Here is a 44,693-nt window from a genome sequence, read left to right on the forward strand (position 1 = left end):
ACGCCGGGTTCCGCATGTCCCATGCCGGGGCAATCGCGATCCCGTTTGGCCCCAAGACCGGCGCGTTTGCGGTGGTCTACCCATTCGGGGCGGTGGCGGCGATGGGCTACGACGTTCCGGTGGCCGATCCGGCGCGGTTTAGGGCGCTGTCCGACAGCCTCGATTCCGCCCTGCGCCCACGCTGATCAAACGTACCGTTTGCGTCAACGCATCCGCTTCCCGCTCAAACCGACGCGGTGACCTCGGCCACGATCCCGTCGACCAGCTCGACCAGCAGTCCTTCGTCCTCGCACTCCGCCATCACGCGGATCAGCGGCTCGGTCCCCGACTTGCGGATCAAAAGCCGCCCCTTTCCGTTCAGCCGCGCTTCGGCATCAGCGATGGCCGACTTCACCGATCCTGTCTCAAGCGGTGCCACGGATGGATCATACCGCACGTTCCTGAGCAATTGCGGAACCGGATCGAAACTGCGCGCCAATGCGCTGGCGGGCTGACCTGTGCGGCACATCTCGGCCAGAAACTGAAGCCCGGCCATAAGCCCGTCACCCGTGGTGGCAAAATCCGTCATCACGATATGACCGGATTGTTCCCCCCCAAGGTTCCATCCTCCCCGGCGCATCGCCTCGACCACATAACGGTCACCGACACCGGTTCGCTCAAGCCGCAATCCACGCGCGCCGAGAAACCGCTCCAGCCCAAGGTTGGACATGACCGTCGCCACAAGAACCCCACCCAGCAGGCGGTCTTCTTCGGCCCAGCGGGCAGCCATCAGGGCCATGATCTGATCGCCATCAGCGACCTGACCGGTTTCATCAATCAGGATCACCCGATCCGCGTCGCCATCAAGGCAAATGCCGACATCCGCCCCATGCGCCACCACGGCTGCGGCGGCGAGCTGCGGATGAGTCGATCCACACCCTTCGTTGATATTGGTGCCATCCGGAGTGATCCCCAGCGGGATCACATCCGCACCCAATTCCCAAAGCACTTCCGGCGCGGCCTTGTAGGCGGCCCCGTTGGCGCAATCGACAACCACTTTCAGCCCATCAAGGCGCATCCCGGCCGGGAAAGTCGATTTCACCCGCTCCTGGTAGCGGAAGCGGCCATCGTCGATCCGTTTCGCCCGCCCGATATTGTCCGCCTGTGCCGGCTCGACCCCGCTGTCGACCAGCGCCTCGATCTCGGCCTCGTCCGCATCCGAAAGCTTGAACCCGTCCGGGCCAAAGAACTTGATCCCGTTATCCGCCGCCGGGTTGTGGCTGGCGGAAATCATGATGCCCAGATCCGCCCGCATCGACGGCGTCAGCAACCCCACGGCAGGTGTCGGCACCGGCCCCAGCAGCAGCACGTTCATCCCCGTCGAGGTCAGACCCGCCGTCAGCGCGTTCTCGAACATATAGCCCGACTGGCGTGTGTCCTTGCCGATCACAACGCGGTGGACACCTTTGGAATCCTGTCGGAAATGTCGCCCCACGGTGGCCCCGATCCGCAACGCCATATCCGCAGTCATCGGATAGGTGTTGGCTGTTCCGCGCACCCCATCCGTTCCAAAAAGCTTACGCACCATCCTCAAGTCCCCACTCGATTGCGCGCCACAGCGCGAGTGCCTGACGTGTTTCGGACACGTCATGCACCCGTATAACCTGTACGCCCTGAGTGGCCCCATGCAAGGCCACCGACACCGATCCCGCCAAACGTGTGTCTGCGGTGCCAGTCTGGGAAATCGTACCGATGAATTTCTTGCGCGATGCACCCAGCAGTATCGGACATCCCAACCCGTGAAACAGGGAAATATCGCGCAAAAGCGTCAGGTTGTGCTGCATCGTCTTTCCAAAGCCGATCCCCGGATCGACAAGGATCTGATCGCGCGCGAGACCTGCCGCGACCAATGCGCTTATACGGTCTTCGAGAAAGTCGAACACGTCAAGCCGCACATCCTGATAGCTTGGCGCGTCCTGCATGGTTTGCGGATCGCCCTGCGCATGCATCACACACACCGGCACCTGCCGTGCGGCGCAAAGCGGCGCAAGCGCATCGTCATAGGTAAAACCCGCCACGTCATTGACCAGCGTCGCACCCGCCTCCAGCGCCGCTTCGGCCACCGGGGCCTTGCGCGTGTCGATCGACACACACACCCCAATCCCGTCGGCAATCGCCCTGATCGGTCCCACCACCCGCGCGATTTCTTCGTCGATCGGGACGGTGTCCGCGCCGGGTCGGGTGCTTTCTCCACCCACGTCGATGATCCCGGCACCGTCCTCGGCCATCCGCCGGGCCTGCGCCACAGCCGCCTCGGGATCAAGATACCGCCCGCCGTCGGAAAAGCTGTCCGGAGTGACGTTCAGGATCCCCATGAGCGTCACCTGACCCATGTCACACCCGGCAATCGGCGCACGCTGCGCTGTCAGGCGGTGCAGCACCGCGTCCGGCACGGCAGTGGCAGGGATGATCTGAGGTTTGGAGGTCCGCCGCAATGCCACGGCTTCGCTGAACCAAAGCGGTCCACCAGCCAGCGGCAGTGCGCCTTTGGGGCGCGGATCACCGGATCGGGGAAGGGGGCGGAAATACGTCTTCATGGAAAGTCAATGAAAGGCCACGCAGGGTTTGACAAGCGGCTAGAGCACGCTTTCGCCGATGGGGGTGTTGCGAACTGAAATATTCGTCAGGGCCGGAGCCTCTGCGCCGATCACCAGAAGCTCTATCGCATCCATTTCCTGCGCAAACCACCCGGTCAGGGCAACAGTGTCAGTCACAGCATTGTCCGGGCCATCGACCGCATCCAGAACGATCTTGGATGGCGCCCAGATACAGACCTGTCCGTTCTTCATCGCCCAGTCCAATTCGGTCCGTGTCGCCACCACCTTGCAGCGTGGGTCTTTTGCCGCCAGAACCCAACCGTTCTGTTCGATCGCCAGCAGGTCAATCCGCCGCTGTGCCAACGGGTGTCCCACATCCGGGCGCGGCCCGTCGCCAAGCCCGACGCACAGCACCAATGGCGCGGCTTCGTCCTCAAGCTGGTCGATCCACCCAGCCAGATCCGGCGCATGAATTGCCGCATTCGACAGGTAGACCACCCGTGGGTGGGGACGTTCGTGGCTTGCGTCCTGCGTGGTTTCGGCGGAATCACTTCGTGACCGGACGATCTCGACCCCCAAGGCACCGGGGCCACGATCCAGCTTTTCAATCCGCACAAAGACGCGCAAGGCCTGCGGCTCAAGCAGGATGCGCTCTGCGATCCGCCCCGCCAGCGTTTCCAGAAGGTTCAACCGCTCGGCCGCCAATTCCGCGGCGATCGCCTCGGTCACCCGGTCATACGACAGGATGCGGTCCACATCATCGTCGATATGTCCAACGATGGGCTGCACTTCGACCACGACGTTAAAGCAGATGCGCTGGGTTGTGCCGCGCTCTGCCTGAAACGCGCCGATCTCGACCTCGACGATATGATCGCGCAGCGAAATTCGATCCACAGGCCCGTCATCCGCCGTCGCAATGGCCCGTTCGGACGGGTGCGAAAAAGCAAGTCGGATTTCAGAGGTCATCGGCCACTCTCCACATTGATCCGTCACGGGCTATCAGAGCCAACCCCGAACGAAAATGCCGCGAAGGGGCATTTTGCACACCGCCCGCGACATAAGAAGGGTCAAAGCCTGACTCGGATCAGCTGTTGCTGCTGACGCGCCATGTGTGGCGATAGAACAGATGCACACCAATCGCGGCGGTCTTGGTGTAGGTGCGCGACCATCGCGGGCGCACGGCGGTGGTGTGATAATGCGTGGCCCCGTCGGTCAGGTTCATCGGCGCGCGACCATCAAGAATGGCGCGGGCCACCTTGCCGACACGGTCCCAAGCGCGGGGCTCGCGGATGCGTTCGGGAATACCGTCGCAGGTGTAGGTGAACTGGCACTGATACTTCTTGCCCGTGCCTTGATTGATCACGCCGCAGACGCTGTCTGGAAAGCGCCCGCTCTTGACCCGGTTGATGATCACTTCGGCAACCGCAAACTGTCCCTTGACGGTCTCTCCGCGTGCTTCAAAGTAAAGCGCCTCGGCAAGACATTCCCATTGGGCACCGCCAGAAGCTTCGTCCTGCGCGTTCAGCCAGGAGGCGTTGTAGATCGCTGAATTGCGCGACACAGGGGTCACCAGCGATGTCAGATGCGACTGGCCCGCAGAGGCCAATCCGTTTTGTTCCTGCGCAACAAGTGCTTGCGCCGCGTCTTTCGACCGTTCCGCGAAGCTTGGACTCGCCACGATGGCGGCAGCTAAAATCATTGCAAACAATCTCGTCATACCGAGTGTTCATCTCGCAACATTATGGGTGGCGACGATTTGCACAGAAATAAGGCAGCGCCGCGCGTTCGACGGGCTGTTATAGAAAATTTTAGATTTCCACAAGTTAGGGGGCCATGCGTACCACGCAAGGCCGATGCCCACCCCGCAATCGGGGCAAAATCTGGGCCACTTATTGCCGACGCCTACCGTATCTTGTCGGCCAACGCAAGCTGTGCGGCGGCCAGTCGCGCCACCGGAACCCGGAACGGAGAGCAGCTGACATAGTCGAATCCGGCCTCCCGACAGAAGGCGATTGATTCGGTATGGGCCGCATGTTCCCCGCAGATCGACAAAACCACGTTCGGGCGGGCAGCGCGACCCCGCACCGCACCCAATTTCAACAATTCTCCGACCCCCTCGGTGTCCAGGATGTGGAACGGGTCTTCGGCAAAGACACCCTGGCGCACATATTCCGACATGAAGCGCCCCGCATCGTCGCGCGACAGACCATAGGTCATCTGTGTCAGGTCGTTGGTTCCAAAGCTCAGGAAATGCGTGTGCTCGGCAATATCCCCGGCCCGCAGACAGGCGCGCGGCGTCTCGACCATGACACCCAGCCGATAGGTGAAATCCGCGCCGTTTTCCGCGCGCACCGCAGCGGCCACGGCTTCGACCCGCGTGCGCACCAGTTCGACCTCGCGCTTGGCGGAGACCAGCGGCACCATGATTTCGGGAACAAGGGTGATGCCCTCCTTGCTCGCTTCGACCGTCGCTTCAAAGATCGCGCGCGCCTGCATGTCATAGATCTCGGGCACCGAAATCCCAAGCCGCACACCGCGCATTCCCAGCATCGGGTTATACTCGGACAGGCTGTCGATGCGCCGGATCACGTCACTGACCGGAATATCCAGCGCCTCGGCCAGTTCGCGCTGACCGGTGCGGGTTGTGGGCAGGAATTCGTGCAGGGGTGGGTCAAACAGCCGGATACAGACCGGATGACCCTGCATGATCTGGAACAGCTCAAGAAAATCGGCGCGCTGCATCGGCAGCACAAGCTCCAGCGCCGCCTGACGGTCCTGCGGGTTCTGCGCAAAGATCATCTCGCGCATCGGGGTCAGGCGTTCGGCCTCGAAGAACATGTGTTCGGTCCGGCACAGCCCGATCCCCTGCGCGCGGAAATGCAGCGCTGTCTTGGCATCCGCCGGCGTGTCTGCATTGGCCCGCACCCCGATATCGCGTTCCGCATCGGCCCAGCTCATGAAGGTGCGGAATGTGTCGTCCAGCGTCGCCTCGATCATCTCGACAGACCCGGCCAGCACCTGACCGTTGGTGCCGTCCACGGTGATCTCGTCGCCTTCCTTGAGAGTGCGCCCATCCGTGGCCACCAGCATCTTGCGATTGATCTGAAACCGCATCGACGCCGCGCCAACCACACACGGCAGGCCAAGCCCGCGTCCGATCACCGCCGCGTGGCTGGTCATGCCGCCGCGTTCGGTCAGCACGGCAGAGGCCACATGCATCCCGCGAATATCCTCGGGGCTGGTTTCGCGACGGACCAGAACACACGGTTCGCCGCGCGCCGCACTGGCCTGCGCAGCCTCGGACGAGAACACGATCCTGCCCGTTGCCGCACCCGGACTGGCGGCGATTCCGCTGCCCAACACATCGCGCGGGCTGTTTGCCGATACCTGACGGTGCAACAATTCCGAAAGCGCGCGCGGCTCGATCCGCATCACTGCCTCTTGCCGCGTGATGATGCCATCATCTGCCAACCGCACCACGATCCGCAGGGCCGCGCGGGCGCTGCGTTCGACACGCACCCCGTCCAGAATGTGCAGATTGCCGTTTTCGATGGTGAATTCGATCTGCATCTCTTCGCGCAACCGCCGACGCATCAGCGCCGCATGGTCTTTCAGGGCAACAAACGCCTCTGGCGCAAATTCCTCAAGCGATGGCCCACGCGGGTCTTTCTCAAGGAACATCGACTCCGCCCCGCCATCCAGCGCCTCACGCCCCTGGCTCTGGCTCAGGTATCGCCCCGTAACCTGCGGCAGCCCGGTGGACGAATTGACCAGTTGCAACACGCCCGACCCACATTCGCCACTGCCCAGCCCAAGCGCCATTTCTTGAACCACAAGGCCCAGCCCGGCATCCACAGGAGCCCCTTTGGCCTGCCTTAAAAGCCGTGCCGTGGTGCCTTCCCAGGCCCGCGCCATCGACCGCAGGATTTCCGCCAACTGGATTGCGGGATCCTGGGGAAACGGCTCTTCTGCCTCTTCTTCATAGACCTTCAACGCCGCGTATAGGGCGCCTGCGCCGCTGCCGTCAATCTCGTCAAACGCCTCGGCGTCTAGCCGGGCAACGTCGATGGCGTAGGTCTGGATAAACCGCAGGTAAATCCCGGTCGCCGCAACCTCACCGATCTGCGCACACAGCGCCGCATGGCGCGCCTCGTTCATCCCGATATTGAGCACTGCGCCGGGACCACCCCAATCCGGGTCTTCCGATGACGGGCGCACGCACAAAAGCGCGTTTGGGTCGAATTCCCGCATGATTCCGGACACTTCGGGCAGATACCCCGAGGCAAGTTTGTGAACCGTGTCAAACGACAGCGCAACGGTGCGCGGCACCGGCAAGTCAAGACGCACGAGGCGCTGCAAACACTTGGCCCGTCCGCCATGTGTCGGGGTCGACATCGGCGAACGTGCGGTGATCAGCGTCACATCCGGGTTTTCAGGGCTTGGTTTCTGCACTGCAGCACCTCTTCAGCGTTGGCGCAGCATACGAAGACACTGCGCCCTGACAAGAGGTGTTGGTGGCACAGGGGCACCTTATCCTGCCCAGACTCTGGCCCAGCCTCCGGTCTGGCGCGTTCAGCCGTCGATGCGTGTCAGATCCGCCACTTGCAGACAGGTCGTGCGGATCGTGCTGAGCAGGTTGAGACGGTTGCGCCGCAGAACCTCGCTTTCGGCATTGACCTGCACCGCCTCGAAAAACGCATCCACCGGCCCGCGCAGTTCGGCCATTGCCGCCATCGCCGTGGCAAAATCCTGCTCTGCCATCGCCGGAGTGATCCTGGCTTCGGCTTTGGCCAGCGCATCGAACAGCGCCACCTCGGTTGGGTCTTCGGCGAATTTCGGATCGCCGCCAAACGAATATTCCACCCCGTCCTTGTCCTCGGCCTGGGTCAGGATGTTGTTCGCGCGCTTGAAGCCTTGCACAAGGTTCTCGCCATCCTCGGTTGCAAGAACCGCCTGCAACGCCTTGGCCCGCTTGACCAAAAGCGCGAGGTCATCATTGCCCGGCATGGCAATGCAGGCGTCGATCACGTCATGCCGCACGCCTTGTTCACGCAGGTAGACTTTCAAGCGGTCGTGGAAGAACGATAGCAAATCGACCGACTTGTCCGGCACGGTTTCCTGCATGGCGTTCAGCCCGTTCATTCCGTCCTCATCTCGCTGCGATTTCAGCGTGCGATAGGCCGCACCGAATACGCCATGCTGCGCGATCTCGCGGATCAGATCGTTCACATCATCGTCTGTGACATCGTCAATCAGATGGCCCTTGTGGCGCACCAATTGCATGTCAATGAACTGATCAACCGACAGGCTCAGCCCATTCTCCAACACCAACCGGATCACCCCCAACGCCGCACGGCGCAGCGCAAACGGGTCTTTCGACCCCGTGGGTTTCTCGTCGATCGCCCAGAACCCGGTCAGCGTGTCGATCTTGTCGGCCAGCGCCACAGCTACGGACACCGGCGCGGAGGGTACGTCATCCGACGGCCCTAGCGGCGAATAATGCTCCTGACAGGCCGCGCCAACCTCGGACGGCAGACCTGCGGCGTCACTGTAATAGCGCCCCATAAGCCCTTGAAGTTCCGGGAATTCATAGACCATTTCCGACGCCAGATCGGCCTTCGCCACCGTCGCCGCCTGTTCCGCCAGATCGGCGTCGGCCTTAACCATCGGCGCCAGTTCCCGCGCCAGCGCCGCAATCCGCGCAATCCGGTCGCGCTGCGATCCCAGCTTGTTGTGGAAGGTCACGTTCGACAGGCTGTCCGTCCATGCCGTCAGACCGTCGTTCCTGGCGACGCGCAGATCGTTCTCCCAAAAGAACTTGGCATCCGACAGACGCGCCGACAGCACCTTCTGGTTGCCCGCCAAAATCGTCGCGCCATGATCGGCGGTTTCGCGGTTCGCCACGGTGATGAACCGCTCGATCCGGCCCGTCTTGGGGTTCTTCACCGAAAAGAACTTCTGATGCTCTTTCATCGAGGTCTGAAGAACCTCCGGCGGCAGGTCCAGAAACTCGACCCCGATCTCGCCCATCAGCACGACAGGCCATTCCACCAGTCCCGCCACTTCGGCCAGAAGCCCTGTGTCGTCGACCACCTCCAGCCCGTTGGCAAACGCCTGATTGGTCGCGTCCTGCCAGATCGCCTCGGCGCGTTCGCTGGCGTCCAGCACCACATGCGCGCGCTTCAGCTTGGCCTCGTAATCGTCAAACCCGGTCACATCGAACGCCCCCGGCACCATAAAACGATGCCCCTCGGTTGTGCGCCCCGCAACAATGCCATCCACGTCCAAAGCCACCACGTCGGACCCGTCCTCGCGCGACAGCACGCACAGGATGCGGTGCAACGGTCGCACCCAGCGCAACGACCCGTCCCCCCAGCGCATCGACTTGGGCCACGGGAAATTGCGGATCGTGTCTTCCAGAACTTCGGCCACGATCGCAGCCGCATCGCGCCCCGGCTTGTCGATCACCGCGTAGAACACGCGGCCTTTCTTCTCGTCCCGTTCCACCAGATCCTCGCGCGACACACCGGCCCCGCGCAGGAACCCCTCAACCGCCTTCTCGGGCGCATCGACGCGCGGACCCTTGCGTTCTTCTTTCACATCCGGCGACCGGTCGGTCAGCCCGTCCACCCGCAACGCCAGACGGCGCGGCGTGGCAAACGCAACAGCCCCGCCATAGGTCAGACCTGCCTCGACCAGACCATTGGTCACCCGTGACTTCAGGTCGTCAGCGGCCTTGGCCTGCATCCGTGCCGGGATTTCCTCGGAGAAAAGCTCGATCAGAAGGTCGGGCATCAATTGCCTCCAGTTTCGCGGTCAGGGCAGTCGTCGCCCAAGGGGCTGCCATCATAAGCCTTGTCGCCGCACTCGTTGATTTCGTGCCAGACATAGCCGTGCCCGTCTTCGGTGATCGCCACAACGCGGTCGATCCCGAATTCGCGGTTGCGCTGGCTGGTGAAGACCTGCGCGCGACCATCCGTGATGTCATGACCGATCTCGTCGGCATCAAAACAGTCAAACCACCCCGGCGCATTGCGCGGCACCGCGCCGATATAGGGCTCATAAGTGGATGTGAGGGTCGACATCGGCGTTTGCGTGTTGAAACACGCCCTGTACCTGATCGGTGAACTATCGGCGTCGATCGCTTGAAAATCCTCGTAAAGGATCGTTTCCATCCGGCCATCCAGAGTGGTCAGTTGCACGTCATCCGTCCCGGTTGGCGTCACCGTTTCGTAATAGGCGTAAACCTGCAGGTAATACATGCCAAGACCTGCCACCAGCGCGCAGACGACAATAACGACGGTCAGGATTTTTCCGGTCATCGTCTATTTCCAATCCATGTTCACGACGGGATGCGTCATCTGTGCCGCGCGGTCCCGCAGCGCATTGGTCCGCGCCAAAAGGTCCGGCAGACGGCTTTCGTGGGTTTCGACAAACAGATGTCCGATCCGGGATTTTACCGGATGGTCAAAAAGTACCTCCAAAAGTGGCACTTCGGCCCCTTCGATATCCATCTTGATCACAGCAATCTCGCTGTCCAGCGACTCGAGAAAGGCCGGAAAGTCGATCACCTTAACATCTATCGCGGACGACGCATCGACATTGCGCTTTTCCGCCATCAGCGATGACGACTGAGACTGCTCTTCCGGGTCCGCATCGAAAGACGCCGTGCGATAAAGCGGAAACGTCCCATCCTCTGTCCCGGCCGCAGCCTCGATCACCTCGACATTTGCCACATCGGCAAGCCGCTTGCGCAGTTCCGCCGCTGTCCACGGGTCCGGCTCGAACGCATAGACCTTGGCGGCGTGCTCTGCCATGTGGCGCGCGTGCTGTCCAAGATTGGCCCCAAGATCAATGCAGATCTGCCCTGTTGCACTGGTCAGCGCGGCCCGAAACGCCGCCTCGGCCACCGGGGTATCGACGATCTTGCGCAGCTTGCGGCGATATTTCAGCCCAAGCGCCCCCGGCAGGTGCTGCAACAGACCGTATTTGGCCCGCCGCAGTGGCGTATTTCGATTGGCTTGTGCCATCAGGTGGCAAAACCCCCGGCGTCGGTCATAACAAACGCATCCGCACACAACTTGGCCAGCGCGCGCACCCGCCCGATATAGCTTTGCCGTTCGGTCACGGAAATCACGCCGCGCGCATCCAGCAGGTTGAAGATGTGGCTGGCCTTGATGCACTGGTCATAGGCCGGGTGCGCCATGATGATGCGCTTGCCGGTCTTCGGATCATCCTCCGCCGCGTCCAGAATCCGCGCACATTCCGCCTCGGCCTCGACAAAGTGGCGCAACAGAACCTCTGTGTCCGCCACGTCGAAGTTCCAGCGCGAATATTCCTGCTCGGTCTGGCGGAAAACGTCACCATATTTCAGCGCAATCGGCGCATCGGGGTCATTATAGGGCATGTCCATCACATGATCGACGCCCAGCACATACATCGCCAACCGCTCCAACCCGTAGGTCAATTCCCCCGACACCGGATGGCAGTCATGCCCGCCAACCTGTTGAAAATAGGTGAATTGTGACACTTCCATGCCATCACACCACACTTCCCAGCCAAGCCCCCACGCGCCCAGCGTCGGGCTTTCCCAATCGTCCTCGACAAATCGGATGTCATGCAGCGCCATGTCGATCCCGATGGCGCGCAGCGATCCCAGGTACAGGTCCTGCAAGTCGGGTGGGGAGGGTTTGATCACCACCTGGTACTGGTAATAATGCTGCAACCGGTTCGGGTTCTCGCCATAGCGCCCATCGGTCGGACGGCGCGACGGTTGCACATAGGCCGCAGCCCAAGGTTTTGACCCAAGCGACCGGAGCGTGGTGGCCGGATGAAACGTGCCTGCACCCACTTCCATGTCATAAGGCTGCATCACCGCACAGCCCTGCATAGCCCAGTAGGCCTGAAGACGCAGGATGATCTCCTGAAAACTGCGCGGCTTAGTGACGGTCTGATCCATGGCGAACGCACCCCGATTAGTGTTGGCGCTTGATTAGGCGTATGGGGTCCAAGGGTCAATTGCACGCGAGGTTCTAATTTTCGCGTTCCAGTGGCGTCGTAATCTTGCTAGAGCATGGCGTTGAAACAGGTTTTTCGGGCAGGTGGCAGTCGAATGATGCGCAAATTTTTGTTTTCCATGCTGGCGACATTGGTGTTTTGGGTTCAGTCGGCAACCGCGCAGGAATCCGTTTATGTGCAGATCGAAGCGCAGCCAAGCCTGTCTGAGGCCGAAGACCGGTTGCGCGACTATGCCGCCCGACTGCCCGATGTAAACGGCTTTGACCTGGATCGTGGCTGGTATGGCATCGCCCTTGGACCGTATTCCCGCAACGAGGCAAACCGCGTCCTGCGCAGCTTGCGCGCACAACGCCTGATTCCCAGCGACAGCTATATCGAAGGTCCAGAGCGCTATGGCCAGCGGATCTGGCCCATCGGCGCAGGTCCGGCGACAACCACGCCAAGTGTGCAAGCGCCGGAAATCGTCCAGATTCCCGAACCACAGCAGACAGACGAAACCCCGGGCGAGGCCCGCGCCTCCGAGTCTCTCCTGACCCGCTATGAGCGCGAGCAACTGCAAATCGCCCTGCGCTGGGCAGGCGTCTACAGTTCCGGGATTGATGGTGCGTTCGGGCGCGGCACCCGCACGGCAATGGCCGAATGGCAGCAATCCAACGGGTTCGAGGCCACGGGTATCCTGACCACCGCCCAGCGGGCCGACCTGTTCCGCCAATATAACGCCGTGCTTGAAGGCATGGACCTGCAAACCGTGCGCGACACCCGTGCCGGAATTGCCATCGACCTGCCGCTTGGGGCCGTGGGTCTTGACCGCTACGACAGCCCGTTTGCGCATTATGAACCCACCGGCACCGTTGACGGCGCGCGGGTGCTTCTCATCAGCCAGCCGGGCGACCGCGACCGTCTGGCCGGGCTGTACGAAATCATGCAGACGCTCGACATCGTGCCTCTGGACGGCCCGCGCGACCGCGCTGGCGACAGCTTTACCCTGACCGGGCAGGACAGCCGCATCGTGTCGCACACCGAAGCGCGGCTGGCCGATGGCACGATCAAGGGCTTCACCCTGGTCTGGCCCGCAAGTGATGAAGAGCGCCGCACACGCATTCTTGCCGCCATGCAGAACAGCTTTGATCCGATCGCGGGTGTGCTGGACCCGGCAACGATTGCCGAAGACACCCAAAGTGTCGATCTGGTTGCGGGGCTCAGCATCCGCAAACCGAAACTGACCGCCTCGGGCTTTTTCGTTGACCGTCAGGGCAGGGTGGTCACCACCGATGCGGCGGTCGCCAATTGCAGCCGGATCACCCTGAACAGCGATTACAGCGCCGAAGTCATGGCATCCGATCCGTCCCTTGGCATCGCTGTGCTGCGCGCCACGCAACCGCTGGCCCCCAATGCGGTGGCAGAGTTCCGGGACGGCGCCCCGCGCCTGCAATCGGAAATCGCCGTTGCGGGTTTTTCCTTCGGCGGCGTGCTGCCCTCGGCCACGATGACCTTCGGTCGCCTTTCAGACCTGCAAGGGCTCGATGGGGAAGACACGCTCAGCCGTCTGGACATCAGCACGCTTGACGGCGATGCCGGTGGCCCGGTTCTCGATGATGGCGGTGCGGTTCTGGGCATGCTGGTGCCGCATGATGGCGGTGGGCGACAGCTTCCCGACAAGGTGAATTTCGCCACCAAAGGCACCGCGCTGCGGACTGTTCTAGAACGTGCCGGCGTTGCACCCCAGGTCACACCGGGTCTGCAACGGCTCGACCCGGTGGATCTCACGCAAAAGGCCACCGCAATGACCGTGCTGGTCAGCTGCTGGGACTGACACCGCGCCGGAAAAGCCGTGTCAAAGCCCCCCACTGGCTGACCACCATACCGCCAAGGATCAGGCCCATCGCCAGCAGCAGGATCGGCCTGAACGGCTCTCCCAGAATGACGATCCCTAGGATCACCGACCACAGCGGCACCTGGTAATTCACCAGCGACAGGAACACCGGCCCGGCGCTGCGAATGACCACGATCCGCAGGATATTCGCCCCTGCGGTCGGGATCAGCCCAAGCACCGCCACCAAGAGCAGGATATCGGGTTCCGGCATTGGCGGCGGCCCCTCGACGATCAGGGCCGTCGGCAGCACCAGCAGCGACCCGAACACCAGTGCCAGCGCGCCCAGCCCGAAAGGATCAATCGGCGGCAACCGTCGCACCAGCACCGAACTGCCGGCATAACAGGCCGCCGCGCCAAGACAGGCCAGCCGCCCGAACGGCTCCAGCGGATCGCCGCTCGACACAAAGGCCTGTCCACCCAGCAACACCGTGACCCCAAAGAACCCGATCAGCAATCCAACCAGCCGGCGCAGGGTGATCTGCTCTCCGGGCACAAACAGATGCGCCATCGGCAGAAGGATCAACGTGACCGACGCCATCGACACACCGGCAAACCCCGACGTGACCGTCTGCTGCCCCCAACTCAGCAACATGAACGGAATCGCCGAAGTCAGCACGCCGGACAGGATCAGCGCGCCCCAGGCCGTCTGCTCGGTCAGGAACACCCGCCCACCCCGCAATTGCCAGACAACACAGGTCAGCAGACAGGCAAACCCGATCCGCCCCGCCGCCAGCCAGAACGGCGTGATGCCCTCCAGCGCCAGCTCGATGAACAGGAACGTGGCCCCCCAGACAAGTCCAAGCGCCGCCACCATACCCCAGCTGGCGGGTGTGATTTCAGGAGAAGTTTGCATGAAAATGAGGCATCCTTGGGCGTGAGACAGCAAAATCTGCCTCGAAATATTGCAACCGAGGCCGGTTCACGGTGCTCTCTAGGAACATGCTGGACCGCCAGCAACCTCTAAACCGTTAACAAGATATGCAAGGAGTCCCAAATGGACGTGTTCTTCATCCTGCCCATCATTATCCTGATCGCGCTGCTGGCGTGGTGCGTGCTGCAACTCAAGGACGATATGTAAGCCAGACGCGCGGGCTTCGCTCAACACTTTTGACTAGGCGAATTCATCGGTCTGTCGTACCTTTGTTTCGGTTCGTGTTTGAAAGCGTTTCGATATGCCTTTACCTATCGTGCCTGCAATCGGGTTGTTCGCGGACACCCTTCAGATCATCTCGTTCTTTTCGTCATCTGACGCGGATGCAGATGCAGAGCGTCTTCAGGCCCTCAGGGACATCCAGGACAGCATCGACGTGCTGCAAGGATTATCGAATGCGCAGATCAACCAGAGCATCGCGCAATCGCTGGGCCAGTCGCAATCCGCGATGGACAATCTTGAGCGTTACGCTGTCGAAGAAAACCCTGTCGCGCGGGCTGCATTGGGGGAAATCGCAATTCAGCAAGCCACGCTGGGACTGAACGAGATCACCTCGCAGGTGCGGGCAGTCATGTCCACGGCCTCGCTCGACTCACTGGCCTATGCGTTCAGCGCCGTCCATTACGCCATGATTGCCCGCATGACGGTCGCCGATGTGGTTCAGGATGGCCCGCTCGGGTCGCCCGGCCTGCACCGCGAGATCAAGGAAGCTGCGGCGCTGCTGTGGGATGAAACCGGGGGCGTGGACCTGTTGACGCAGATGGAAGGGCGGATGGCCGCAGCGATCACACCGATCGTTCAACCCTTTGTCCAGAACGGCCAAGCTGGGACCCGTATCGGGTATGAAAGCACCCTGACGGATTACCTGACCACCACCTTTGTGCCTTTTGGGGGAAACATATCCGCCGCTCAGGCCCGCGAGGCCGAAGAAGTGCGTGCCCATGATCGCGGCATACTGCTCGACGGGCTGACACAAATCGGCATCGCGTCCAACGACTTTCTTGCCCTGTCGGCGGTCAATGTCTCGGGGCTCTACGAACAAATCCTGACGGATGATGACGATGCGCCCTTCGCCACAAGCCGCGCGGATTACATCCTTCTGCGCGATGGCGATGATACGGTCGATGGGCTGGGCGGCCCGGATGCGCTGAACGGGGGCGCGGGCAACGACATCCTGCGCGGCGGGCTGCACACCGACAACCTGACCGGCGGTCCCGGCAGCGACATGCTGTTCGCCACCACCACCTTTGGCGAACGGGGCGAGGGTGATATTGCCCGATTTTCTGGCGACGCGGGCGACCACACGATCCTCGGCGGCAAGGACTATGCCATCGTCATCGACCCGGAAGGTGCGCGCGACAAGCTGTTCGGCTTCGACTTCCTGCGCTTTGACAACGGGGTGATCGAACTGCCTGACGGCTCGGCGCTTGACGGGGCCGGTGATCCGGCGGATTTCGGGGTCGCGGAACGGGTTGCCCTGCTCTACGAGGCGGCCCTCAACCGTGATGGTGCCATCGACCTGCCAGGTCTGAACTTCTACATCGGCGTGACCGAGGCCAACACTCTGAGCGATGAATTCCTGGCCAATGACCTGATGCGCAGCCCTGAATTCACCCGGAATTTCGGCGATGTGGCCGCCATGTCCAACACCGAATTCCTGACCGTGGTCTATACCAACATCCTTGACCGTGCTCCGGATGGACCTGGCCTTGCCTTCTACCGCGATCTGCTGGACGAGGGCCGCATCTCCAAGGCGCTGGCATTGGCCGACATCGCCATCAGCCCGGAAAACACCCTAGGCTCCGTCGATATCCTGATGTCACTCTACGAAAACTCGGCTGGTGACTGGAGTTTCGTGTCCTGAACCCGCACACGCCTGTGCTTCTTTGGGCTTCAAATACCTCAGGGGGGTGTGGGGGGACAGCGTCCCCCCACGTTGATCGGACGGGCATGGCCCGTCCGATCCCGTAATCAGTTCTTCGCCTTGTCGACCATCTTGCCAGCCGAAATCCACGGCATCATGCCGCGCAGCTTTTCGCCGGTCGCTTCGATCTGGTGTTCGTCGTTGATGCGGCGCGTCGCCTTGAACGACGGCTGACCCACGGCGTTTTCCATCATGAAGTCGCGCACGAACTTCCCGGTCTGGATGTCGGTCAGAACCGCCTTCATCCGCGCCTTTGTCTCGTCATAGGGCAGGATGCGCGGGCCGGAAACATACTCACCATACTCGGCCGTGTTCGAGATCGAGTAGTTCATGTTCGCGATGCCGCCTTCGTAGATCAGGTCCACGATCAGCTTCACTTCGTGCAGGCATTCGAAATACGCCATTTCCGGCTCGTAACCGGCTTCCACGAGGGTCTCAAAGCCCATGCGGATCAGCTCGACCAGACCACCGCAGAGAACTGCCTGTTCCCCAAACAGATCGGTTTCGCATTCTTCGCGGAAGTTGGTCTCGATGATGCCCGAGCGGCCACCACCGATGGCCGAGCAATAGCTCAGGCCGATTTCCAGCGCACGGCCGGACGCGTCGTTGTTGACGGCGACAAGGCACGGCACGCCGCCGCCTTTGGTGTATTCGCCGCGCACGGTGTGACCAGGACCCTTGGGGGCCATCATCACAACGTCAACGCCCGGCTTGGGTTCGATCAGGCCGAAATGCACGTTCAGACCGTGGGCAAAGGCAATCGCTGCGCCGTCTTTCAGGTTGTCATGTACGTATTTCTTGTAGGTCTCGGCCTGAAGCTCGTCGGGCATGGTAAACATGATCAGGTCGCACCAGGCCGCCGCTTCGGCGATGCCCATGACCTGAAGGCCTTCACCTTCGGCCTTCTTGGCCGACGGCGATCCTTCGCGCAACGCCACAACGACGTTCTTCGCGCCAGAATCGCGCAGGTTCAGCGCATGCGCGTGGCCCTGGCTGCCGTAGCCCAGAATGGCCACTTTCATGTCTTTGATCAGGTTGATGTCGCAATCGCGATCGTAATAAACGCGCATCGGGTTGTCCTTTTGTTGATGTCCGGCGCACCTTATGGCGCAGCTTTGGAAATGTGCAATCAATCAGACCGAGTTCTGCAAGACTTTAGCATCTCTCATTCGCCAATCGACCGTATCGCGATTTATTCATGCGCGCATCGGGTGTCAGGCAACCCGCAGATCGACGGTTTCCAGATGTTTGCGCGCATCGCTTCGCAACAAATGCCGCGCTTCCTGCATGGTCAGCGCCATATGGCTCAGAACCTGCGTCTCGGCGTCGATACCGGGGGTCTGCATCCGCAATTCCGCCGTCGCCTCGGCGTCGAGGATGTCCTGTGTCATCACGCCCGCGGTAAACAGGGTTTCGGTTGCAATGCCTTCCGAAAAGACCATCTGATGGGCGTCCAGCATGATATGCAGGTAATCGGCCCGCCGCATCGGCACGGTCCGAATGCGCACCCCATCGACCAGCGCCTTAGCCGGAACCAGCACCTCGGGTTGCCCGAACCAAAGCTCTGCCGTGCTCGACCGCAGCAGGACACGGTGGTTGGGTGACAGAAACAGATCGCGATCATTGCCAAAACTGCCCGCCCGGATACAGACCGGGGCCAGCCGCCCAAGCCCACAGACACTGCTGCGCCCGATCCAGCGGACCGTCTGCGCACCCTGATCCAGCGTCAGAACCTGCTGTCCTGGCGTCAGGGACTCGACCGGACACGGCCCGTCCGGCGTTTCGATCCGCGTCCCCGCGAGAAAACACACCACCTCGTCTGGGATCGTGACCGACTGTCCGCTCCCGCCATAGCTCGAAACTCCTTGAATGTAGTGCAAGGTGGTTCCCGGCGGCGGCGATGGCCCGTCAAAGGTCACACCGACAACGCTCGTCGAATAGCCTTCGGTGATCGACACGCCCACCATGCGATAGGCGGTTCCGGCATCGTCGAACAACGTCACTTCGTATTCGTTTTCCACGTTCACCGGTGGCGGGTCTTGCCACCGCACCGTTTCGGGGCTGGGGGTATAGGTCACGCCGTCGATCGTCACTTCTTCGGTCAGGCGCTGATCCACGACGTTGGACCCCGAGAACGGATCGTCGCTCAGAATGCCGTCCGCATCGTCAAAAGTGATCGCCGTGGAGGAACCGGAAAACGTGATGCTCAAATCGCTTGGATTTTCCCAGCCGAACGCATTGCCATTCAGCGCATTGCCGATGACATCACCCTGCGTCGGGGGACCGCCGCCAATGTCGCGCGTGATGGTCACGGCGCTCTTGGCAAAGATATGGATCGTACGTTCGGGCAATGCCGCCACCTGTCTGTCGTCAGGTCAACTCGATCAAGGATATTCGCCTTGAATTGTAATGAAATACCGGCCCCGGTTCAAAGCAATTCCCGACATTCCGGCACTGCTGCGCCGACAACCGCCACCGGGGGGGCAGGGATCAAAGGGATTTGACCAAATCCGCTTGATCTGCGAGAAACCCATTCGTATTTTCCCGTATGGATGCAGATTTCATGCTCGATGATGTCGACAAGCGCGTGTTGCGCAGGTTTCAGATGGATCCGACCCTCACCATTGCTGACCTTGCCACGCAGGCCGGTGTGTCAACCGCAACCTGCGCGCGCCGGTTGCAACGGCTTCGCGACACAGGTGTGATCCGCGCCGTCCGGGCTGTGGTGAACTGGCCCGCCCTGGGCTATTCTGTCGAAGTGTCGCATCGCGTCACCCTAGACAAGACCCAACCCCGCGCCTTCGATGAATTTCTCGCCGCCGCCCGCACCGTGCCCGAGGTGATCGAGGTGCAGACCTTCCTTGGGCAGGTGGACGCGCGCCTGTCCGTCATCGCCCGCGACATGCCGCATTACCAGCAGGTCTACCGTAACAAGCTTCTGACCCTGCCACATATCGCCGACATCGAGGCGCTGATGCACATCGCCCGCGTCAAATTCGACGAGACACTCCCCCTGTGAGGTTCCTGTGATCGACCTTGACGACACCGATCGCGCGATGATCCGCGCCGTGGCACAAGACGCCCTGATCAGCGCGGGCACGCTGGGCCGACAGTTGGGCCTCAGCCAACCCGCCGCATGGCGCAGGCTCAAACGCCTGCGCGATGCAGGTGTCTTCCGGGGCCAGCGGCTTGACCTTGACGCGCAGGCGCTGGGCTTTGGCGTGACCGTGTTTCTGGGTGTGAAACTCGCCACGAAAGGCCGCGTCAGCCTCGAAGATTTCGAACGCGCCGTGACCGCCATTCCCGAAGTGCAGACGGTCGAACATGTGCTGGGTGCCTATGATTACCGCCTGCGCGTCGTCGCCCGCGACATCGCCGATTTCGAACGCGTCCTGCGCCGTCGCATCATGACCCTGCCGGGGGTCGGCAATATCGACGCCAATGTGCTTCTGTCCGAAGAACGGCTGGCCGGTCCCCTGCTTTAAATCGGACAAACTGTCCATTCCGCGTCGCGGCGTTTGCGCAGACCCACCGTTCCGGGGTAGCCATGTCGCACCTTTAGGAGATGCATCATGGCTTTGCTCAATACCGTAGACCCGAACGGTCTCGAAGAATTCTCTGTGGTCTTCACCGACCGCTCGCTCAATCACATGTCCCCGACCTTTCAGGCCGTGATGACCGACATCTCGGACATGCTCAAAGAGGTCTACAACGCCGACGCGGTGGTGCTTGTCCCCGGCGGCGGCAGCTATGGGATGGAGGCAGTGGCGCGCCAGTTCGGGCAGGGGGCCAGAACCCTGATCGTGCGCAATGGCTGGTTCTCCTACCGCTGGACGCAGATTTTCGACGCAGGCCAGTTCGGCGGCGACACCTTGGTGATGAAAGCCCGCCAGACCGGGAACGACGTGTTCGCTCCCTTCGCCCCGGCCCCCATCGACGAGGTGACGGCCCGCATCCGCGAGGAAAAGCCCGACATTGTCTTCGCCCCCCATGTCGAAACCAGCGCCGGGATCATCCTGCCGGATGACTATGTCAACGCGCTTGCCACAGCGGCACACGAGGTCGGGGCGCTCATGGTGCTCGACTGCATCGCCTCGGGCTGCGCCTGGATCGACATGAAGGCGACCGGTGTCGATGTCTTGATCTCGGCCCCGCAAAAAGGCTGGTCCGCCACACCCAGCACCGGTCTGGTGATGCTGTCGGACCGTGCGGTGGCGCATATGCAGGACACCACGTCCAACAGCTTTGCCGTCGATCTCAAGAAGTGGCATCAGATCATGATGGCCTATGAAAACGGCGGCCACGCCTATCACGCCACCATGCCCACGGACAGCCTGCGCGCCTTCCGCGACACGATGCTGGAAACCCGCGATTACGGCTTTGAAGAACTGAAAGACGCGCAATGGGCGCTTGGCAACGCGGTGCGCGCCGCTCTCAAGGCTCGCGGCATCAACTCGGTCGCCGCCGAAGGCTTCGGCGCTCCGGGTGTTGTGGTCAGCTACACCACCGATGCGGAAATCCAGTCCGGCCGCGCCTTCGCCTCCCGTGGCATGCAGATCGCCGCCGGTGTACCGCTCCAATGCGACGAACCGCCGGAATTCAGCACCTTCCGCCTTGGCCTCTTCGGCCTCGACAAGCTTTATGATATCGAAGGCACCCTTGCGCGGCTCACCTCGGTGCTGGACGAGGTTCTCTCCGACCATCCCTGATCGGACTGATCGACAACAAAAAAGCCGGGCACAATGCACGATCCCCGGCTTCTTCTTTTTAAAAATATGCCAAAGCGCCAATGGCCACGGCCACAACGATCCCGAAACGCGCGGCCGGGTCCAACCAACCGCAGCGACAGCGCCTTACTTGAAGTTCCGGCTGTCCTTGATCTGATCCCAGGCCCAGACCACAAGCTGCAACTGCTCTTCCTGCGACCGGTCTCCGCCGTTGATATCCGGATGCAACACCTTGATCAGCGCCTTGTACGACTTGCGCACCTCGGCCTTGGTCCAGCTGTCCTTGGCCTCCAGGATCTCCATCGCGCGCCGTTCGGTTGGTGGCAATCGTTTGGAATACCCCGCAGACCCGCCATTCTTGCCGGGATTGCGCGTCGCATTGTCCCCCAGCACCTGATGTGGATCCTCGATCCCCAACCGCGCCCAGGCCTTGGCCTCGGGATCGCGGTAATCCTTGGTCTTGCGCTCCCACACCTTGTCCGAGGACGCCTGTGCGTTCATCTCGGCCTCGGTCTTGCCGTCAAAGAAATTCCACTTCAGGTTGTACTCGCGCACATGCTCCTGACAGAACCAGAAATAATCATCCAGCACATCTGGCGCCTTGGGCGCCCGGAACTTTCCGGCCTCTTCGCAGCCCTCATGGTCGCACAGACGGACTGACGTTTCTGACGCTCCTGACATGCCCCGGCGACCACGAGGGTTCTTCTTCTTGGCGGACCTGACCGACATGTCAAAACCGAATGGATCTGATTTGCTCATAACCTGCCCTTTTCGACTCGGAGGCAACACCTTAGACCAAAACGCGACAGAGGTAAGGTGCAGGACGCGAAAAAATGACCAGAACTGAACAGATCGAGACACGACTCCGCGAGGCGCTCGCCCCGCGAGAACTCATGGTACAGGATGACAGCGAAAGCCATCGTGGCCATGCCGGTTACCAGGAAGGTGGCGAAAGCCATTTCAACGTCCGCATTCGCGCGGACGCCTTCAAAGGCCAATCCCGCATTGCCCGTCACCGCATGGTCCACAAGGCTCTCGGCCCCGACCTTGTCGCGGCGATTCACGCCCTGTCGATGGATCTTGACACATAGGGCGCAGCTTTGCGCGGATCGCCGGGGCGTGTCGCACCCCCGGCGCTTTCAGGGACTCACCACACCTTTGGGGTGGACCGCGCAGCGATCACGCAGGCCGCGTCTCTTCGCTGCCCTCTTCATAGTCGTCGTCGGTGGTTTCGACATCGGACCGTGTCTTCCTCGCCGCAGACCGCTCTGCCGCAGGAGCCGCCAACGCCGCCACCGGCGATGTTGCTGTCAACACTGGCTCGGCCCGCACAGGTGTCGGCCGGGGAGCCTCGACCGGAGTCTCCGCCGCCATTTCGCGACGAAACACCAACAGCGTCCGCCAATGCGTCGCCGACCCGGTCAACCCCTGCCGCTCTTCCGAAGGCAACACGTCCGAGCGCTGGTACTCCCAGCCCTCCGCCGCCAATGCGTTGATCGCCTGTTCCACCCCCAGCGCAAACCGCGCCTCGGGCGTCTTGAGCCCCTTGGCCTTGACCCCCTTCACCGGGGCCGGAACCACCTTGTATTCGTACATGCCAACCGCCTTACATCAGAACCGCAGCCCTCATACTTTAGCCCACGCCCAGAGGCCAGCCCCGCAGGCGCGGCCTCCTCCTGGTGCGCAATCACTTAACCTACGCCAGAGTGGTACAGTTCGATCGTACAAACCGTACAAGATGTGGGCACCACGCCCCGAAAACACGAAAACGGACCCAGTAGGCCCGTTTTCACCGCTTGAAGCGTGACCGTCGAACGGCCCAAACGTACAAATCCGCTTGTTCGCAGGCGTTACAGCCCCAGTTTTGCCGTCACGATCTGGTTGACTGCCGCCGGGTTGGCCTTGCCGCCCGTGGCTTTCATCACCTGACCCACAAACCAGCCCGCAAGTTTCGGATTTTGCTTGGCTTTTTCCACCTGCGCCGGGTTTGCCGCGATGATCTCGTCCACCGCTTTTTCGATCATACCGGTGTCGGTGACCTGCTTCATGCCCCGCGCCTCGACGATCTCTGCCGGGTCGCCCCCTTCGGTATAGACGATCTCGAACAGGTCTTTCGCGATCTTGCCCGAGATGTCGCCTTTCTTGATAAGCGCAATGATTCCAGCGAGTTGCGCAGGCGAGACCGGGCTTTCTCCAATGTCGTGATCTTCCTTCTTGAGTCGACCGAACAATTCGTTGATGACCCAATTCGCCGCCAGCTTGCCATCACCACACGCGGCAACAACGTTTTCGAAATACCCCGCGTTTGCCGTGTCCGCCGTCAGCACGTCCGCGTCATACTCCGAAAGCGCGAACTCCTTGACAAAGCGCGCTTTTTTCTCGTCCGGAAGTTCCGGCAGGTTCGCCGCGATGTCGTCCACCCACGCCTGTTCGATCTCCAAAGGCAGCAGATCCGGGCAGGGGAAGTAGCGATAATCATGCGCCTCTTCCTTGGAGCGCATTGATCTTGTTTCATTTTTATCCGGATCGTAAAGCCGCGTTTCCTGATCAATCTTGCCACCGGCCTCCAGAATTCCGATCTGCCGCCGCGCCTCGTAGTCAATCGCCATCTGGATGAACCGCATGGAGTTCATGTTCTTGATCTCGCAGCGTGTGCCGAGATGGGAAAAATCCTGTGATTCCTGATACTTCTCGTACTGACCGGGACGACAAACCGACACGTTCACATCCGCCCGCAGGTTGCCGTTCTGCATGTTTCCGTCACACGTCCCCAGATACCGCAAGATCTGGCGCAGCTTCACAACATAAGCCGCCGCTTCCTCGGGACCGCGGATATCTGGGCGGCTGACAATCTCCATCAGCGCCACACCCGTCCGGTTGAGATCCACAAACGACATCGTCGGGTCCATATCGTGAATCGACTTGCCCGCATCCTGTTCGATGTGAATGCGTTCGATCCGCACCAGCCGTGCAATGCCGGGTTCCATGTCCACGATCACTTCACCTTCACCCACGATAGGGTGATAAAGCTGGCTGATCTGGTAGCCTTGCGGCAAGTCCGGATAGAAATAATTCTTGCGATCAAAGGCACTTACAAGGTTGATCTGCGCCTTGAGGCCCAACCCGGTGCGCACCGCCTGTTCGACGCAGAACTCGTTGATGACCGGAAGCATCCCCGGCATCGCGGCGTCCACGAAGGCCACGTTGGAATTGGGTTCCGCGCCGAACTGCGTGGACGCCCCGGAAAACAGCTTGGCCTTGGAGGCAATCTGCGCATGCACCTCCATCCCGATCACCAGTTCCCAATCGTGCTTGGCACCGGCGATTACCTTGGGTTTCGGGGTCTCAAAGCTCAGGTCCAACATGGCACATCCTCTTGGCGCGAACGCCGCGTGGAATACGCCAGAGGGGGGCAAGGAGCAAGAGGGCGGTGGGCGGTTTTGACATCCCGAGTGTCCTACGCATCCGGGTTCGTGACAGGCGGAAGCCCACGCGCATGACGGTCAAGCGCCGCCGAGGCGCGCTGTCGTCCCTTGGCAAGCCGGTCCTGATCGTCGAGCCGTGACGCCCAGACACCTTTCGCGGCGTACCAGACACGGGGATGAACTTCGCGCAGATGCTCGCTGACGATCCAGTCAAAGCAGTCCGCGATCCGCGCGCGCGCCTCAAGGTTGACGCCAGCGGGCTCAAGCGCGCTGCCCGTGTAGGCGGCAAGAACATTGACGCTGTGCTGGTCTGTCTGACGCGCCAGAATGTCACGCAGCCCTGTGCAGAAGAGGTCCGCATCCAGAAGGGCAAACGCCTCATCATCGACACTGAGCGCATCAAGATATGTCCAGGTGTATCCGCCGGTGCCCCAGATGTCGCTGGTGCGCTCCATCGTGCGACGCGCCTCGTGATCCAGCCGCTGATAGCTGCCGAACCAGCGCGGCAGCATGTGGTTGCCAAGGGCACGCATGTATTTGGCGACGCCGGGGGCAAGGTCGATCAGGTCTTCATAATCGTCGCTGGCCCGCGTCCTGGGCCGCGTTTCGGCCGACAGCAAGGCGCAGCGCACAGCGGCGAGCATGGGCGAGTCGAGCTCAAAGGCATCGTATTGGTCGATCAGGTCACCCGCGCTCTTGAAGTGGCGGAAAAAGGCGGCGCGATGGGCGGCCGGGATGTCCTGCCGCCAGCCTTCGCCGCGCCAGGCCCAGCCAATGTCGATATGGGCCATCGCAACCACATAGGCGACGCCGTGATCATGTTCGGTTTCATCCAGCACAAGCTGCATGTCGTTCATGATCGACACGGCACTCAGTTCGTCACCTGCCTTTACCGCCCGATTGGCGGCCGTGATCAGGTCTGCGCGCGCGCCCTCGGCCAGGATTTCCGCTTCGGGGACACCGCCGGGTGTGGTGACGCGGCCTGCATCGGCGGTGCGGATGCGATCGCCAAGGGTGGCCCAGGCATCCTGCCGTGCCATGTACAATCCGGCCTCGAACAGGGCGTGGTGCATGTCCTCTTCTTCGCTGGTCGTCTTGATGGGAAGGTTCAATTTCGGGGTGGTCTTCAGCGCTTCGATATTCAGCAGGGTTCCCCCCGAAACCGGTGCATCAACACCACTGCGGGCTTTGCGGATCAGGGTTGTCAGGTTGTCCAGAACGGGCATCGCATTGGCCTTCAGGTTGTCCAGAACAGGTTCCGGACGGGAATGGGAATGCCCAATGATTTGCCTGAAAAAAATGTCTCAAATCAGGCGTCAAAACGATTTCGAAGGGGTATTCTGGAGGCGTCGGCAATGCCTTGGCTGTTTTCCACCGAAGATCGGAATTTCGCGCAGAAAGCCGCGCATGGATCGGCCCAACGGCGCTTGTGCTTGATTTTTGGCGAAAAATCGGAAACACACGTCCGGATGTCACGCTGGGGGATCATATGCGTGGCGGTGTTGATGCTTGGTTTTTCCGGGTCCGTTTCCGCGACACCTGCCACAATGGTTGATGGGCAATCAACCACCGCGCTGACCGCGTCGCTGCGGCCTGTCGCGCGAAATTACACCCCGCTTCCTGACATGCGCTGGAGCCATCGAAACGAAGCTGACCGCTGGTCGCGCGCCGCGCTGATGGCGCTGCGCAGTCACGCAAGCGTTCTGCCGCGTACCGTTCCGAAAGACATCGCGGATTGGTGTCCGGCCTATACATCCAACGATACATCCGCGCGCGAAGCGTTCTGGGTCGGCCTGTTGTCGACGCTTGCCAAACACGAAAGCACCTTCCGTCCGACAGCCGTGGGTGGTGGCGGAAAATGGTATGGGCTGCTTCAAATCCTGCCAGCCACGGCACGGGGATATCGTTGCAATGCGACCTCGCGCGATGCGCTCAAGAATGGGGGCGCAAATTTGCAATGTGCGCTCCGGATCATGGCCGTGACAGTGCCGCGCGATGGCGTGGTGGCCTACGGCATGCGCGGTGTGGCTGCGGATTGGGGCCCGTTTCACAGTCGGATCAAACGCACTGACATGATGAAGTGGATCCGCGCGCAGCCTTACTGTGCAGGGCTTTCGCGGTCTTTACGTCCGGTGGCACGCCCTGTTCGTGCCCCATGGCAAGGGGTTGTGTCGACCCAAGGGTTCTAGGCCCGCCGCGCCGGAAAGCGGGACGCATCCAACAGAGACACGCCCTGCATCGGCGCTTCGCCCAAGGCCAGTGTCGCACGTCGCAAAAGCGCAATCCCGTCTTCCGAATTTTCTGGCAGTGCCTTTGGGGAAATCTGCTCTCCCACCCGAATTTCATAGGGTTGACGGTGCTTGTTCAGGGTTTCATGGAACAGGGTGATGTCGCGCAATGTCGGGTGGATCGCGTCGAACAGATAGAACAGCGCCGAATTGCGCGCCTGAAGATGGATCGGGATCACCGGAAGGTCAAACTTGCGCGCCAGCATCGCGGCAGAGGCCATCCAGGGACGCTCGTGCAGCCGCGTACCGCGTCGTTTGGCCAGACGCCCTGACGGGAAAATGACACCCAGGCGACCCTCCTTGACGGCCTGCCGGGCGAAAACCATCGTCTCGCGCGTCTTGGCGTGGCTGCGCCGATCCTTGCGCCATTCCACGGGCGCAATCATGTCGGCCATCTGCGGCATCACTTTCAGAATGTCATGATTCGCAAAGTAATACGCGTCCGGGCGTATGGATTTCAGAATGCCATGCAGAATGATCCCATCTGCAATCCCCGTCGGGTGATTGGCGACGATCAAGGCCGCCCCACGCCGCGGCAGCTGGCCCAGACCCGACACCGTCACCTTCTGTGCCAGACGCTCTGCCATGATGTTCATGATCTGCGATGAGGGCAGCGTGCCGATCTCTTCAGCCAGCGCGACGGTGCTGTCATAACCCAAAAGCGTGTTCAGGACAGGGCGGGCGAAAGAGGCTGCCATCGTCGGCCGGAACAGCCAAGGCGCGCGGTCCTCGATCAGTGGGTCAATCCGGTCTTTCATGCGGCCTCTCCTGACAGAACTGCGTGTCAATGGCATGACAAACGCAGAGCAAACTGTTCCGGGAGGCAAGTCATAATTCCGAAACACCTACCTTTGCGCAATGTCATGCCACTTGCCCCTCAACGCAGGCAACCCTCCGCCGGTTCCCAAAAGAATGGCCGCGTTGAAAAAAGGCGAAGAGGTACGGTGCCTGCCGATTGCCAGCCCGATCCAACGCGGCACCGATTGGATCGGTTGACCCGACAACCAGTCATCCGGTCAGCCCAGAATCCGGCTGACCATTTCATCTGTGTCTCGGCTCAGGTTCGGTTTGGCCTTGATCCGCTCAAGCGCGGTCTTGATCTTGGTCTGCCGGTCCTCATCGTATCGTTTCCAGGTCTGGAAGACGGAACACATGCGCGCCGTGGTCTGCGGGTTCTTGTCGTCCAGCGTGATGAGCCAATCGGCAAGGAACGCATATCCCGCGCCATCCTTGCGGTGGAACCCGGCGTGGTTCATCGCGAACCCGCCCATCACCGCGCGGAACCGGTTGGGGTTGGTCAGATCAAAGGCGGGGTGTTCCACAAGGCTTTCCGCCACGTCCACCGCGATATCCGGTTTTGCCATGCCGACCTGCAAACCGAACCATTTGTCCATGACAAGTCGGTCATCTTTCCACTGAGATTCGAATGACTTGACCGCGCTGTCGCCTTTATCGGCAGAAATAAGCTGCGACAGAGCCGATAACTGCAATGTCATATTGTCAGCACTGTCATACTGGGCCTGTGCTGCCGCGCCGCCGTCGAGCCGTGTCTGCAAACCCAGAAGTGCCGACCCCAACGACCGCTTGCCCGACTGATCCGCATCCGGCGCATAGGGATCATGCACCACAACCGATCCGCGCAGGTCAGACAGGAAACCTGTCCACGCGACCGCCATGTGGTTGCGCAGATCCTCTGCCGCCTGCCAGATCGCATCGGGGTCAGGCGTCGTGCCCAACTCAAACAGGACCTGCGCCATTTCGGACTGGCTGGGGAGTGCCATCATCAGCGCCCGGAATGCGGCGTCCAGCGCGTCATCCCGCACCACCCGTTCCAGCCCGTCAAGCCATGCGGTGTCCGGCGCGGCACCATCGCGGATCATCGCCACAAGGCAGTCACGGGCAAGGTTGCGGTTTGCCTCCCAGCGGTTGAATTCATCGGTGTCATGCGCCAGCAGGAAGGCCTGTTCCTCGCGGCTGACCTCACGCTCCAAAACGATGGGGGCTGAAAATCCGCGCAGGATCGACGGCACAGGTTTGCCGGCCAGACCGTCGAAGGTAAAGCTTTGTTCGGCGTTAGTCATTTCCAGAACCTGCGTCGGCACAACCTCGTCACCGTTGGGATTCAGCAATCCAACGGCAATTGGAATGACCTTGGGGTCTTTCACAACCTGTCCCGGCGTCGACGGTGTGTGCTGTCTGAAGGTCAGGGTATAGACCCCGTCCGACCACGCCTCGGACACAGCGACGCGGGGCGTACCGGATTGCGCATACCAGAGCTTGAACTGCGCAAGGTCACGGCCCGTGGCATCCGCGAACACCTGCAACCAATCCTCGATAGTGCAGGCCTGACCGTCATGACGGTCAAAATAAAGGTCAAGAGCACGGGAATAAGCATCGTCACCCACCAACGTTTTCAGCATGCCGATCACTTCGGCACCCTTTTCGTAAACCGTGGCGGTGTAGAAATTGTTAATTTCCTGAAAACTCTCCGGCCGCACCGGGTGGCTCAATGGTCCCTGATCTTCGGGGAACTGCCGTGCGCGCAGATCAATCACGTCGCTGATGCGTTTCACCGGAGCCGAGCGCATGTCCGACGTGAACTGGCTGTCGCGATAGACGGTCAGCCCCTCTTTCAGACACAGCTGGAACCAGTCGCGGCAGGTGATGCGGTTGCCGGTCCAGTTGTGGAAATACTCATGCGCAATAATCGCTTCAATTCTTTCGAAATTCGCGTCCGTGCTTGTTTCGGGCGACGCCAGAACGCAGGAGGAATTGAACACGTTCAGCCCCTTGTTTTCCATTGCGCCCATATTGAAATCGTCGACTGCGACGATGTTGAAGATGTCCAGATCGTATTCGCGCCCATACTCCTTTTCATCCCAAGACATTGATTTCTTGAGAGCTTCCATCCCGAAGGCGCATTTGTCCTCGTCCCCCGGACGGACCCAGATGTTCAATTCCACATCCTTGCCGGACAGGGTGGTGAAGGTGTCGGGATGGTTGACCAGATCGCCGGCGACGAGGGCGAAGAGGTAGGCCGGTTTGGGCCACGGATCGTGCCATTCCGCCCAGCCGTCGCCGGTGCCCGCGGGATTGCCATTGGACAGCTTCACCTTTTCTTCACCCTCGATTCGTACGGTGAAGGTGCTCATCACGTCCGGGCGATCCGGATAGTAGGTGATCTTGCGGAACCCTTCCGCCTCGCATTGGGTGCAATACATGCCGTTCGACATGTAAAGCCCTTCAAGCGCGGTGTTGGTCTGCGGGCTGATCTCGACCTCGGCCTCCCAAACGAAAGGCCCGTCCGGCACGGCGCAGCGCAGCCCGTCGTCGGTCAGGTCAGGCGAAACCTCGGCCCCGTCGATCTTGGCCCAGATCAGGGAAAGGTCTTCGCCATGAAGGAAAAACGTCCGGTCCGTCGCATCCGGATTGGGCGCAAACGATATCCGGCTGATGACCCGCGTAGAGGTCGGTGCCAAACGAAAGGTCAGGTGAACACTTTCCACCACATAACCGTACGGGGTGTAATCCTTGAGGTAGATCGTCTTGGGCGCGGCGTCTTTCATCGGAAGCTCCGGATTGGGGATGTTGCGTGTTGACGTAATACCTAAGCCGGGATTTGAAAGAAGGGAAACGGGTTGCACTTGCGGGACTGTTCAAATGCACGCCACCGCCTAGCTTGCATAGTATGACGACGATCCTCTGGTTCAAACGCGATCTGCGTGTCCATGACCATCCTGCGCTGGAACTGGCTGCGCGGGATGAACAGGTGGTGCCACTTTATATTGTGGAGCCGGATTATTGGGCGCTGCCCGACACGTCTGACAGGCAGTTGGCGTTTTTGCAGGAATGCCTTGCCGACTTGCAAAATGCGCTGCGCGGTCTGGGCAGCGACCTCGTGATCCGTGTGGGCGACGCGGTGGAGGTGTTTTGGGATTTATACCAAACGGTAAAATTTGACCGATTGGTCAGCCATGAAGAGACCGGTAACGCCTGGACTTTCGACCGTGACAAACGGGTTGCCGCGTGGGTGCGCGGGCAGAGTATCGGCTGGATCGAGCTGCCACAATCCGGCGTCGTGCGTCGCTTGCAAGATCGCGATGGGTGGGCAAGGCACCGCAACGCCTATACAGCGCGGACCCCGGTGCAGGCTCCAAAGGCGTTGCCGCCCTGCGACCTGCCATCGGACCCGATTCCGACGCTTTGCACGCCTGAGTCTTGTTCGGGCAGACAACCGGGGGGACGGAACCACGCCCTGTCGCTGCTTGGTGGGTTCCTCAACAAGCGTGGGCAGACTTACCGCCGCGCCATGTCCTCACCGTTTGAAGGGGCCACGGCCTGTTCCCGACTCAGCCCGCATCTGGCGTTCGGCACACTCACGATCCGCGAGGTGGTGCAGACCACCGCCACCCGTCAGCGCGAGGTCAAGGGTGGGCCGCGAGATGGCTGGGCGGGTAGCCTCACGTCGTTTCAATCCCGCCTCGCGTGGCGCGACCATTTTATGCAAAAACTGGAAGATGAACCGGAACTCGAACAGCGTTGCCTGCACCGCGCCTACGAAGGCATGCGTCCGTTGGAGCCGGATCACAGCCGCCTGAGTGCATGGGAGAACGGTGAAACCGGCTTGCCGTTTCTGGACGCCTGTTTGCGGTCCTTGCGCGCCACGGGTTGGCTCAATTTCCGGATGCGGGCGATGCTGGTCAGCGTGGCCAGCTATCACCTCTGGCTCGATTGGCGCAGCACCGGGCCGCATCTGGCGCGGATGTTCACCGATTATGAACCAGGCATCCACTGGAGCCAGATGCAGATGCAATCGGGCACCACGGGCATCAACACGCCGCGCATCTACAACCCGATCAAGCAGGGGACAGACCAGGATCCGACGGGGGCATTCACGCGGATGTGGCTGCCCGAACTGGCCGAGGTTCCGGACGCGCATCTGCAAACTCCGTGGCGCTGGGACCGGGCAGGGCGCGTCTTGGGCAAGACCTATCCAGACCCGATCGTCGACGTGGCCGAGGCCGCCCGCAGTGCCCGCGACCGCATCTTTTCCATGCGCCGCAGTGTCGACCACCTCGAGACGCAGCGCGTGATCCACAAACATGCCAGCCGCAAGGACAGCGCAGGACATTTCGTCAACGACCGTGCCGCGCGCAAGCCGCGCCGGGCCAAACCTGATGACGCACAATTGAAACTGGATCTGTGATGCCCAAGCAGCGCAAGAAATCCAACCTTCCGTCCAAGACCTGCGCCACCTGTGGTCTGCCGTTCACCTGGCGCAAGAAGTGGGAAAAGGTCTGGGACGAGGTGAAGTATTGCTCGGCGCGTTGTCGGCGTGGGAAGGGTATGGTGTAGTGTGTGTTTGCGCGCACCGATGGCAGGGGCGACGACGTGGCGCATGGGTTCACGCACCTTACCAAGTATCCGAATATTTGCAGTCGAATTTTCAAATAAATCCAAACATCTTTTTTGGTCAGTTAACCTGACCAACCCTGTTGCGGATCGGAAACTTTCTTTCTAATTGAGTACCACAGTATACAGCGAGGGGACCACAGCCATGCCCAACCGGATCGACCGTCACGGATTGCAGATCGACGAGACGCTCTTTGACTTCATCGAAGGGCAGGCGTTGCCCGGAACCGAAGTCGAGGCTGATGCCTTTTGGCAGGCGCTGTCGACTCTTGCGCACGAGTTTGGGCCAAAGAACGCCAACCTTCTGAAGATCCGCGAAGACCTTCAGACCAAGATCGACGAATGGCACATCCGCCACCGCAACCAGCCGCATGACCACGAGGCCTACAAGGCGTTCCTGTCCGAGATCGGCTACCTGCTGCCCGAAGGTGATGATTTCGAGATCGAGACGCAGAACACAGATCCAGAATTCGCCAGCATTCCCGGTCCGCAGCTTGTCGTGCCGATCACGAACGCGCGCTACGCGCTGAACGCCGCGAATGCGCGTTGGGGCAGTCTTTACGATGGGTTCTACGGCACCGACGCGATGGGAACACCCGCGCCTAAAGGCGGCTATGACAAGGGCCGGGGTGCCCGCGTCGTGGCGCGCGCCCGCGTGTTCCTTGACGAAGCCTTCCCGATCGACGGCGGCAGCCATGCCGACGCCCGTCGTTATTACGTCCATGACGGCGCTCTGCTGGTGGATGACATGCCGCTGGCGCATCCGGAAAAGTTCATCGGCTATACCGGCCATCCCAAGGCGCCCGATGCTGTGCTCTTGCGCAACAACGGGTTGCATGTCGAACTGGTCTTCGACCGCACGCATTTCATCGGCAGCCGCGATCAGGCGGGACTGGCGGATGTGCGCCTTGAAAGCGCCGTGTCCGCGATCATGGATTGCGAGGATTCCGTGGCCTGCGTCGATGCGGAAGACAAGACGCTTGCCTATGCCAATTGGCTGGGCCTGATGAAGGGTGATCTGCAAGACAGCTTTGAGAAGGGCGGAAAGACCGTCACCCGCGCGTTGAACCCGGACCTGACCTACACCGCGCCGGATGGCCGCGACGTGACGATCAAGGGCCGCGCGCTGATGCTGGTGCGCAATGTCGGCCACCTGATGACCAACCCGGCGATCCTGCTCAAGGACGGGTCCGAGATCTACGAGGGTCTGATGGACGCCATGATCACCGCGCTGATTGCCAAGCATGACCTTGGCAAGACAGACGGATTGCGCAATTCGCACCACGGCTCGGTCTATGTGGTCAAACCCAAGATGCACGGTCCCGACGAGGTGGCATTCTCAGACGCGACTTTCACCTTTGTCGAAAAGGCGCTGGGCCTGCCCGCCAACACTGTCAAGCTGGGCATCATGGACGAGGAACGCCGCACCAGCGTCAACCTCAAGCAATGCATCCGCGCCGCCAAGCACCGCGTCGCTTTCATCAACACCGGGTTCCTCGACCGCACCGGCGACGAGATTCACACCTCGATGGAAGCGGGGCCGTTCAGCCGCAAGGATTTCATCAAGCGCAAGGCGTGGATCGGTGGTTACGAGAACCGCAATGTCGATATCGGGCTGGAATGCGGGCTTTCCGGCAAGGCGCAGATCGGCAAGGGCATGTGGGCCATGCCCGACATGATGGCCGCGATGCTGGAACAGAAGATCGAACACCCGAAATCGGGCGCCAATTGCGCCTGGGTGCCGTCGCCCACAGCGGCCACGCTGCACGCGCTGCACTATCACAAGGTCGATGTGTTTGCCGTGCAGGCCAGGCTGCGCAAGGGTGGCCGCCGGGCGCATGTGGACACGATCCTCGATATCCCGCTGGCGGCGTTCCAGAAATGGTCCAAAGACCAGATCACCCGCGAAGTGGAAAACAACGCGCAGGGCATCCTTGGTTATGTCGTGCGCTGGGTCGATCAGGGAGTCGGGTGTTCGAAGGTTCCGGACATCAACAATGTCGGCCTGATGGAAGACCGCGCCACCTGCCGGATTTCCGCGCAGCATATCGCCAACTGGCTGCACCACGGGATCGTGTCCAAGGACGACGCATTGGAGATCATGCGGCGCATGGCTGCCGTGGTGGATGATCAGAACGCAGGCGATCCGCTTTATCACCCGATGGCACCCGGCTTTGACGGTATCGCCTTCAAAGCCGCTTGTGATCTGATCTTCGAAGGCCGCGTGCAGCCATCCGGCTATACCGAACCGGTCCTGCACCGTCGTCGTCTGGAGCTTAAGACAGTACGCTGAAAAGGCGCGTTTCCACAGACGGAAACAGTACGTTGCGTCGATGCATCGTACCCCCGCGCAGGCGGCCGCCGCCTGCGCAAGAAACAGAGCCGCGCATCAAGATTTGCGTTTGCGCCTGCATACCCTTCTGCGTATAGAGACGTCAGGCACCCGTAGCTCAGCTGGATAGAGCGCTGCCCTCCGAAGGCAGAGGCCAGAGGTTCGAATCCTCTCGGGTGCGCCAATAATCTCAATGGCTTGGAGGATTGGCGTTTAAGTGTTGGTCTGGCTACGGTCCGGAATCAGCCTTTTCAGATTGTCGCCTTTACAGTGCTTCTCCCGCCAGATTTGATGCTTGTCACGCGCCGTCCCTTGCGGTTTTGGACCACAAAACCCCGTCTCGCGAAGTATGCCTTCATCTTGCTCGACGCCCGTTGTCTGACGTTCTTGTTCGGGTCAGTGATGAAGGTGCCAAATCCACAGCGCCCAAAGTTGGTGCAGGAATAGATCATGCCTTTGGCTCTGAACGATGCGGAAAAGGCGAAGATTTAACGAGAGACTGGGAGCGCCATCTTGGCGCCCCCCAAGTCAGACATAGAAGTCCAGTTCTTCCTGTGTCTTGAGAAGGTCGCGCATCTTGATGGGATCGTCCCCGAAGAAAAACACCAAGCCCCAATGCGTGCCGAATGCCGACCGATCCGGCACTGTTTCTGCCGCCGGGGCCACCAGTTCGTGTGTATCGAAATATGGATGATCCGTGGTCTCTGGCGGCATTTCGAGTGTGCTGACGACGCGGCGACGTGGGTAAACGCCGAAACAGCCAGCGTAACCCTTGGCGTCTTCGACTTCGCGCGGGAAGAAGGCTTCCACCTCTTCCCTGGTGCTTTTGGGATCGAATACCAGGATCGACGCCTGATACGCGTTGAATCCGTACGCGCGTTCAATCAACTCGAAAGCCTTGAAGCCGGGGGGGCGATAGGCGACTTCACCAAAGTACATTTCACCATCGGACGTGAGGAAATACTCCGGGTGAATTTGACCGAACTTGATATCGAACGTCTTGATCAGCTTTTCGATCTGCTTGGTGATGGCGTCACGCCAGCTTTCCAGTTCCTTCGTGGCGGGCACAAAGACCGAATAGCCAAGTGTGACGTATTCCGAGATGTTCAGGAACTTGATCTCGCCGTCATGAATCCAGGCCTCGACCGCAAATTCCCAGCCGTCGAGGTGGCTTTCCATCAGCAACGGGTATTCTTCGTCCGGAATTTTATCGATGTCTTCGATGTCGCGGATCATTCGATGTCCAAGGCAACCAGCCTTGTCGAAGGCCTTCACATGGATCGGATCGTCCGGATCGCCGTCAAGCTTCAGCAGTGTCTGGTTGACCCGTTTCATGAAGCGGACGATGTCGTCTTTCTCATAGGCTTCTTCGAAGATGCCAACGCGGATGCCGCCCAGCTGGGCACGACGTTTCATCAGCGCTTTGTCCCGGAACAGGATGGATTGGCCATACATGCGTGGCTGATCCATGAGAACCGCGTTGATCGCGCCCGACCATTCAACCGTTTCTTCGAACAGGGGAATGGCCACATCGACGCCGTCTTCCTTGAGCCGGCGGGCAATCTCCATCGACCTGTCGTTCAGCCGCGCGAAATCCCACGAGATGTAGGGGATGTTGTTGGCTTCACAAAAGTCAGCGGCCCAGTCGGGTGCGACCACCACATAGCGCCGGTCAAACTTCTGGGCTGCCTTGATGGCGTTCATACTCCATCCCAGCAACGCGACGTACCCCTTGTCGGGGTCTTTGGGCGTTTCGGTGCCCTGAACGGAATCCAGAGTCGGGTCGGTCCAGTTCGAAACGTCTTTCGGAATCGGGGCTTCTGATGATTTTGAGATAGAAGAGTCTCCTTAGGTTTAGCTTTGACATGGCGACGTCTTGTGGGAAGACGTCACAGAAATTAGAATATACTTAGTTTATCTAAGCAAAATTTCGAGGATTTCCAATTTTCGCACAGATTTCGATCACATCGAAAGGTCGATGATGCGCCGATTTCACGCGTGATGGCATTAAGGGATTTGAAATTATAACTATTTTACAATAATTTACATCCAAGGATGAATGCCTCGGGACTCTTTCGTCCTTGAAGGTTGAATCAATCGGACAAGGATGTTTTTCTGACTTCCTAATCAAAAATGCTTAGGATACGGAATGAAAACTGTAGAGGTCCAAGACATCCTTGGCACCACCCGCGAAATGAAAGCTGCCAGTTGAAGGACATGCGCCCAACACAGGTTTCGACGGCTGACCTTCAGACATTGGCGGGTTTTGGGTGTTGCCAATGCGGCCGCGAACGAGTGTAAGCCTTTTCCTAGGGCTGAAGCAAAATCAGTCGAAACCTTGATTACACGATTTCCGACTTGACGGGTTGAGCGGAAGAAAAAGTCTATCGGAGACTGTCTTGCATGTATGTTTTTTCCAATCCAGTCGGGGCTGGCACGCTTTGGTTCCACAACCTTGCAACGGCCGACGGAACCCCTGTTGCATATGATCCGCAGGCGCGGGCGTTCATTCCGACACCCCCGTTTTGCGCCAACCGTGAGATCATAGGATGTAACTGGATTGCGCCCGAGCCGGGGGCTGTTTGTCGATCATGTGCCATGACAGTGGTATCACCGGATACCTCTATTCCGAATTCACTCGCCAATTGGGCGCATACCGAAGCTGCGAAACGGTGGACGCTGGACAATCTTGGCCGCTGGCAGTGGTTCCGCCCGGAAGACCTTGGGACACCTCCGGTATTTCACATGCTTGCCGAGGGGCCGACCCCGGTTGCGATGGGGCATATCGACGGTGTGGTCACCATCAGCGTTGCCGAGGCTGATCCGGTCCTGAGCACAACGCGGCGCGAGGCCCTTGAAGAACCTTACCGGACGATGATCGGTCATCTGCGCCACGAGATCGCGCATATGCTTTGGTGGCGCCTCAGTCTGCGCACCGATTTCCTGGACGCTTTTCGCAGCGTGTTCGGCGACGAACGAGAGAATTACTCGGATGCGTTGCAACGTCACTACAGCAATGGTCCACCAGCTGATTGGAACGTGAATTACCTGACGACCTATGCGTCTGCACATCCACACGAGGATTGGGCTGAGACCGCAGCGCATCTGCTCCATCTGACCGACATCACCGATAGCGTCATTTCGGCGGGTTTTTCGTCACCGGATCTGCCCCATCCCGGTTGGGATCCTTACTCGGAACCAGATGCCATGTCCTTGATACGGGTTGCGGTGTCGATCGTCATGGGGATCAACCATGTCAATCGTTCCATGGGTTTGGCCGACATCTATCCTTTCGTGGTGTCTCTCGAAGCGCAGCGCAAGCTTGCCTTTGTCCATGAGTGGTTGCGCAGGGGCGCACAGGGAAGATGATGGGCCGAGTATTCCTTTAGGCTGACACCAAGTGATCTTGCGCCTGATAGAAAGCCGACGAAATAGCCCGACGTGACAACGGCCAGTTCGGCGGCGGTAAACTCTTCAATACCACCACGAAGACCGATGAGGGTGAAATGCATCCCATTGCCGGGCATGATCAGCACGATACCAAGAAGAAGGGCCCAGACCCCGGACAACATTTGCGTCATCAAGTGTCCTTTCGCGTATCGTGTTCTTGAAACCCTGACTGACACGTCACACCAACATGCCACCCCTGCACTTGCCGAAGCGGCGCAAGCGTATCAATTTGCGACCCCATGTTGGTGGAACCCCCACTTTTTCGTTCCCCCGACATCACCGGGAACGATCCGATTGCTGATGCGCGTTGGGTCGCGTAGGACTGTTTCATGAGCAATGCCGTGAAGATCGAAATGGCCGAGCTGCGCATGGTGCAGCTGCCTTTGCTGACGCCTTTCGTCATCTCGACCGGGACGATGACGCACAAGACGTTTCCGCTCTTGATCCTGCGCGGTGACGGGATCGAAGGTGTTGCCGAGGCGGTCATGGATCCGCTTCCCGATTACCTTGAGGAATCCACCGCTGGCGCGCTTGATCTGTTGCGCGGGGCGTTTCTGCCAAAGCTGATCGGTCAGAGCATCACCTCACCCGCCGATGTGACGGGGCTGTTGGCTCCGTGGCGGGGCAACCGGATGGCCAAGGCGGTGGTCGAAATGGCGGTTTGGGATCTGTGGGCGAAATCCCTGAATCTACCGCTGTGTCGGCTGTTGGGCGGTGTGCGGGATCAGGTCGAAGTGGGGGTCAGCCTTGGGATTGCGCCACTTGATGACACGCTAAAGCGGATCGACGTGGCGCAAGAGGCGGGTTATCGGCGGATCAAGCTTAAGATCGCCCGCGGGCATGACCTTGGGATCCTCGCGGGCGTTCGCGCGCGCTTTCCGGATATCAAGCTCACCGTTGATGCGAACACGGATTACGCATTGTCAGACCTGTCGACCCTGCAAAAGATGGACCAGTTCGATCTGGATTACATCGAACAACCCCTGGCGTTTGATGACATTTTCGACCACGCCAAGGTGCAAAAGGCGCTCAGGACCGCGATCTGTCTGGATGAAAGCATCCGCAGCGCAAAAGACGCGCGCGTCGCGCTTGAGATCGGGGCGACGCGGGTGATCAACATCAAGGTGGGCCGCGTCGGCGGCTTTGCAGAAGCGCGGGCGATCCATGACGTTTGTGCCGCTTTTGATGCCCCGGTCTGGTGCGGGGGCATGCTGGAAAGCGGGGTCGGGCGCGCGCACAACATCCATCTGGCCACCATGGCGAATTTCACCAAACCCGGCGACACCTCGAGCGCAAGCCGCTATTTCGAACGCGACATCATCCATGAACCGCTGGAGGCGGTCGACGGGTTGATGCCGGTTCCAAAGGGTCCGGGCATTGGTGTAACGCTGGATTATGACCGCCTGACCGAGGTCTCCGAAGTGATCGAGACGTGGCAGGCATGAGCGATCAGCCTGTCCTGCGGGAACTCGACTCACTTGCAGAGATGAAAGACGCCGAGCACTTTCAACGGCTTGTCTGGGGAAAGGATGATCCGCCGGACAATTCCGACATGCTGCTGGCGATCCAGCACGAAGGCGGGTTGATTGCCGGTGCCTTTGAGGCCGAACGTATGATCGGGTTCCTGTTCGGCTTTCCCACCAGTGATCCCAAGGCGCAACATTCCCATCGCCTTGGAGTCCATCCTGACAGGCAAGGGCGGGGATTGGGCCTGCACTTGAAACGGTTCCAAAAGGACTGGTGCCTTGCGCGCGGGATCGAAAAGGTCCGCTGGACCTATGACCCGATCCGACGTGCCAATGCGGTGCTGAATATCGACCGGCTGGGGGCCACGGCCCGGACCTATTACCGCGACTATTACGGCCCGATGGAAGGCATCAACGCGGGTGTGCCCTCGGACCGGTTGCTGGCGGACTGGGATTTGACCCGGCCCACCAACCCGGATGTGAGCGCCGAACAAACGGTGCCGATCCCGGCCGATTTCGCGCGTCTGGTGCAAGACGATCTGAAGACAGCCCAATCCGAACGCCTGCGCGTCCGCGCCGCGTTGGAAAGCGCCTTTGCTGGCGGGCTGCATATCGCAGGGTTCGACCGGGCGCAGAACGCCTACCTGCTGGCGCGTGCCTAGTCGCTGATCGCGTCGCGGAACGCTGTCAGGAACGCCTCGGCATTGGTGCGCAGCGACGGCCCAAGATAGCCACCTTCCTGGATCAACACGGTCGGCAACCCCATCGCGGCGATGCGGCGGGCCATTTCGGCAAAGCCTTCCGGGTAGACATCGACCGCCGCCAACGGATCGTCCGCCGCCATGTCGAACCCCAATGACACCACCATCGCCTCGGCGCCGAAAGTCTGGATCGCGGCGATGCCCCGGTCCAGGGCCGCCATCACCTCAGCCTCGCCATCGCCCATGTTCAGCACTTCGTTGAGCGACGCGCCAAGCCCGTCACCTTCGCCGGTCTCGTCGGCATAGCCGAGGTAGAAGGTCGGATAGACCGCGGGATCGGGATGCAGCGAACAGAAGAACACGTCGCCCCGGTCATAGAAGATATCAAGGCTGCCATTGCCCGTATGTACATCCACATCCAGCAGCGCCACCTTGCCCCAGCGCCCGCGCATGTGATGCGCCGCGATGCAGGCGTTGTTGTAGAAACAGAACCCGTTCGAGCAGTCGGTCATCGCGTGGTGCCCTGGCGGGCGGCTCAGCCCGTAAGAAGCGTGTGCGCCGTCCATCACGTCCTTGGCCGCCGACACAGCGGTTTGTGCGGACCAGTAGATTGCCTCGTAGGTGTTTTCGGTCAGGGGAGTCGACGTGTCGGTCATCCACCAGCCCATCGCGCCGTTGATATCGGTGGGACACCGCCCGCGCCGCGTGCCGGGGTGGCGCGTCGGGATTCCCAGCGCGCCTTCGGGTGCCTCGGCCAGGAACCGTGCATAGGCATCGGCGAAGAAATCGACATAGGCGGGATCATGCACGGCCTTGATTGGACCCAGGCCAAAATCACCGGGCGCTTCGACCGGAAAGCCGTTTGCCAGCAACATGTCGCGGATCAGGATGGCGCGTTGTGGTTGTTCCGGGTGCGGCATCGGGGCGCCGCCGCGATAGTACACTTCCGGTTTGTGGCCCAGTTGGCGCTCGTCGAAAAAGGCTTTCATCAGGGTGTTCCTTGGTTGGTCCTAGTAGCCGGTCGTCTTGTCCACTGCCGCAGTCGGACGCTGCCCCGCATCCATCTCAAGCACCGATCTGACCAGCGCATCAGTCACGGCCTTGGGCGAGGTGACGCTGGCTTCGTGCGGCGTGACGACGACAAGTGGATGGGTCCAGAACGGGTGATCCGCAGGCAGCGGCTCAGAGCGAAACACGTCCAGTGACGCGCCCCCGATCTGACCGCTGTCGAGCGCGGCAAGCAGATCGTCCTCGACCAGATGTTGCCCGCGCCCCAGTTGAACAAGCGCGGCACCTTTGGGCATTTGCGCAAACAGATCGGCGTTCAGGATATCGTGGGTGGACGGGGTCAGAGGCAGCACGTTGATCAGGATGTCGGACTGCGCCGCCACCTGCTGCACCGCGTCATCACCGGACACACGCGTGATGCCGTCATCGCTTGGTCCGTCCGTACGCGTCGCAGCCAGTACGCGAAAACCCATCGTTGCCACGGTGGTCGCTATCGTGCGCCCCATCAGCCCGTAACCCAGCACACCGACCGTCACCTGCGATGGCGGGCGCAGCGTCTTGATCGTCGTCCGGTCCCATGTCGCGTCTTTTTGCGCGGCAAGGTAGTTGCCCATCTGCCGGTGATGCCAGACCACATGCCACGCGGCGAACCCCGCCATGATCGCGGCCTGTTCATCATCATGCACGCGGGTGACCACCGCCCGGTCGGGCAGGCTGGGATTGCGCAGCACGCCGTCCACTCCGGCCGCGATCACTTGCACCAGTTCGATGTTCGGATACGCCTCGAACGCATCGGGCGCGGGCCGCCAGACCAGCGCAAAGCGGATGCGCGACGGGTCGGGCACGTCCTCGGGACGGTAAAGGCGCAGGCCCGGCTGATCCTCGATCGCCGCACCAAAGAGATCCGGCAGGTCAAGCTGACTGCACAGGTAGACGCCTTCGATCACATCGTCCTCGGGTATGAGGGCAGGGCGGCTCATATCTGCGCCTCTTTCTGCCTGGCCAAAGCAGCCTCATGCGCCTTGCCCGGAATCGCGTCCAGCAGCGATTGCGTATAGGCGGTCTGCGGATTGCCCAGCACTTGCGCGGATGGCCCGAACTCCACCATCTCGCCGCGTTGCATGACGATGATGCGGTCACAGACCTGTGCCGCCACCCGCAGATCATGGGTGATGAAGATCATCGACAGGTTCAGCCGGTCCTTGAGGTCGGCCAGCAGATCCAGCACCTGCGCCTGAATGGACACGTCCAGTGCCGACACCGCCTCATCCGCGATGATCACTTCCGGGTCGAGCGCAAGCGCACGGGCGATCCCGACGCGCTGACGCTGACCACCCGAGAATTCATGCGGAAACCGGTCCATCGCGGACGGGTCAAGACCCACGACGCTCAGCAATTCCCGCGCCTTGTCCCGCGCGGTTGTCTTATCGGTGCCATAGGCGATCAGCCCTTCGGTCAGGATTGTGCCGATGCGTGACCGGGGGTTGAGCGAGGAATAGGGGTCCTGGAACACCATCTGGATGCGCCGGCGGTGCTGCCGCAGCGCGTCGCCGGTGATCTTTGAGATGTCCTGACCGCCGATCTCGACGACGCCATTCTGCGGTTTCAACAGCCGCACAAGGCACCGGCCCAGCGTCGATTTGCCGGACCCGCTTTCGCCCACGATGCCGATGGTTTCGCCTTGGTATAGGTCGAATGTCGCCTTCTGCACCGCCTTGACCACGCGGGGTTTCTTGAAGAACCCAGCCGTCCGGCTGGTGAAGGTCATGTCCAGATCGCGCACGCTCAGGATCGGCTGTGCGGTCTGTTCGACACTGTCGCGGAATGTCAGCTTGGGTATCGCATCCAGCAGCGCGCGGGTATAGGAATGCGTCGGATTGAGCAGGACGGTGTCCGCCTCACCGGCCTCGACCACCTCGCCGTGCTGCATGACGATCACCCGGTCGGCAATGTCGGCCACGACGCCGAAATCATGGGTGATGAACAGAACCGCCATCCCATGCCGCTTGCGCAAGTCTTCGATCAGGTCGAGGATCTGCGCCTGTGTCGTCACGTCGAGCGCCGTCGTCGGCTCGTCCGCGATCAGAAGCCTTGGCTCCAGCGCCAGCGCCATGGCGATCACGACCCGCTGCCGCTGACCGCCGGACAGCTGAAACGGATAGGCGCGAATGGTCGTGTCTGGGTCCGGCAGGCCAACCTCGTGCAACAGTTCCAGCGCGCGTTTGCGGCGTTCGGGTGGGGTCAGCAGGTCATGCGCCTCGAACACCTCGGCGATCTGGTCGCCGATGCGCATCAGCGGGTTCAGCGCGCTCAGCGGTTCCTGGAAGATCATCGAGATGTCCTTGCCGCGCAGGGCCAGCATCTCGGGCTCGGACAGTGTCAGCAGGTCGCGCCCTTCGAAGGTGATGCTGCCCGCCGAAGGCGTCACACCCTCGGGCAACAGGCCCATCAGCGCGTTGGCGGACATGGATTTGCCCGATCCGCTTTCCCCGACGATGCACAGGATCTCGCCCTTGTCCAAGGTGAAGGACACGTCCTTGACCGCCAGCTCGCGGTCCGCGCCCTTGGGCAGCGCAATGGACAGGGTGTCGATGGAAAGCAGGCTCATGACGTGCGCTTTCTGAGCCGGGGGTTCAGCGCGTCGTTCAGCCCTTCACCGATCAGGTTCAGCGCCAGCACCGTCAGCAGGATGGCCACACCGGGAATGAAGCTGAGCCACCATGCACTGCGCAGCACGGTGCGCGCGGCCCCGATCATGTAGCCCCAGGACATCACGTTCGGATCGCCAAGCCCAAGGAAAGACAGCGAGCTTTCCAGCAGGATCGCCGTCGCCACCATCAGCGAGGCCAGAACAATGATCGGGGGCAGGGCGTTGGGCAGCACTTGCCGCAGGATGATGCGCAGGTTGCTTTGGCCCGACAGCGTCGCCGCCTCGACAAATTCGCGATTGCGCAGCGACAGCACTTCACCCCGCACAAGGCGCGCAACGGGGGGCCATGAGACAATCGCGATGGCAAGGATCACATAGGCCAATGTCGGCTGGAAGATCGCCAGCAGGACGATAGCCAGTGCAAAGCTCGGGATGGTCTGGAAGAACTCGGTGAACCGCATCAGCGCGTCATCGACCAGACCGCCGTAATAGCCCGCCAGCGCGCCAATGGGGATGCCGATGGCCAGCGCCACAACGGTGGACACCAGACCCACCAGCAGCGACACGCGCGCGCCGTGAAAGAGCCCGGACAGCACATCGCGCCCCAGGGCATCGGTGCCCAGCGGCAACCCGTCCATCTCGAACGGGGGCAGGAACGGGCGCTGCACCATCGACCACGGGCTGCGCGGGAACAGGAAGGGGGCGGCAATGGCGCAAATGATCACGATGGCAAGGATCACAAGGCCAATCACGGCGCCACGGTTTTGGCGGAAACGGGACCAGAACGCCTTCATTGCGTCAACCGGATGCGGGGATCAACGATGCCATACAGGATATCGGTGATCAGGTTGAACAACAGCACCATCGCGGCGGAAATGAAGAACACGCCAAGGATGACATTGTAATCGCGCT

Annotated in this window: 38 protein-coding genes, 1 tRNA gene and 1 pseudogene (1 of these 40 cut by a window edge); 15 read left to right on the forward strand and 25 right to left on the reverse strand. The window is 60.8% G+C overall.

The genetic code is table 11. The annotated features are described in order from the left end of the window. Window positions 1-185, forward strand: the 3' portion of a protein-coding gene (locus ACTIEN_RS10570; RefSeq protein ID WP_439523094.1) for a serine hydrolase domain-containing protein. 754 nt of this gene lie to the left of the window's left edge; 185 of the gene's 939 nt are visible here — the last part of the coding sequence; its start codon lies off the left edge, out of view; its stop codon occupies window positions 183-185. 38 nt (window positions 186-223) lie between these two features. On the opposite strand, the gene glmM is transcribed toward ACTIEN_RS10570, so the two are convergent. The 9 genes from glmM to ACTIEN_RS10615 form a co-directional block, all read right to left on the reverse strand. After that, the gene (glmM, locus tag ACTIEN_RS10575) at window positions 224-1,567 is read right to left on the reverse strand and encodes a phosphoglucosamine mutase (protein ID WP_439523095.1); all 1,344 of its coding nucleotides are present in this window, start codon (window positions 1,565-1,567) and stop codon (window positions 224-226) included. Next, a complete protein-coding gene (gene folP, locus ACTIEN_RS10580) occupies window positions 1,557-2,576 on the reverse strand; it encodes a dihydropteroate synthase (RefSeq protein WP_439523096.1) in 1,020 nt (339 codons plus the stop codon). Before folP ends, glmM begins: the two co-directional genes overlap by 11 nt. Before the next feature lie 39 nt (window positions 2,577-2,615). Beyond that, complete coding sequence (locus tag ACTIEN_RS10585; RefSeq protein ID WP_439523097.1) at window positions 2,616-3,542, reverse strand: dihydroneopterin aldolase; 927 nt, start codon at window positions 3,540-3,542, stop codon at window positions 2,616-2,618. 118 nt (window positions 3,543-3,660) lie between these two features. Continuing rightward, on the reverse strand, window positions 3,661-4,275 hold the full coding sequence (locus ACTIEN_RS10590; protein WP_439523098.1) for a cell wall hydrolase: 615 nt from the start codon (window positions 4,273-4,275) through the stop codon (window positions 3,661-3,663). 203 nt (window positions 4,276-4,478) lie between these two features. Continuing rightward, complete coding sequence (locus ACTIEN_RS10595; protein WP_439523099.1) at window positions 4,479-7,028, reverse strand: putative PEP-binding protein; 2,550 nt, start codon at window positions 7,026-7,028, stop codon at window positions 4,479-4,481. Between the two features lie 120 nt (window positions 7,029-7,148). After that, the gene (gene glyS / locus ACTIEN_RS10600; protein ID WP_439523100.1) at window positions 7,149-9,371 is read right to left on the reverse strand and encodes a glycine--tRNA ligase subunit beta; all 2,223 of its coding nucleotides are present in this window, start codon (window positions 9,369-9,371) and stop codon (window positions 7,149-7,151) included. Continuing rightward, window positions 9,371-9,898, reverse strand: a complete 528-nt coding sequence (locus ACTIEN_RS10605; protein WP_439523101.1) for a DUF6446 family protein — start codon at window positions 9,896-9,898, stop codon at window positions 9,371-9,373. The genes glyS and ACTIEN_RS10605 overlap by 1 nt, the downstream gene beginning before the upstream one ends. 3 nt (window positions 9,899-9,901) lie before the next feature. Further along, complete coding sequence (locus tag ACTIEN_RS10610) at window positions 9,902-10,606, reverse strand: FkbM family methyltransferase (protein ID WP_439523102.1); 705 nt, start codon at window positions 10,604-10,606, stop codon at window positions 9,902-9,904. After that, window positions 10,606-11,535 carry a glycine--tRNA ligase subunit alpha gene (locus tag ACTIEN_RS10615; RefSeq protein WP_439523103.1) on the reverse strand — a complete coding sequence of 310 codons (930 nt, stop codon included), beginning with the start codon at window positions 11,533-11,535 and terminating at the stop codon, window positions 10,606-10,608. Before ACTIEN_RS10615 ends, ACTIEN_RS10610 begins: the two co-directional genes overlap by 1 nt. Before the next feature lie 153 nt (window positions 11,536-11,688). Between ACTIEN_RS10615 and ACTIEN_RS10620 the strand changes: the two genes are divergently transcribed. Further along, complete coding sequence (locus ACTIEN_RS10620; protein WP_439523104.1) at window positions 11,689-13,407, forward strand: serine protease; 1,719 nt, start codon at window positions 11,689-11,691, stop codon at window positions 13,405-13,407. Here ACTIEN_RS10620 and ACTIEN_RS10625 read toward each other — a convergent pair. Next, the gene (locus ACTIEN_RS10625) at window positions 13,391-14,320 is read right to left on the reverse strand and encodes a DMT family transporter (protein ID WP_439523105.1); all 930 of its coding nucleotides are present in this window, start codon (window positions 14,318-14,320) and stop codon (window positions 13,391-13,393) included. The genes ACTIEN_RS10620 and ACTIEN_RS10625 overlap by 17 nt on opposite strands. 319 nt (window positions 14,321-14,639) lie before the next feature. On the opposite strand from ACTIEN_RS10625, the gene ACTIEN_RS10630 reads away from it, so the two are divergent. Continuing rightward, window positions 14,640-16,262, forward strand: coding sequence for a DUF4214 domain-containing protein (locus tag ACTIEN_RS10630; RefSeq protein WP_439523106.1), 1,623 nt, complete (start codon window positions 14,640-14,642; stop codon window positions 16,260-16,262). Between the two features lie 107 nt (window positions 16,263-16,369). Here ACTIEN_RS10630 and ilvC read toward each other — a convergent pair whose 3' ends face one another. Together ilvC and ACTIEN_RS10640 are read right to left on the reverse strand one after the other, a co-directional pair. Beyond that, the gene (gene ilvC / locus ACTIEN_RS10635) at window positions 16,370-17,392 is read right to left on the reverse strand and encodes a ketol-acid reductoisomerase (RefSeq protein ID WP_439523107.1); all 1,023 of its coding nucleotides are present in this window, start codon (window positions 17,390-17,392) and stop codon (window positions 16,370-16,372) included. Window positions 17,393-17,536: 144 nt separating this feature from the next. Continuing rightward, window positions 17,537-18,673 carry a Hint domain-containing protein gene (locus ACTIEN_RS10640; protein ID WP_439523108.1) on the reverse strand — a complete coding sequence of 379 codons (1,137 nt, stop codon included), beginning with the start codon at window positions 18,671-18,673 and terminating at the stop codon, window positions 17,537-17,539. A 212-nt stretch (window positions 18,674-18,885) separates the two neighbouring features. Here ACTIEN_RS10640 and ACTIEN_RS10645 point away from each other — a divergent pair, with 212 nt between their 5' ends. From ACTIEN_RS10645 to ACTIEN_RS10655, 3 genes are all read left to right on the forward strand, one after another. Continuing rightward, the gene (locus tag ACTIEN_RS10645; protein ID WP_439523109.1) at window positions 18,886-19,341 is read left to right on the forward strand and encodes an Lrp/AsnC family transcriptional regulator; all 456 of its coding nucleotides are present in this window, start codon (window positions 18,886-18,888) and stop codon (window positions 19,339-19,341) included. Window positions 19,342-19,348: 7 nt separating this feature from the next. Next, window positions 19,349-19,807: an Lrp/AsnC family transcriptional regulator gene (locus ACTIEN_RS10650; protein WP_439523110.1), complete on the forward strand. Its 459-nt coding sequence runs from the start codon at window positions 19,349-19,351 to the stop codon at window positions 19,805-19,807. Window positions 19,808-19,894: 87 nt separating this feature from the next. Then, a complete protein-coding gene (locus tag ACTIEN_RS10655; RefSeq protein WP_439523111.1) occupies window positions 19,895-21,031 on the forward strand; it encodes an aminotransferase class V-fold PLP-dependent enzyme in 1,137 nt (378 codons plus the stop codon). Between the two features lie 144 nt (window positions 21,032-21,175). On the opposite strand, the gene ACTIEN_RS10660 is transcribed toward ACTIEN_RS10655, so the two are convergent. Continuing rightward, window positions 21,176-21,808 (reverse strand): DnaJ domain-containing protein, encoded by a 633-nt coding sequence (locus ACTIEN_RS10660; protein WP_439523112.1) that lies wholly within the window; start codon window positions 21,806-21,808, stop codon window positions 21,176-21,178. 74 nt (window positions 21,809-21,882) lie between these two features. Between ACTIEN_RS10660 and ACTIEN_RS10665 the strand changes: the two genes are divergently transcribed. Next, window positions 21,883-22,140: a BolA family protein gene (locus tag ACTIEN_RS10665; RefSeq protein WP_439523113.1), complete on the forward strand. Its 258-nt coding sequence runs from the start codon at window positions 21,883-21,885 to the stop codon at window positions 22,138-22,140. A gap of 88 nt (window positions 22,141-22,228) precedes the next feature. On the opposite strand, the gene ACTIEN_RS10670 is transcribed toward ACTIEN_RS10665, so the two are convergent. From ACTIEN_RS10670 to ACTIEN_RS10680, 3 genes are all read right to left on the reverse strand, one after another. Then, window positions 22,229-22,645: a DUF4177 domain-containing protein gene (locus tag ACTIEN_RS10670; RefSeq protein WP_439523114.1), complete on the reverse strand. Its 417-nt coding sequence runs from the start codon at window positions 22,643-22,645 to the stop codon at window positions 22,229-22,231. Between the two features lie 254 nt (window positions 22,646-22,899). Further along, on the reverse strand, window positions 22,900-24,414 hold the full coding sequence (gene gatB, locus ACTIEN_RS10675; protein WP_439523115.1) for an Asp-tRNA(Asn)/Glu-tRNA(Gln) amidotransferase subunit GatB: 1,515 nt from the start codon (window positions 24,412-24,414) through the stop codon (window positions 22,900-22,902). 92 nt (window positions 24,415-24,506) lie between these two features. Next, on the reverse strand, window positions 24,507-25,700 hold the full coding sequence (locus ACTIEN_RS10680; RefSeq protein WP_439523116.1) for a hypothetical protein: 1,194 nt from the start codon (window positions 25,698-25,700) through the stop codon (window positions 24,507-24,509). A 267-nt stretch (window positions 25,701-25,967) separates the two neighbouring features. Between ACTIEN_RS10680 and ACTIEN_RS10685 the strand changes: the two genes are divergently transcribed. Then, the gene (locus ACTIEN_RS10685) at window positions 25,968-26,663 is read left to right on the forward strand and encodes a transglycosylase SLT domain-containing protein (protein ID WP_439523117.1); all 696 of its coding nucleotides are present in this window, start codon (window positions 25,968-25,970) and stop codon (window positions 26,661-26,663) included. On the opposite strand, the gene ACTIEN_RS10690 is transcribed toward ACTIEN_RS10685, so the two are convergent. After that, a complete protein-coding gene (locus tag ACTIEN_RS10690) occupies window positions 26,660-27,520 on the reverse strand; it encodes a lysophospholipid acyltransferase family protein (protein WP_439523118.1) in 861 nt (286 codons plus the stop codon). The genes ACTIEN_RS10685 and ACTIEN_RS10690 overlap by 4 nt on opposite strands. A gap of 258 nt (window positions 27,521-27,778) precedes the next feature. Next, a complete protein-coding gene (gene pepN / locus ACTIEN_RS10695) occupies window positions 27,779-30,328 on the reverse strand; it encodes an aminopeptidase N (protein ID WP_439523119.1) in 2,550 nt (849 codons plus the stop codon). 122 nt (window positions 30,329-30,450) lie between these two features. Here pepN and ACTIEN_RS10700 point away from each other — a divergent pair, with 122 nt between their 5' ends. From ACTIEN_RS10700 to ACTIEN_RS10715, 4 genes are all read left to right on the forward strand, one after another. After that, a complete protein-coding gene (locus tag ACTIEN_RS10700; protein WP_439523120.1) occupies window positions 30,451-31,968 on the forward strand; it encodes an FAD-binding domain-containing protein in 1,518 nt (505 codons plus the stop codon). Further along, window positions 31,968-32,117: a DUF2256 domain-containing protein gene (locus ACTIEN_RS10705; protein WP_439523121.1), complete on the forward strand. Its 150-nt coding sequence runs from the start codon at window positions 31,968-31,970 to the stop codon at window positions 32,115-32,117. Before ACTIEN_RS10700 ends, ACTIEN_RS10705 begins: the two co-directional genes overlap by 1 nt. A 202-nt stretch (window positions 32,118-32,319) precedes the next feature. After that, window positions 32,320-34,467: a malate synthase G gene (locus tag ACTIEN_RS10710; RefSeq protein WP_439523122.1), complete on the forward strand. Its 2,148-nt coding sequence runs from the start codon at window positions 32,320-32,322 to the stop codon at window positions 34,465-34,467. Between the two features lie 146 nt (window positions 34,468-34,613). Further along, window positions 34,614-34,690: transfer RNA gene (locus tag ACTIEN_RS10715), tRNA-Arg, on the forward strand. Between the two features lie 344 nt (window positions 34,691-35,034). On the opposite strand, the gene ACTIEN_RS10720 is transcribed toward ACTIEN_RS10715, so the two are convergent. Next, entirely contained in the window at window positions 35,035-36,210 is a 1,176-nt protein-coding gene (locus ACTIEN_RS10720) for an ATP-grasp domain-containing protein (protein ID WP_439523123.1), read from the reverse strand. A 699-nt stretch (window positions 36,211-36,909) separates the two neighbouring features. Between ACTIEN_RS10720 and ACTIEN_RS10725 the strand changes: the two genes are divergently transcribed. Beyond that, window positions 36,910-37,875, forward strand: a complete 966-nt coding sequence (locus tag ACTIEN_RS10725) for a zinc-binding metallopeptidase family protein (RefSeq protein ID WP_439523124.1) — start codon at window positions 36,910-36,912, stop codon at window positions 37,873-37,875. Between the two features lie 35 nt (window positions 37,876-37,910). On the opposite strand, the pseudogene ACTIEN_RS10730 reads toward ACTIEN_RS10725, so the two are convergent. Further along, window positions 37,911-38,087, reverse strand: a pseudogene (locus ACTIEN_RS10730) (MFS transporter); the annotation flags it as partial. Window positions 38,088-38,285: 198 nt separating this feature from the next. Between ACTIEN_RS10730 and menC the strand changes: the two are divergent. Together menC and ACTIEN_RS10740 are read left to right on the forward strand one after the other, a co-directional pair. Then, window positions 38,286-39,401 carry an o-succinylbenzoate synthase gene (menC, locus tag ACTIEN_RS10735; protein WP_439523125.1) on the forward strand — a complete coding sequence of 372 codons (1,116 nt, stop codon included), beginning with the start codon at window positions 38,286-38,288 and terminating at the stop codon, window positions 39,399-39,401. Beyond that, window positions 39,398-40,084, forward strand: coding sequence for a GNAT family N-acetyltransferase (locus ACTIEN_RS10740; RefSeq protein ID WP_439523126.1), 687 nt, complete (start codon window positions 39,398-39,400; stop codon window positions 40,082-40,084). The genes menC and ACTIEN_RS10740 overlap by 4 nt, the downstream gene beginning before the upstream one ends. Here the strand turns inward: ACTIEN_RS10740 and ACTIEN_RS10745 are convergent. The 5 genes from ACTIEN_RS10745 to ACTIEN_RS10765 form a co-directional block, all read right to left on the reverse strand. Beyond that, entirely contained in the window at window positions 40,081-41,112 is a 1,032-nt protein-coding gene (locus tag ACTIEN_RS10745) for a histone deacetylase family protein (RefSeq protein ID WP_439523127.1), read from the reverse strand. The genes ACTIEN_RS10740 and ACTIEN_RS10745 overlap by 4 nt on opposite strands. Window positions 41,113-41,133: 21 nt before the next feature. Further along, a complete protein-coding gene (locus tag ACTIEN_RS10750) occupies window positions 41,134-42,111 on the reverse strand; it encodes a 2-hydroxyacid dehydrogenase (RefSeq protein WP_439523128.1) in 978 nt (325 codons plus the stop codon). Next, entirely contained in the window at window positions 42,108-43,739 is a 1,632-nt protein-coding gene (locus ACTIEN_RS10755; protein ID WP_439523129.1) for an ABC transporter ATP-binding protein, read from the reverse strand. The genes ACTIEN_RS10750 and ACTIEN_RS10755 overlap by 4 nt, the downstream gene beginning before the upstream one ends. Beyond that, complete coding sequence (locus tag ACTIEN_RS10760; protein ID WP_439523130.1) at window positions 43,736-44,575, reverse strand: ABC transporter permease; 840 nt, start codon at window positions 44,573-44,575, stop codon at window positions 43,736-43,738. Before ACTIEN_RS10760 ends, ACTIEN_RS10755 begins: the two co-directional genes overlap by 4 nt. After that, the coding region (locus ACTIEN_RS10765; protein WP_439523144.1) for an ABC transporter permease subunit at window positions 44,572-44,693 on the reverse strand (122 nt) is incomplete at its 5' end. The genes ACTIEN_RS10765 and ACTIEN_RS10760, both read right to left, overlap by 4 nt.

It is taken from the genome of Marivita sp. (assembly GCF_051859345.1).
In the GTDB taxonomy this organism is placed as follows: domain Bacteria; phylum Pseudomonadota; class Alphaproteobacteria; order Rhodobacterales; family Rhodobacteraceae; genus Marivita.

What these genes read in the sequence shown, in the direction of transcription:
- glmM (WP_439523095.1), bottom strand. Translation starts at nt 1,567, where the DNA reads ATGGTGCGTAAGCTTTTTGGAACGGATGGGGTGCGCGGAACAGCCAAC.
- folP (WP_439523096.1), bottom strand. Translation starts at nt 2,576, where the DNA reads ATGAAGACGTATTTCCGCCCCCTTCCCCGATCCGGTGATCCGCGCCCC.
- ACTIEN_RS10585 (WP_439523097.1), bottom strand. Translation starts at nt 3,542, where the DNA reads ATGACCTCTGAAATCCGACTTGCTTTTTCGCACCCGTCCGAACGGGCC.
- ACTIEN_RS10590 (WP_439523098.1), bottom strand. Translation starts at nt 4,275, where the DNA reads ATGATTTTAGCTGCCGCCATCGTGGCGAGTCCAAGCTTCGCGGAACGG.
- glyS (WP_439523100.1), bottom strand. Translation starts at nt 9,371, where the DNA reads ATGCCCGACCTTCTGATCGAGCTTTTCTCCGAGGAAATCCCGGCACGG.
- ACTIEN_RS10605 (WP_439523101.1), bottom strand. Translation starts at nt 9,898, where the DNA reads ATGACCGGAAAAATCCTGACCGTCGTTATTGTCGTCTGCGCGCTGGTG.
- ACTIEN_RS10610 (WP_439523102.1), bottom strand. Translation starts at nt 10,606, where the DNA reads ATGGCACAAGCCAATCGAAATACGCCACTGCGGCGGGCCAAATACGGT.
- ACTIEN_RS10615 (WP_439523103.1), bottom strand. Translation starts at nt 11,535, where the DNA reads ATGGATCAGACCGTCACTAAGCCGCGCAGTTTTCAGGAGATCATCCTG.
- ACTIEN_RS10620 (WP_439523104.1), top strand. Translation starts at nt 11,689, where the DNA reads ATGATGCGCAAATTTTTGTTTTCCATGCTGGCGACATTGGTGTTTTGG.
- ACTIEN_RS10625 (WP_439523105.1), bottom strand. Translation starts at nt 14,320, where the DNA reads ATGCAAACTTCTCCTGAAATCACACCCGCCAGCTGGGGTATGGTGGCG.
- ACTIEN_RS10630 (WP_439523106.1), top strand. Translation starts at nt 14,640, where the DNA reads ATGCCTTTACCTATCGTGCCTGCAATCGGGTTGTTCGCGGACACCCTT.
- ilvC (WP_439523107.1), bottom strand. Translation starts at nt 17,392, where the DNA reads ATGCGCGTTTATTACGATCGCGATTGCGACATCAACCTGATCAAAGAC.
- ACTIEN_RS10645 (WP_439523109.1), top strand. Translation starts at nt 18,886, where the DNA reads ATGCTCGATGATGTCGACAAGCGCGTGTTGCGCAGGTTTCAGATGGAT.
- ACTIEN_RS10655 (WP_439523111.1), top strand. Translation starts at nt 19,895, where the DNA reads ATGGCTTTGCTCAATACCGTAGACCCGAACGGTCTCGAAGAATTCTCT.
- ACTIEN_RS10660 (WP_439523112.1), bottom strand. Translation starts at nt 21,808, where the DNA reads ATGAGCAAATCAGATCCATTCGGTTTTGACATGTCGGTCAGGTCCGCC.
- ACTIEN_RS10665 (WP_439523113.1), top strand. Translation starts at nt 21,883, where the DNA reads ATGACCAGAACTGAACAGATCGAGACACGACTCCGCGAGGCGCTCGCC.
- ACTIEN_RS10670 (WP_439523114.1), bottom strand. Translation starts at nt 22,645, where the DNA reads ATGTACGAATACAAGGTGGTTCCGGCCCCGGTGAAGGGGGTCAAGGCC.
- gatB (WP_439523115.1), bottom strand. Translation starts at nt 24,414, where the DNA reads ATGTTGGACCTGAGCTTTGAGACCCCGAAACCCAAGGTAATCGCCGGT.
- ACTIEN_RS10680 (WP_439523116.1), bottom strand. Translation starts at nt 25,700, where the DNA reads ATGCCCGTTCTGGACAACCTGACAACCCTGATCCGCAAAGCCCGCAGT.
- ACTIEN_RS10690 (WP_439523118.1), bottom strand. Translation starts at nt 27,520, where the DNA reads ATGAAAGACCGGATTGACCCACTGATCGAGGACCGCGCGCCTTGGCTG.
- pepN (WP_439523119.1), bottom strand. Translation starts at nt 30,328, where the DNA reads ATGAAAGACGCCGCGCCCAAGACGATCTACCTCAAGGATTACACCCCG.
- ACTIEN_RS10700 (WP_439523120.1), top strand. Translation starts at nt 30,451, where the DNA reads ATGACGACGATCCTCTGGTTCAAACGCGATCTGCGTGTCCATGACCAT.
- ACTIEN_RS10705 (WP_439523121.1), top strand. Translation starts at nt 31,968, where the DNA reads ATGCCCAAGCAGCGCAAGAAATCCAACCTTCCGTCCAAGACCTGCGCC.
- ACTIEN_RS10710 (WP_439523122.1), top strand. Translation starts at nt 32,320, where the DNA reads ATGCCCAACCGGATCGACCGTCACGGATTGCAGATCGACGAGACGCTC.
- ACTIEN_RS10720 (WP_439523123.1), bottom strand. Translation starts at nt 36,210, where the DNA reads ATGAACGCCATCAAGGCAGCCCAGAAGTTTGACCGGCGCTATGTGGTG.
- ACTIEN_RS10725 (WP_439523124.1), top strand. Translation starts at nt 36,910, where the DNA reads ATGTATGTTTTTTCCAATCCAGTCGGGGCTGGCACGCTTTGGTTCCAC.
- menC (WP_439523125.1), top strand. Translation starts at nt 38,286, where the DNA reads ATGAGCAATGCCGTGAAGATCGAAATGGCCGAGCTGCGCATGGTGCAG.
- ACTIEN_RS10740 (WP_439523126.1), top strand. Translation starts at nt 39,398, where the DNA reads ATGAGCGATCAGCCTGTCCTGCGGGAACTCGACTCACTTGCAGAGATG.
- ACTIEN_RS10745 (WP_439523127.1), bottom strand. Translation starts at nt 41,112, where the DNA reads ATGAAAGCCTTTTTCGACGAGCGCCAACTGGGCCACAAACCGGAAGTG.
- ACTIEN_RS10750 (WP_439523128.1), bottom strand. Translation starts at nt 42,111, where the DNA reads ATGAGCCGCCCTGCCCTCATACCCGAGGACGATGTGATCGAAGGCGTC.
- ACTIEN_RS10755 (WP_439523129.1), bottom strand. Translation starts at nt 43,739, where the DNA reads ATGAGCCTGCTTTCCATCGACACCCTGTCCATTGCGCTGCCCAAGGGC.
- ACTIEN_RS10760 (WP_439523130.1), bottom strand. Translation starts at nt 44,575, where the DNA reads ATGAAGGCGTTCTGGTCCCGTTTCCGCCAAAACCGTGGCGCCGTGATT.